This is a genomic window from Vibrio sp. RM-41-2B (genome assembly GCF_024744415.1).
In the GTDB taxonomy this organism is placed as follows: domain Bacteria; phylum Pseudomonadota; class Gammaproteobacteria; order Enterobacterales; family Vibrionaceae; genus Vibrio; species Vibrio diabolicus.
Genome location: NZ_JAMQWD010000051.1, coordinates 57,672 through 115,342, shown reverse-complemented (window position 1 = coordinate 115,342; position 57,671 = coordinate 57,672). Strand labels below are relative to the sequence as shown.

51 protein-coding genes, 2 tRNA genes, 2 pseudogenes and 1 riboswitch (2 of these 56 cut by a window edge) are annotated in these 57,671 nt (G+C 44.0%); of the genes and pseudogenes, 31 read left to right on the top strand and 24 right to left on the bottom strand.

Annotated elements, in window-relative coordinates:
- From NB463_RS20940 to NB463_RS20930, 3 genes are all read right to left on the bottom strand, one after another.
- Positions 1-1,641, bottom strand: the 5' portion of a protein-coding gene (locus NB463_RS20940) for a BCCT family transporter (RefSeq protein WP_005393381.1). The gene continues 21 nt to the left of window position 1, outside the view; 1,641 of the gene's 1,662 nt are visible here — the first part of the coding sequence; the start codon lies at positions 1,639-1,641; the stop codon falls past the left edge of the window.
- A gap of 191 nt (positions 1,642-1,832) precedes the next feature.
- Positions 1,833-2,579: a 3'-5' exonuclease gene (locus tag NB463_RS20935; RefSeq protein WP_109168394.1), complete on the bottom strand. Its 747-nt coding sequence runs from the start codon at positions 2,577-2,579 to the stop codon at positions 1,833-1,835.
- A complete protein-coding gene (locus NB463_RS20930; RefSeq protein WP_006741594.1) occupies positions 2,579-4,459 on the bottom strand; it encodes a DUF294 nucleotidyltransferase-like domain-containing protein in 1,881 nt (626 codons plus the stop codon). The genes NB463_RS20935 and NB463_RS20930 overlap by 1 nt, the downstream gene beginning before the upstream one ends.
- A gap of 438 nt (positions 4,460-4,897) precedes the next feature.
- Between NB463_RS20930 and proV the strand changes: the two genes are divergently transcribed.
- The 13 genes from proV to NB463_RS20865 all read left to right on the top strand — a co-directional run bounded on the left by proV (position 4,898) and on the right by NB463_RS20865 (position 17,961).
- Positions 4,898-6,085, top strand: coding sequence for a glycine betaine/L-proline ABC transporter ATP-binding protein ProV (gene proV, locus NB463_RS20925; RefSeq protein ID WP_005393388.1), 1,188 nt, complete (start codon positions 4,898-4,900; stop codon positions 6,083-6,085).
- Between the two features lie 4 nt (positions 6,086-6,089).
- On the top strand, positions 6,090-7,181 hold the full coding sequence (proW, locus tag NB463_RS20920; protein WP_134646714.1) for a glycine betaine/L-proline ABC transporter permease ProW: 1,092 nt from the start codon (positions 6,090-6,092) through the stop codon (positions 7,179-7,181).
- On the top strand, positions 7,174-8,181 hold the full coding sequence (gene proX / locus NB463_RS20915) for a glycine betaine/L-proline ABC transporter substrate-binding protein ProX (protein ID WP_005393392.1): 1,008 nt from the start codon (positions 7,174-7,176) through the stop codon (positions 8,179-8,181). Before proW ends, proX begins: the two co-directional genes overlap by 8 nt.
- A 216-nt stretch (positions 8,182-8,397) precedes the next feature.
- Positions 8,398-9,042 carry a thermostable hemolysin gene (locus NB463_RS20910; protein WP_258432574.1) on the top strand — a complete coding sequence of 215 codons (645 nt, stop codon included), beginning with the start codon at positions 8,398-8,400 and terminating at the stop codon, positions 9,040-9,042.
- Between the two features lie 7 nt (positions 9,043-9,049).
- Entirely contained in the window at positions 9,050-10,609 is a 1,560-nt protein-coding gene (locus NB463_RS20905; RefSeq protein WP_258432573.1) for an AMP-binding protein, read from the top strand.
- A 25-nt stretch (positions 10,610-10,634) separates the two neighbouring features.
- Positions 10,635-11,318 carry a TenA family transcriptional regulator gene (locus NB463_RS20900; protein ID WP_258432572.1) on the top strand — a complete coding sequence of 228 codons (684 nt, stop codon included), beginning with the start codon at positions 10,635-10,637 and terminating at the stop codon, positions 11,316-11,318.
- Between the two features lie 8 nt (positions 11,319-11,326).
- The gene (locus NB463_RS20895) at positions 11,327-12,121 is read left to right on the top strand and encodes an SDR family oxidoreductase (RefSeq protein WP_258432571.1); all 795 of its coding nucleotides are present in this window, start codon (positions 11,327-11,329) and stop codon (positions 12,119-12,121) included.
- A 14-nt stretch (positions 12,122-12,135) separates the two neighbouring features.
- A complete protein-coding gene (locus tag NB463_RS20890) occupies positions 12,136-12,771 on the top strand; it encodes a tetratricopeptide repeat protein (protein WP_065769759.1) in 636 nt (211 codons plus the stop codon).
- 3 nt (positions 12,772-12,774) lie between these two features.
- Positions 12,775-13,431 carry a response regulator gene (locus NB463_RS20885; protein WP_005393404.1) on the top strand — a complete coding sequence of 219 codons (657 nt, stop codon included), beginning with the start codon at positions 12,775-12,777 and terminating at the stop codon, positions 13,429-13,431.
- Complete coding sequence (locus NB463_RS20880) at positions 13,421-14,833, top strand: sensor histidine kinase (protein WP_257890142.1); 1,413 nt, start codon at positions 13,421-13,423, stop codon at positions 14,831-14,833. Before NB463_RS20885 ends, NB463_RS20880 begins: the two co-directional genes overlap by 11 nt.
- Positions 14,834-15,019: 186 nt before the next feature.
- Entirely contained in the window at positions 15,020-16,969 is a 1,950-nt protein-coding gene (locus tag NB463_RS20875; protein WP_258432570.1) for an LTA synthase family protein, read from the top strand.
- A gap of 142 nt (positions 16,970-17,111) precedes the next feature.
- Complete coding sequence (locus NB463_RS20870) at positions 17,112-17,477, top strand: VOC family protein (protein WP_258432569.1); 366 nt, start codon at positions 17,112-17,114, stop codon at positions 17,475-17,477.
- A gap of 100 nt (positions 17,478-17,577) precedes the next feature.
- The gene (locus NB463_RS20865; protein WP_176320661.1) at positions 17,578-17,961 is read left to right on the top strand and encodes a hypothetical protein; all 384 of its coding nucleotides are present in this window, start codon (positions 17,578-17,580) and stop codon (positions 17,959-17,961) included.
- Between the two features lie 91 nt (positions 17,962-18,052).
- On the opposite strand, the gene NB463_RS20860 is transcribed toward NB463_RS20865, so the two are convergent.
- Both NB463_RS20860 and NB463_RS20855 read right to left on the bottom strand, forming a co-directional pair.
- The gene (locus tag NB463_RS20860; RefSeq protein ID WP_046874891.1) at positions 18,053-18,787 is read right to left on the bottom strand and encodes a hypothetical protein; all 735 of its coding nucleotides are present in this window, start codon (positions 18,785-18,787) and stop codon (positions 18,053-18,055) included.
- Positions 18,788-18,818: 31 nt separating this feature from the next.
- Positions 18,819-18,977: a hypothetical protein gene (locus tag NB463_RS20855; RefSeq protein ID WP_005377784.1), complete on the bottom strand. Its 159-nt coding sequence runs from the start codon at positions 18,975-18,977 to the stop codon at positions 18,819-18,821.
- 528 nt (positions 18,978-19,505) lie between these two features.
- Positions 19,506-19,605: riboswitch (glycine riboswitch) on the top strand.
- A gap of 122 nt (positions 19,606-19,727) precedes the next feature.
- On the opposite strand from NB463_RS20855, the gene NB463_RS20850 reads away from it, so the two are divergent.
- The gene (locus NB463_RS20850) at positions 19,728-21,104 is read left to right on the top strand and encodes an alanine/glycine:cation symporter family protein (protein ID WP_006741605.1); all 1,377 of its coding nucleotides are present in this window, start codon (positions 19,728-19,730) and stop codon (positions 21,102-21,104) included.
- Positions 21,105-21,219: 115 nt separating this feature from the next.
- Here the strand turns inward: NB463_RS20850 and NB463_RS20845 are convergent, their stop codons facing one another.
- Together NB463_RS20845 and NB463_RS20840 are read right to left on the bottom strand one after the other, a co-directional pair.
- A complete protein-coding gene (locus tag NB463_RS20845; protein WP_203346396.1) occupies positions 21,220-21,786 on the bottom strand; it encodes a threonine transporter RhtB in 567 nt (188 codons plus the stop codon).
- Complete coding sequence (locus NB463_RS20840; RefSeq protein WP_258432567.1) at positions 21,786-22,421, bottom strand: LysE family translocator; 636 nt, start codon at positions 22,419-22,421, stop codon at positions 21,786-21,788. Before NB463_RS20840 ends, NB463_RS20845 begins: the two co-directional genes overlap by 1 nt.
- Before the next feature lie 222 nt (positions 22,422-22,643).
- On the opposite strand from NB463_RS20840, the pseudogene NB463_RS20835 reads away from it, so the two are divergent.
- Positions 22,644-24,136, top strand: a pseudogene (locus NB463_RS20835) (carboxypeptidase M32).
- Between the two features lie 70 nt (positions 24,137-24,206).
- On the opposite strand, the gene NB463_RS20830 reads toward NB463_RS20835, so the two are convergent.
- The gene (locus NB463_RS20830) at positions 24,207-25,157 is read right to left on the bottom strand and encodes an LpxL/LpxP family Kdo(2)-lipid IV(A) lauroyl/palmitoleoyl acyltransferase (protein WP_041853039.1); all 951 of its coding nucleotides are present in this window, start codon (positions 25,155-25,157) and stop codon (positions 24,207-24,209) included.
- Positions 25,158-25,853: 696 nt separating this feature from the next.
- On the opposite strand from NB463_RS20830, the gene NB463_RS20825 reads away from it, so the two are divergent.
- Positions 25,854-27,281, top strand: coding sequence for an APC family permease (locus NB463_RS20825; RefSeq protein ID WP_053807336.1), 1,428 nt, complete (start codon positions 25,854-25,856; stop codon positions 27,279-27,281).
- 74 nt (positions 27,282-27,355) lie between these two features.
- Here NB463_RS20825 and NB463_RS20820 read toward each other — a convergent pair whose 3' ends face one another.
- Both NB463_RS20820 and NB463_RS20815 read right to left on the bottom strand, forming a co-directional pair.
- Positions 27,356-27,691, bottom strand: coding sequence for a DMT family transporter (locus tag NB463_RS20820; RefSeq protein ID WP_074191316.1), 336 nt, complete (start codon positions 27,689-27,691; stop codon positions 27,356-27,358).
- A gap of 173 nt (positions 27,692-27,864) precedes the next feature.
- Positions 27,865-28,251 carry a DUF6559 family protein gene (locus NB463_RS20815; protein ID WP_012841885.1) on the bottom strand — a complete coding sequence of 129 codons (387 nt, stop codon included), beginning with the start codon at positions 28,249-28,251 and terminating at the stop codon, positions 27,865-27,867.
- Between the two features lie 340 nt (positions 28,252-28,591).
- Between NB463_RS20815 and metA the strand changes: the two genes are divergently transcribed.
- The 7 genes from metA (at position 28,592) to NB463_RS20780 (ending at position 38,714) form a co-directional block, all read left to right on the top strand.
- Complete coding sequence (gene metA, locus NB463_RS20810; protein ID WP_006741610.1) at positions 28,592-29,533, top strand: homoserine O-acetyltransferase MetA; 942 nt, start codon at positions 28,592-28,594, stop codon at positions 29,531-29,533.
- Positions 29,534-29,711: 178 nt separating this feature from the next.
- A complete protein-coding gene (gene pilW / locus NB463_RS20805; RefSeq protein WP_053807335.1) occupies positions 29,712-30,437 on the top strand; it encodes a type IV pilus biogenesis/stability protein PilW in 726 nt (241 codons plus the stop codon).
- 269 nt (positions 30,438-30,706) lie between these two features.
- Positions 30,707-31,636 carry a phosphate/phosphite/phosphonate ABC transporter substrate-binding protein gene (locus tag NB463_RS20800; protein ID WP_258432565.1) on the top strand — a complete coding sequence of 310 codons (930 nt, stop codon included), beginning with the start codon at positions 30,707-30,709 and terminating at the stop codon, positions 31,634-31,636.
- On the top strand, positions 31,636-33,795 hold the full coding sequence (locus NB463_RS20795; protein ID WP_258432564.1) for a GGDEF domain-containing phosphodiesterase: 2,160 nt from the start codon (positions 31,636-31,638) through the stop codon (positions 33,793-33,795). The genes NB463_RS20800 and NB463_RS20795 overlap by 1 nt, the downstream gene beginning before the upstream one ends.
- Positions 33,796-33,952: 157 nt before the next feature.
- Positions 33,953-37,120 (top strand): response regulator, encoded by a 3,168-nt coding sequence (locus NB463_RS20790; RefSeq protein WP_405054840.1) that lies wholly within the window; start codon positions 33,953-33,955, stop codon positions 37,118-37,120.
- A gap of 9 nt (positions 37,121-37,129) precedes the next feature.
- Positions 37,130-37,621: a hypothetical protein gene (locus NB463_RS20785; RefSeq protein ID WP_258432562.1), complete on the top strand. Its 492-nt coding sequence runs from the start codon at positions 37,130-37,132 to the stop codon at positions 37,619-37,621.
- Between the two features lies 1 nt (position 37,622).
- Positions 37,623-38,714 (top strand): outer membrane protein, encoded by a 1,092-nt coding sequence (locus NB463_RS20780; RefSeq protein WP_065646794.1) that lies wholly within the window; start codon positions 37,623-37,625, stop codon positions 38,712-38,714.
- Positions 38,715-38,758: 44 nt separating this feature from the next.
- On the opposite strand, the gene NB463_RS20775 is transcribed toward NB463_RS20780, so the two are convergent.
- The 5 genes from NB463_RS20775 to NB463_RS20755 form a co-directional block, all read right to left on the bottom strand.
- Positions 38,759-39,373, bottom strand: a complete 615-nt coding sequence (locus NB463_RS20775) for a sugar O-acetyltransferase (RefSeq protein ID WP_053807331.1) — start codon at positions 39,371-39,373, stop codon at positions 38,759-38,761.
- A 208-nt stretch (positions 39,374-39,581) separates the two neighbouring features.
- On the bottom strand, positions 39,582-39,893 hold the full coding sequence (locus NB463_RS20770; protein WP_046874879.1) for a hypothetical protein: 312 nt from the start codon (positions 39,891-39,893) through the stop codon (positions 39,582-39,584).
- Between the two features lie 208 nt (positions 39,894-40,101).
- Positions 40,102-40,536 (bottom strand): Mpo1 family 2-hydroxy fatty acid dioxygenase, encoded by a 435-nt coding sequence (locus tag NB463_RS20765; protein ID WP_258432561.1) that lies wholly within the window; start codon positions 40,534-40,536, stop codon positions 40,102-40,104.
- A 75-nt stretch (positions 40,537-40,611) separates the two neighbouring features.
- Positions 40,612-40,965 carry an MmcQ/YjbR family DNA-binding protein gene (locus NB463_RS20760; protein WP_005393450.1) on the bottom strand — a complete coding sequence of 118 codons (354 nt, stop codon included), beginning with the start codon at positions 40,963-40,965 and terminating at the stop codon, positions 40,612-40,614.
- Between the two features lie 24 nt (positions 40,966-40,989).
- Positions 40,990-41,472: a MarR family winged helix-turn-helix transcriptional regulator gene (locus tag NB463_RS20755; RefSeq protein WP_005393451.1), complete on the bottom strand. Its 483-nt coding sequence runs from the start codon at positions 41,470-41,472 to the stop codon at positions 40,990-40,992.
- Between the two features lie 110 nt (positions 41,473-41,582).
- Here NB463_RS20755 and NB463_RS20750 point away from each other — a divergent pair, with 110 nt between their 5' ends.
- Positions 41,583-42,470 carry a DMT family transporter gene (locus NB463_RS20750; protein WP_047008694.1) on the top strand — a complete coding sequence of 296 codons (888 nt, stop codon included), beginning with the start codon at positions 41,583-41,585 and terminating at the stop codon, positions 42,468-42,470.
- Between the two features lie 173 nt (positions 42,471-42,643).
- Here NB463_RS20750 and NB463_RS20745 read toward each other — a convergent pair whose 3' ends face one another.
- Complete coding sequence (locus tag NB463_RS20745; RefSeq protein ID WP_258432560.1) at positions 42,644-44,140, bottom strand: EAL domain-containing protein; 1,497 nt, start codon at positions 44,138-44,140, stop codon at positions 42,644-42,646.
- 388 nt (positions 44,141-44,528) lie between these two features.
- Between NB463_RS20745 and NB463_RS20740 the strand changes: the two genes are divergently transcribed.
- Together NB463_RS20740 and NB463_RS20735 are read left to right on the top strand one after the other, a co-directional pair.
- Complete coding sequence (locus NB463_RS20740) at positions 44,529-44,975, top strand: DUF3291 domain-containing protein (protein ID WP_005393454.1); 447 nt, start codon at positions 44,529-44,531, stop codon at positions 44,973-44,975.
- 223 nt (positions 44,976-45,198) lie between these two features.
- On the top strand, positions 45,199-45,495 hold the full coding sequence (locus tag NB463_RS20735) for a YkgJ family cysteine cluster protein (protein ID WP_074191235.1): 297 nt from the start codon (positions 45,199-45,201) through the stop codon (positions 45,493-45,495).
- A 138-nt stretch (positions 45,496-45,633) separates the two neighbouring features.
- On the opposite strand, the gene NB463_RS20730 is transcribed toward NB463_RS20735, so the two are convergent.
- The 8 genes from NB463_RS20730 to hppD form a co-directional block, all read right to left on the bottom strand.
- Positions 45,634-45,710 (bottom strand) — tRNA-Val (locus NB463_RS20730).
- Between the two features lie 32 nt (positions 45,711-45,742).
- Positions 45,743-45,819, bottom strand: a tRNA-Val gene (locus tag NB463_RS20725).
- A 179-nt stretch (positions 45,820-45,998) separates the two neighbouring features.
- A complete protein-coding gene (locus tag NB463_RS20720; protein WP_046874875.1) occupies positions 45,999-46,337 on the bottom strand; it encodes a hypothetical protein in 339 nt (112 codons plus the stop codon).
- A 119-nt stretch (positions 46,338-46,456) separates the two neighbouring features.
- Positions 46,457-47,116, bottom strand: coding sequence for a DUF2726 domain-containing protein (locus NB463_RS20715; RefSeq protein WP_047008692.1), 660 nt, complete (start codon positions 47,114-47,116; stop codon positions 46,457-46,459).
- A 194-nt stretch (positions 47,117-47,310) separates the two neighbouring features.
- The gene (gene maiA / locus NB463_RS20710; protein WP_258432559.1) at positions 47,311-47,979 is read right to left on the bottom strand and encodes a maleylacetoacetate isomerase; all 669 of its coding nucleotides are present in this window, start codon (positions 47,977-47,979) and stop codon (positions 47,311-47,313) included.
- Positions 47,980-48,000: 21 nt separating this feature from the next.
- The gene (locus NB463_RS20705) at positions 48,001-49,038 is read right to left on the bottom strand and encodes a fumarylacetoacetate hydrolase family protein (protein ID WP_025766743.1); all 1,038 of its coding nucleotides are present in this window, start codon (positions 49,036-49,038) and stop codon (positions 48,001-48,003) included.
- 9 nt (positions 49,039-49,047) lie between these two features.
- Positions 49,048-50,178, bottom strand: a complete 1,131-nt coding sequence (locus tag NB463_RS20700; RefSeq protein WP_031780345.1) for a homogentisate 1,2-dioxygenase — start codon at positions 50,176-50,178, stop codon at positions 49,048-49,050.
- The gene (gene hppD / locus NB463_RS20695) at positions 50,171-51,244 is read right to left on the bottom strand and encodes a 4-hydroxyphenylpyruvate dioxygenase (RefSeq protein ID WP_005377835.1); all 1,074 of its coding nucleotides are present in this window, start codon (positions 51,242-51,244) and stop codon (positions 50,171-50,173) included. The genes NB463_RS20700 and hppD overlap by 8 nt, the downstream gene beginning before the upstream one ends.
- Before the next feature lie 539 nt (positions 51,245-51,783).
- Between hppD and NB463_RS20690 the strand changes: the two genes are divergently transcribed.
- The 5 genes and pseudogenes from NB463_RS20690 to NB463_RS20670 all read left to right on the top strand — a co-directional run.
- Positions 51,784-52,890: a M20/M25/M40 family metallo-hydrolase gene (locus NB463_RS20690; RefSeq protein WP_258432558.1), complete on the top strand. Its 1,107-nt coding sequence runs from the start codon at positions 51,784-51,786 to the stop codon at positions 52,888-52,890.
- Positions 52,891-53,151: 261 nt separating this feature from the next.
- Positions 53,152-54,762 (top strand): peptide ABC transporter substrate-binding protein, encoded by a 1,611-nt coding sequence (locus tag NB463_RS20685; RefSeq protein WP_258432557.1) that lies wholly within the window; start codon positions 53,152-53,154, stop codon positions 54,760-54,762.
- Between the two features lie 144 nt (positions 54,763-54,906).
- Positions 54,907-55,826: pseudogene (gene oppB / locus NB463_RS20680) on the top strand (oligopeptide ABC transporter permease OppB).
- A 9-nt stretch (positions 55,827-55,835) separates the two neighbouring features.
- Positions 55,836-56,768, top strand: a complete 933-nt coding sequence (locus NB463_RS20675) for an ABC transporter permease subunit (protein ID WP_258432556.1) — start codon at positions 55,836-55,838, stop codon at positions 56,766-56,768.
- Positions 56,769-56,778: 10 nt separating this feature from the next.
- Positions 56,779-57,671, top strand: partial view of an ABC transporter ATP-binding protein gene (locus tag NB463_RS20670; RefSeq protein WP_258432555.1) — the 5' portion only. The gene runs 91 nt beyond the window's last position; 893 of the gene's 984 nt are visible here — the first part of the coding sequence; it begins with the start codon at positions 56,779-56,781; its stop codon lies beyond the right edge, outside the window.

Below are 57,671 nucleotides of genomic sequence, written 5' to 3'. Positions count from 1 at the left end.
AACCGCTTTTGGACGAGGTTCATCCATCAGGCCTTTTACTAGGGAAACCGTTGCAACAAGCAGAACAATCGTAAATGGTAGGCCTGTGGTCACGGCCATTGCTTGAGCTGCCGCTAGGCCACCACCAAGCATCAATGCAATCGCAACTAAGCCTTCAAACGTACACCAGAACACGCGTTGAGGCGTTGGCGCATCGACCTTACCGCCCGCAGCAATAGTATCAATAACCAGTGAACCAGAGTCTGAAGAGGTAATGAAGAATACCACCACCAAAATAATACCGACGAAAGATGTAATTTCAGCTAGAGGCATCACATCTAACATGGCAAATAGTTTTAACGGTAATTCCGCGTTGAACACGGCTTCATAACCATCGCTCACGTATTGGCTTATAGCGTTACCACCAAAAGCGGTCATCCATAACACACAAACAGAAGAAGGGATAAGGATAACGCAAATAATGAACTCACGAACTGAACGACCACGAGATACACGCGCAATGAACATACCTACAAATGGTGACCAAGAAATCCACCAAGCCCAGTAGAATGCTGTCCAACCTTGAGAATAGTTTACGTCTTCTCGTCCAAATGGCATTGATAGGGCAGGAATATTAGCCACATATGACACTATATTTTCGAAGAAGCCCGTTAAAATCGCGATCGTCGGGCCGACAACAATAACAAAAAGCAGTAAAAGCGCAGCGAGACCCATGTTGATCTCAGATAAGATTTTCACGCCTTTGTCTAGTCCCGCAACAACTGAGATTAAAGCGAGTGCGGTGATGCCAATAATCAATAGTACCTGCGTAGTATTCGTCATTGGAACATCAAACAGGAAGTTCAAACCCGTTGCGGCTTGAGACGCACCGTAACCTAGAGACGTTGCCAGACCAAAAACTGTCGCGACAACGGCAAGAATGTCGATAATGTGACCAGTCCAACCCCATACACGCTCACCAAACAGTGGGTAAAAAATGGATCGCATGGTAAGTGGTAAGCCTTTGTTAAACGAGAAAATCGCCAAACCAAGAGCCAATAGCGCATAGATTGACCACGGATGAAGCGCCCAGTGGTAAATCGTCGCCGCCATGCCTAGTGCAGATGCAGCACTTGCATCGCCTTCTGCACCACCTAGAGGGGCCCAGTCAGTACGAACACCGTTCTCAACGTTCACGCCACCAATAGCAGAACTAAAATGAGACATAGGTTCTGATACACCAAAGAACACCAGACCGATACCCATACCTGCTGCAAAGAGCATTGCCAGCCAACCCGCATAGGAATAATCTGGCGTCGCTTCTGTACCGCCGATTCGTACCCGACCTAGCGGTGTAAAAATCAACCCAACACAGACAATGACAAAAATATTACCAGATGCGAGAAAGAACCAATCCAAATGGTGTAACAAACCCGCTCTTAGATCTGCGAAAAACGGCTCTACCTGTTCTCGAAATAATAGTGTTACTACAACAAATAGGATGATTGCTAAACCAGAAATTGCAAAAACACGGTTATGAATATCAAGGCCAAACGGGCCTACTTTTAACGCGACGTTATCCTGACCAATTTGATAGTCAGTGTCTATCGCGTTTACCTTTCCATCGGGGCGTTGAATGCCACCGTTATTATCGGTGCTCACGGATAATCTCCTTAAAAATACGTGACCAAATTTAAATTACTTTCGTCGGAGTTTGAGTGATGAAACCTCCCATCACTACCAAGCACATGTTCAAAAAACATAGTTCTTATAAGCGGTTACTCAGTCCGCCATCATAATCGCAAAGCCCCCTACCTTTCATTGCATTTTATTGTCTTCATCATAAACAACGCTTATTGCCAAATCGAAGAGATTGGCATGCTTCGATTAAAATGATATTGCAACTGTGCTTGAAACAGTTCAGCAGTTGCCAGCGCATCGGTCAAAGCATGATGAGGTTGATAAGCAGGAAGGCGATACCTTTCACGAGCATGCCCCAGCCTGACAGAGCCTGGCTTCTTACCTTTTAACTTATTGAATAGGCCACTGCATTCACGGCGCTGTATCGCGTGTTCAATGTCTAGCGTATCGACAACGGGAAACTGTATCCCCTCCCCAATGCTATTTAGCAACGCGTTATTAAAAAACTGCCTTTCGATATTTTTATAATGAACAAGCACAACTTTGCCTGACAGCGCATCCAATATTTCCCCTAAAATGTGGGTTAGTTGGGGCGCGTTTTTGACTTCAGAATCAGTGATGCCATGAATCACAACTGACTCTTCGTTTAACTCACGATTAGGGTTAACAACCCAATGCGCAGAGCCACTACATTGAACACGATCAATGGTAAACGGCACAAGTCCAATCGTGAGAATTGCATCCTCTTCCGCATTCAAACCTGTCGTTTCAAAATCTACCGAGACAAATGGCACTTCCTCAACTGGGGTTTCCCCATTAACCATCGGTGTCGAGTAATAACGTTTGAGTCTCTCGTCTCTTGCTTCTTTCGCGAGCTGTTTGAATAACGTTGACCACTCTGGCGTCCGAGACGTATCCAACAACGGCTGATCTTTTGCTGCCTTTTTTGAGAACCACATTATTTGCTACTTCTCTGGTATCGGAACTTGATGAAGTTCTGTGCATTACTAAGGATTTGGAAAGCAGCTTTTAAGTTTCGGCGCTCAAACTCTGACATGTTCTCTGGCTCAATGTTGTTATCTGGTTCATCTCCATTTTCGATATCGAGTGCTTGATGACGAATTCGAACCATGTAGATCAATTCCATTGCATCCCTCAAGTCCATTCCTCGACCTTTAGGTAAAATGCCCGCATCATTGATATCGTCTAATCGGTCAAACGAGTTTTGCGAACGGGAACCAATTGCCAATGAATGTACTCGAATCAAATCTGCCAATGGCGCAGTACCTCTTCTTTTCAAGTTAATAGAATTGCGATGACGACCATCTTTCTCCATAACAAAATCTTTGAAGAAGCCCAATGGCGGTGTACGACGTATCGCGTTGTAAGCCATACATGCAAGGAAGCGGTTGTTTCTTTTCGCGCGCCTAACAATAAAGCTGCTTAATTGTTCCGCCCACTTCACTCGCCCATGAACACCTAATAAATCAAAAAAGATATTACTGTTTAACAACCTTTCAGGAGTTGGGTTATCTATCCAGTTGCCAAAGCACTCCTCCCACTCCGCTCGGGTTTTTCGCCACTCTGGATTGGTTGCCATAATGTCGCCAGTACAGTAAGCATAGCCGCATGCTGCTAAACCATCACAAACAAATTTGGCAAACTTTTCAAAGTACTCCCCGTGCATCTCAACATCATAACTGTTGTCGAGAATAAGGGCGTTGTCTTGGTCCGTTACAATTAACTGCTCATCCCTGGCCATCGATCCCATAGCGACCAAACAATACGGAATTGGCGCAGGGCCAAGCTCTTGCTCTGCTAATTCAGCCAAACGCTGTTTAAAGCTACTACCAATGACCGACATGGCTCGACCAATCATATGAGCGTTGGCATCTTCATTCACCATTCGTACAAAGCAGTCTTTCACTTGTTCAGAAACTTGCTTGAGATCTTCAACGCTGGTTTGTTGGAAGATAGAGCTAACGAGCAGCAAGCTGTTTTGAGATTCATAACGGACAATATCCGTCATGCCAATAATTCCTATCGGCTTTTTATCTTTTAAAATTGGGAGATGGTGCACGTTGTAGCGTAACATGGTTAACATGGCTTCAAAGACATAAGCGTTGTAATCCAGAGACACCACGTCATAACTCATGACCTCACTCACTGGGATATTGGTATCAATGCCCTGAGCTAATACGCGAATACATAGATCGCGATCAGTCAATATTCCAAGTAGTTGTTCATCATCTTCTTCTGTGAGTTCTTCTGCTGGGCGAACAATAAGCAAAGAGGTGACATTTTCCTCCGCCATCAGTATCGCGGCTTCTTGAATCGATGCCGTCGCCTCCAATGTTACCGGATCTCTCGCTAAGATTTTACGTGCCTTGGCAGTGGTAAAGTCATTGCTTTCTGAGCGGCTGGATATTGCGCTTCGCAAACGCGCGCTGTCTTCCAGTTCCATGTAGTCAGCAAAGTTTTCAAACTCATCACAAAGCTCGTTGAAAATATCCTCCGGAATACAGTAAACCAAGGTGTCTTCTATCGCTTTGGCAGGCATACGCACACGGTTGTTCATTAACAACCCCATCTGTCCAAACAGTCCACCAGCGTCAATCCTGTTATAGAGTTCGCCTTTACGTCGGTAGATCTCCACAGCGCCGCTTCTCACCATATATAAGTCGCGGATCGTGTCTCCAAAATTGAGTATCTCTGTGCCTTGCCGAAAGTATGCAACCTCGGCATTTAGAGCGATCTTTTTTAACTGCTCTTCGGGTAGATCATCGAAAGGTGGGTACTGGCTAATGAAGTTGAGCACTTCTAACTGTTCGGCTTCCATCTTTTATTCCATACGTTGCCTAAACTACAGCGATAAATATCACCAAGATTGAAATCAATCAATGAATAAATCTAAGAATAACAACACCTAACCTAGTTCGCAGAATAAAACTCCAACCAAAAATTAGAGCTCTAATGTTTTTAAATATAGACCTCTAATCTATTTCTCCTTATAGCTATGCAGATGGGCTGAGTTGAAATGTACTAAAAACTTCAAAATAAATTCAAACCAATGTCATGGAAAAGTTAAGCGAAGACAAAACCAACCGTAAATATCTATTTTTGTTAATAAAAACACTATTTAACCACACCACCTTCATTGTTTATTGTATGCACATAAAATCCTGTTAACCGAACTCCATTCGTTGAAAGTTGAACTAAAATTAATTAGAGTACAAATCGTTAAACAGTTATAAACACACAAAAAAGGACAGATAACATGGATCCCATACTGGAAGTTAAGGGACTGTATAAAGTGTTTGGAGAAGACCCAGAAAGAGCCTTCTCGCTTATCGAAAAAGGTATCGATAAGGACGGTATTTTTGAACAGACAGGTTTAACAGTCGGCGTAAACGATGTATCTCTCACCATTAACGAAGGTGAAATTTTCGTAATCATGGGGCTTTCTGGTTCGGGAAAATCTACTCTCGTTCGACTCCTAAACCGACTCATTGAGCCAACGAAAGGCAGTGTTTATCTCAAAGGGAAAGATATTGCCCATATCTCTGAAGACGAACTTCGAGAAGTTCGTCGCAACAATATCTCAATGGTGTTTCAAAGTTTCGCACTTATGCCTCACATGACGGTGATCGAAAACGCTGCATTCGGTTTAGAACTTGCTGGCATTGATGTTAATGAACGTCAGAAAAGTGCCCTTTCCGCCTTGGAAAGAGTTGGCTTAGACCCTTATGCAGAATCTTTCCCTGACGAGTTATCCGGTGGTATGAAACAGCGCGTGGGTTTAGCAAGGGCATTGGCTTGTGACCCAGACATTCTATTAATGGACGAGGCGTTTTCCGCTTTAGACCCATTAATCCGTTCTGAGATGCAGGATGAGCTTATTCGTCTACAAAACGATGACAAACGCACAATTGTCTTCATCTCTCATGATTTGGATGAAGCAATGCGTATTGGTGATCGTATCGCCATCATGCAAAACGGTGAGGTTGTTCAGGTTGGCACACCTGATGAAATATTGCACAGTCCAGCAAATGATTATGTCGAAGCGTTTTTCCGCGGCGTAAACATCGCAAGTGTCTTGACAGCAAAAGATATCGCTCGCAAGAAGCCAGCCGCCGTCTTTAAGAAATCGGAAAATGATGGCCCAGGCTCCGCGATGCAGATTCTGATGGATCATGACCGTGATTACGGCATTGTCGTCGATAAATCTAGCCGATATTCCGGCATCGTGTCTCTTGACTCACTACGTTTGGCTCACAAAGAAAACCGCTCTCTAGCCAGTGCTCAATTGACGGATGAAGTCACTCTTCAGCCAGAGCAGTCAATCAATGACATTTTGGGGCTAGTAGCAGGCGTTCCTTATGCCGTACCTGTCGTTGATGAGCAAGGTACTTACTTTGGTGTCGTGACTAAATCACGTCTTCTACAAACACTAGATAAGGATTAACACGATGTCTTCAGAGCAAACTAACAATGATCCCTGGTCGAATACCGCTCCTGCACAAGATGATCCTTGGTCACAAGGTGCAGGTGCTGACGCTGCCCCAAGTAATGACTGGTTAAGCTCAGAAACTGTAGAGCAAGCGCCATTCGACATTATGAACCCATTCCAAGATGCGGTTCTACCACTTGATAGCTGGGTAGAATCGGGATTGAACTGGTTGGTGGAACATGGTCGCCCAGTTTTCCAAGCAATTCGAGTTCCAATCGACTTTATTCTTACCTCGTTTGAAACTGCTTTGGTGTCCACACCTGCGCCCATCATGGTGCTCATTTTATTTTTGCTGGCGTGGCAGTTTTCCAATGTAAAACTCGGTTTTTCAACACTTGTATCCCTTGTTTTCATCGGCCTAATTGGTGCGTGGTCACAAGCGATGACAACGCTAGCACTGGTGTTAACCGCCGTTTTCTTCTGTTTGCTTATAGGGCTACCAATGGGGATATGGTTGGCAAGGAGCCAAACCGCTGCCAAATTTGTTAGGCCAATATTAGATGCAATGCAAACGACTCCCGCGTTCGTTTACCTTGTGCCAATCGTTATGCTATTCGGTATTGGTAACGTTCCTGGCGTTGTAGTAACCATCATTTTCGCACTGCCTCCCGTTGTGCGCCTGACTATTTTAGGGATTCAGCAAGTACCTGAAGAGCTGATCGAAGCGGGCCACTCTTTCGGGGCAAACAAAAAACAGATGCTTTACCGCATCCAATTGCCATTGGCGTTACCAACGATTATGGCAGGGGTAAACCAAACCTTGATGCTTTCACTTTCTATGGTCGTGATCGCTTCAATGATTGCGGTTGGCGGCTTGGGCCAAATGGTACTTCGTGGTATCGGCCGACTTGATATGGGTCTTGCTGCCGTCGGTGGCTTAGGCATCGTAATTCTTGCCATTTTATTAGACCGTATTACCCAAGTATTAGGGATTAATGCGGGTAACACCAAGCTTCGCTGGTATCACACAGGTCCTGTTTCATACCTATTAAAACTGAAAACAAAGACGAACCAAGACGATCTAAAACTTAGGAGAAACATCAATGAATAATTCATGGAAGAAAGCGCTCTCTGTTGGAGCTCTAAGTACTATCGCATTTTCAACTTATGGTGTGGCAAGCGAACTACCGGGTGAAGGTGTGACTGTTCAGCCAGTTCAATCAACCGTTGCAGAGGAAACGTTTCAAACATTGATCGTAAACCGTGCACTTGAAGAGCTTGGTTACGATGTAAAACCAACTAAAGAAGTGGATTACAACGTAGGCTATACCTCTATTGCTAAAGGCGACGCCACTTTCTTAGCAGTAGGTTGGTTCCCTCTTCACGCCGATAAGTACACGATGTCTGGCGGTGATGATAAGTTTTTCCGCAAAGGTCAATATGTAAGTGGTGCTGCGCAAGGTTACTTGATCGATAAAAAAACCGCTGAAAAATATGGCATCACAAATATTGGTCAATTAAAAGATCCAAAACTGGCGAAGCTTTTCGATGCCAACGGTGACGGTAAAGCGGACTTAACAGGTTGTAACCCAGGTTGGGGTTGTGAAATGGTCGTTGAGCATCAGTTGGATGCGTTCAAGCTTCGTGACACAGTAACGCACAACCAAGGTAACTACGCTGCGATTATCGCTGACACGATTTCTCGTTACAAAAAAGGCGATCCGATTCTTTACTACACTTGGACACCTTACTGGGTAAGTGGCGTCTTAGTTCCGGGTAAAGATGTTGTTTGGTTAGAAGTGCCATTCTCTTCACTTCCTGGTGAGCGTAAGGACATCGACACAACACTAGAGAACGGTAAGAACTACGGCTTTGAGATGAACTCTATGCGCATCGTTGCGAACAAAGAGTTTACTGAAAAGAACCCAGCAGCAGCGAAGCTGTTTGAAATCATCAAGCTAAACATCAATGATGTTAGTGCGCAGAATATGATGATGAGCCAAGGTAAGAACAGCTCAGCAGACATCGAGTCTCATGTAAATGGCTGGATCAAAGCGAACCAGAAAAAGTTCGACGCATGGGTAGACGAAGCTAAAAAAGCAGCCATGTAATCGGCACAACCATTAAAATACGTGACACCTAACTTTAGAGCCAACCGATCACATCGGTTGGCTCTAATTTTATTCACCGTAGTAAAAAGGGTTACAACAATATTGAGCCCTGCTCCTAAGTATTTTCTTAAAGTTTCTACTTAATTTCATTCCTTAAGAGTTTCTTAAGTTTCGCGTTTTATTTTGTTGATAACCAATCAAACAAAGGAAGCGCTCATGAAACACCATGCACAAATTTCTGCAGATGGCTTTACTTTAGACATCGTCTATCCAATGCATCCGCTTTGGAGCCAAGTTATCGAGCATGTTTCTCAGCGTTATCAAGAAGCATTCTTTGCCGAGCTCAAACAGTTTATGCCGGCGTATTTAACCCTCATTGACGGCGGTCAAATTATTTCCGTATGTGGCTTTCGCATCGCCGAAGATGAACCTTTGTTCCTTGAACAGTATTTAGAAGACGACGCCCAAAAGCTGGTTTCTAACGTATTTAACTGCGACGTAAAACGTTCGAACTTAGTGGAGTTTGGTCACTTGGCATCTTTCGCTAAGGGCATGTCATCTCTGCACTTCTACCTGATCGCAGAAATGCTGGTCAATCTCGGTTTTGAATGGTGCATCTTCACCGCGACAGACCCACTTCACGCAATGATGGCGCGTCTAGGATTGGAGCCTCATATCATCGCGCAGGCCGATCAAAATAAAGTCCCCTACGCCAAGTCCACTTGGGGTTCGTACTACGAACATCAACCGCGTGTGTTAGCAGGCAATTTGCAAAAAGGACTAGAGCGTCTTCGATTAGTCCAAGAAAGAAACCGCAAACACAACCAGAACAACTTGGTTAAACACCACGCCAGAATATAGGTGACGTATGAATATTCTCCTCGATGCCATTACAAAATGGGCAAAAACGACACCAGACCGAGTAGCACTTGTCGGCTACGAAGCGAATCAAACCGTTGAACTGACTTACTCTGAATTGTTAAACAAGATCGAACTCGTTGCCGCCGAGCTTATTGCACAGAACATCAAAGCACTCGCGCTACGCGCAGAAAACAGCATCGATTGGGCCATTGTTGATTTGGCGGCGATGGCGGCAGACATAGTCGTCGTACCTATTCCGACTTTTTTCTCTGATGCACAAGTTGAACATACGTTAGAGCAATCAGGCGTAGATGCTTTAGTTGGCGATTGGCAAGCATGGTTGGCTTCTCATCCTAAGCAAAGCTTTAACCAGCAAGACCATCCGTTTTCCATTACCAATTTGCCTTTGCTGCGTCGTAACCAGTTGGGAGATGAAGGTACACAGGTAGCTTATCTACCAGAAACCGGAAAAATCACCTTTACCTCTGGCTCGACTGGTCAGCCTAAAGGCGTGTGTTTAAGCAATGATCATTTGTGTTTGGTGGCGAAATCGCTCGCCGACGCAGTAAACAGCGCGGCGCACTCGCACTTAGTGCTGCTTCCGTTATCGACGCTTCTCGAGAACATAACCGGCGTTTATGTTCCACTCATGTTGGGCGTGACGTCATATATTTTACCCGGAGAGCAAACCGGCTTACTCGGTTCAAGCCAATTCGAACCGGGTTTGTTTGCGCAAGCATTAGCGACCATCAAACCAGAAAGCTTAGTGCTAACACCAGCATTATTGCTTGCGCTCATTCACATCGCGAAACAGCAGCCCTCTCTTGTGGATTCTCTAAAATTTGTCGCCGTTGGCGGCGCAAGAGTGTCGTCGCAACTGATTAACACCGCGCATGCGCTGAACATCCCTGCGTTTGAAGGTTATGGCTTGTCTGAATGTGGCTCCGTCGTTTGTTTGAATACACCAGCTACATTTAAAGCAGGAACGTGTGGCAAACCACTTCCGCACACTCAGATTCGTATCGCGGAAGATGGTGAACTGCTCGTCAAAGGCAACGTTGCTCTTGGTTATTTGAATGAGCCGTTTACTCAAGAATGGTTGGCAACTGGCGACTTAGCCCAAATTGACGCGCAAGGTTTTGTCACTCTCTCAGGACGCAAGAAGAACCTTATCGTCACCGCATATGGCAGAAATGTCTCACCGGAATGGATTGAATCAGAAGCGTTGGCGTTTTTGCCGATGACGCCACTGATCGTTACAGGCGATAGCCAACAAACATTATGTGCTGTCATTGCCAATAGCGAAGACGTCGAAGCAAAGGTTCATGTATTAAACCGAACCCTACCCGATTACGCTCAAATCCGAACCTTATTGCTGCTGGACAACCCACGAGCCATCTCTGGTTGGTACACGGATAACGGCAAGCTCAAACGAAATCAAATCGAACATGATGTGGCTCAGTTATTAGCGAGCACAACGCCTGAATTAACGCTGCAAGCGCAAAAGATCCAACGCATCGATTTGCCCTTCCAGCAACACATTACGTCTTTCCAAACTGCATCTTAGTTAACGGCTTCTTAAGGAGAAGGTTATGACTTTATTTTTCGAACAACTCAAACAAAGCACTACCGCTGCTCAACAAGCAATGTTAACTGCGCCAGTCATCGCAGACGTTCAACAAGGCAACATTTCCAAAGATATGTATATCGCCTTTCTAACCCAAGCTTACCATCACGTTAAGCACACTGTTCCCTTGCTGATGGCGTGTGGAGGTCGACTATCTGGCGAATACGAATGGGTACGAGATGCCATTGCCGAGTACATCGAGGAAGAGAAAGGCCATCAAGAATGGATTTTAAATGACATCAAAGCGTGCGGCGGCGATGCCGAAGCAGTGCGCAATAACAGAGATGTAGGTCAAGTAGGTGCACCGATTGAACTGATGGTTTCCTACCTTTACCACAACATTGACCGCCACAACCCACTCGCGCTGTTTGGCATGGTGTGGGTATTAGAAGGCACCAGCGTCGGCATTGGTGGCCAAATGGCTGAAAAAATTCAGTCAACCCTCAACCTACCCTCTTCAGCAATGACTTACCTAGTTTCACATAGCGTGTTAGACCAAGATCATCTGCAATTTTTTGAATCATTGATGAACAAGATCACCAAAGCGGCAGATCAACAAATCATCATCGACTCAGCAAACATGGTGTTTGATCTTTACGGACAAATGCTGCGCTCTTTGCCTTCTTTCTCAACCCAACAAGCGGCGTGAGGTGAAGCATGATCATTAACAACAGCACCATTCTCCTGACAGGCGCAACGGGCGGAATTGGGCAAGCCATCGCGCAAGAGTTAGCCAAACGCGGTGCCAGCCTCATTCTTGTTGGGCGAAACGAAGAGAGCTTGCAAACACTACAGCGTGAACTGTCGAATCCAGAACGTCATGACGTAGTCGTTGCAGACATCGCCTCATCAGAAGGATTAACTGCGATAAAAGATCGAGCGCGTCAACATCAAAAAGTGGACGCACTGATTAACAATGCGGGCAGCAACGATTTCTCGTTGTTAAGTCACAAACGACCAACGCAGATTGCAGACGAAATCCAACTCAATCTCGTTGCGCCGATGCTGCTGTGCCAATCGGCGTTGACGTGGTTAAAGCAGCCTGGAGTGATTCTCAATATTGGTTCCACATTCGGCTCAATTGGCTACCCTGGCTATACCTCCTATTGCGCGGCAAAAGCGGGTTTGCACCGTTTTACCGAATCGCTCGACAGAGAGCTGTTCGCAACCGGAATTCGTGCGCTGTATTTGGCACCAAGAGCGACAGAAACCTCACTCAATAGCGATGCCGTCAATGAAATGAATCGACAACTGGGTAACAAAACGGACTCGCCGCAAGTTGTTGCCAATCACGTTGTCACCATGTTGGAAAAAGAAATTTCCGCGAAATGGATTGGTTGGCCAGAAAAGCTTTTTGCACGCATCAATCAACTGCTTCCAAGCGTGGTTTCTTCTGCGATTCGTAAGCAACAAGAAACCATTCACCAATACGTAAACCGAGTCAGTCACTGAAGAGGACATAGACGATGAAGACCAAACAACTACTTTGCGCTTTGACGGTTTGTTCAACGTTAGCTTCGACCGCTGCGTTGGCAGGCAATGCTCCGCTGCAACAGGTTCAAAAGAAATGGGCGGAATGTCAGTACGGCACGCCCGATGGTGACGAAAAGGAACAATGCTTCCATCGCGCAATTGCCAAAACCAGTATTTATCTCGACAGAGAACCGGGCAATCCCGAACTCACTGTTTGGCTGGCAATCAATAAAGCATCGCTGGCTGGTGCTCAAGGTGGCTTGGGTGCACTATCACTCGCCAAAGAAGCCAAATCTTTACTTGAAGGGGTAATCGCAACGTCACCGCAAGCGCTTGATGGATCTGCATACACCAGTTTAGGTTCTCTGTATTACAAAGTTCCGGGCTGGCCAATTGGCTTTGGTGATGACGATAAAGCCGAAGAAATGTTGAAAAAAGCGTTAGAGATCAATCCAAAAGGCATCGATCCGAACTATTTTTATGGAGACTTCCTTGCAGAAGAAGGTCGAGACAAGGAAGCGAAAGTGTATTTGACTCGCGCAATGCAGGCGTCACCTCGCCCTGACCGACCTTTGGCTGATAAAGGTCGAAAACTGGAAATTGAAGCGACTCTTGGGAGTTTGAAATAATCCATGCGCTTATTACTCGTAGAAGATGACAAACTACTCGGTCAATCCATGGTGACTTCATTAAGTCGCCATGGGTACACCGTGGATTGGGTGGAAAAAGGCTCTGGCGTGACTAGCGCACTCAAAACAGAAGCGTTCACCGCCGTAATATTGGATCTCACTCTCCCCGATATCGATGGATTGGAAGTTCTGCGTAATATTCGCAAAGGCGGATTTAAGCTCCCAGTGATGATACTTACCGCACGAGACGACATTCGCGATCGCGTTCAAGGCCTTGATGGCGGCGCAGATGATTACCTCGGAAAACCGTTTGCACTCGAAGAGTTGCTCGCTCGCTTGCGTGTGTTGATTCGCCGTCAATCCGGTAGTGCAGAAGAAATCATTCAAGTTGGGCAGTTATCTTTATCCTTATCGGAACAAAGCATTCGCTACGATGACGCGCCGCTTAAACTCACACGCAATGAATTTAAAATCCTCACCAGCTTGATGACGAACGCCGGACGCGTGCAAAGTAAGGAGCAATTGCAACAATCACTACACGGCTGGGATGAAGGTTCAAGCGACAACGCTATCGAAGTTCATATTCACAATTTGCGTAAAAAAGCGCCCAAAGTGGTCATTAAAAATATTCGCGGTGTGGGGTACATTCTTGAAAGATAAGAAGTCGTACTCGATCAAACGTCAGTTAACTCTATCAGTAGGCGTGTTGGTAAGTGTTCTCTTACTCATCTCACTTTATTTCAGTTTCCAATCTGCGAAGCACGAGGTCGAAGAAGTTTATGACGCTAGGCTTGGACAATCCGCAAAATTAATGTTGCTGACGCTCTCAATTTCAACGGAAGAGAGGACTCTCGCTAACCATCGAGAATTATTTAATGAGTGGATGGAAAACATTGAGTCAATGTCAAAGTCTGACGACGACAATGTCACAAAGTTCGGCCACCCTTATGAACAAAACTTGGTTTTTCAATTCTATCGAGACAACACACTAATCTGGAGCTCTGATCAAAGCTTGCACGCACTCTCTACGTCCTTTGATAATAACGGCTACGCTGATATCGTAAAAGACGCTACACAATGGCGTACATTTCAGATTTCACTACCACAAACAAAACATGATAATGAATACGTCGTGGTTGCAGAAAAATACAAGATACGTAAAGAGATCATCCACGAAATTGCCCTATCCACATCAATAGAACAATTGCTGATACTACCAACTTTGTTGCTTTTGCTGTTTTGGTTGATCGATAAACATTTCCGACCGATTAACGACCTGCGCACCGCCATCACACAAAGAAACGTACACCGATTAGATCGCATTCATGTAAAAGACAACACCGTTGAACTCGCACCACTTGTCGATTCGCTCAACTCTCTCCTCTCGGAACTAGAGTTAGCCTGGCAAAGAGAGAAACGCTTTACACGTGCTGCAGCGCATGAACTAAAAACCCCACTAACAATCCTTCGTCTTAACGTAGAAAATGCACTTGAAAGTAATGATCCGGAGCAACTGAGAGGAGATTTACACAACATTCTGCAAGGCATTAAACGCACTGACCGCCTTATCCATCAGCTACTGACTTTAGCTAAAGTAGATAGCTTATCAGAACGTGTATTCGACACCGTTGAGCTAACCCCTTTGTTGCAAACCGTTGTTGCTGATTTGGCACCGTTAGCATTGAAGCATAAGCAAGACATCAGTTTATCATCTTCCAACATCGCTATATCCGGTGATCAAATGTTGTTAGAGGTGTTATTTCGTAACCTCGTCGATAATGCGATTCGTTACTCCGGCGAGCACAGTGACATACAAGTCAGCGTCACTGAGAACAATAATACAATCAAAGTCTTAATTTCCGATACTGGTCCAGAAATCCCGAAAGAAACTCGTGAAAGAATCTTCGAACAGTTTTATCGGGGTCATTCCGAACATGGCGACGGTGCGGGTTTAGGGATGTCAATTTGCAAAGACATTACAGCACTACACCGTGCAACACTGGAGCTCATTCCCAGAGAAAATAGTAGGAATACGTTTGTCGTCACTTTCCCAAAGTGCTAACAAAAGCGATACAGGCCATAACCTGTTTAATTTATGTTCCAGCCGAACATGAGCTTCATTCCACACTTACATAGACATACCAACACTTACACTACTCGACCATAAACCCACATTATAATTCACGTTTATTTCACGCTTGCTTTGTTAAAAACAACACAACATAACAATTAAACTATTCGAATAAATATGAAAAACTTATCTAAGGGCTCTGTGTGGGGGCCTTTGCAGCCAATTGCTGCTTTTTCTTTGTTTTCACTTACATTTTTGTCCATATCACGCATTTTACTCGCCTTTTGGCAGTTTGATCGTATTGAATCCTTCAACGACTTCCTTTACATCCTAGGCCAAGGCGTGCGTGTTGATATCGCAACGTTATGCTGGTTGTTCATCCTCCCTGCTCTACTTTCTTCTTTCATGCCACTAAAAGGCAAGGTCGGAGAATGCTGGAAATGGGTATTGCGCCTGTGGATGGTCGCAGGGCTATGGATTCTTGTGTACATGGAGCTGGCAACGGCGCCCTTCATTCAAGAATATGACCTGCGTCCGAACCGCCTGTTTGTTGAATACCTCATCTACCCGAAAGAAGTGATGAGCATGCTTTGGACTGGCTACAAACTAGAACTGTTTATTGGTGCAATCGGCACCGCTTTGACGCTAGTTTTAGGCTGGAAATGGAGCAAAAAACTGACCGATAGCGCGCAACAAATCAATTGGAAATGGCGCCCTCTTTTGGCGGTTTTCGTTGTGCTTCTTTGTGTTGCAGGCGCTCGTTCGTCTTTGGGACACCGCCCGCTCAACCCTGCTATGGTGGCGTTTTCGAACGATCCACTGCTTAACGACTTAGCATTAAACTCGTCTTACTCATTGCTATTTGCTGTCAACAATATGAAGTCAGAAAAGAGCGCTGAGCAGTTCTACGGCAAGATGGACAATCAAAAAATGCTGGAGCTAGTTCGCGCTTCGTCAAAAAAGTCCGACTTTGATCCAACATTGCTTCCAACCATGAACAGTAACCCTGCGACTTACCATGGTAAACGTAAGAACTTAGTGATCTTGCTACAAGAGAGCTTAGGAGCGCAATTTGTGGGTTCTTTGGGTGGTCTGCCTCTTACGCCAAACCTGGATGAACTCATGGCTGAAGGTTGGCAGTTCACGCAAATGTACGCAACGGGTACTCGTTCTGTTCGTGGTATCGAAGCCGTAACCACGGGTTTTCCACCATCCCCTTCTCGCGCAGTGGTGAAACTAAGCAAAAGCCAAACAGGCTTCTTTACCATCGCAGACTTACTAAAAGCACAAGGCTATCACACGCAATTTATTTATGGCGGTGAAGCAAACTTCGATAATATGAAAACCTTCTTCTTCGGTAATGGTTTTGATCAAATCGTCGAAGAAGATGATTACAATAACCCAAGCTTTGTTGGCTCTTGGGGGGTCAGTGATGAAGACTTATACAACAAAGCAGACGAAGAGTTTGAACGCCTTTCAAAAAGCGACAAACCTTTTTTCAGCTTAGTTTTTACGTCAAGCAATCACAGTCCTTATGAGTATCCGAAAGGTAAAATTGAGCCATACGATTCTGAACACATGACGCGTAACAACGCGGTGAAATATTCAGATTACGCTTTGGGTACGTTCTTTGAAAAGGCGAAAAACTCATCCTACTGGGATGATACTATTTTCATTGTCATTGCAGACCACGATGCCCGCGTGTCTGGCGCTAACTTGGTTCCAGTTAAGCACTTCCACATTCCTGCATTGATCATTGGTAAAGACATTCAACCACGTAAAGATGACCGTATCGCAAACAACATAGATATGCCGCCTACGCTGTTGTCTCTTATTGGCGTAGACGCCAAAACGCCGATGATTGGTCGTGACTTAACGAAACCACTGGCTCGCGAAGATGAACGCGCAATGATGCAATACGACAAAAACTTTGGTTATTTAACGCGTGACAACCTAGTTGTGCTTTCTCCTGGTGAAAAAGTGTCGACCATGGAATACGACTTTGAAAGCCAAACCATGAAACCGCTAGAAGTCGATGAATCCGTTATTGAACGCGCAAAAGCAAACGCATTGTTTGCATCTAAGGCGTATCAAAACAACTGGTACGCTTCGAAACGTACCAACTAATATCTGCTGATTCAGTTAAAAAGGAGCCAAATGGCTCCTTTTCTTTATTCTTACACTCTCCTTCGAACCTTCTACTGACAAAACCTGTCTTACCCTTCCGTTAGATTCAACCTCATACTTCTAGTAAATTGAGAAACAGACCATGCTAACTATCAATTCATTCGTCCTCTATGTTGAGGACATCCACGTAAGCCAAGCTTTTTACTCGAAACTGTTTGATTGTGAGGTCACGTTTTTGTCTCCAACATTTGCTTCTATGCCACTCGAAAATGGCTTAAAACTGACACTCAAGCAAAGTGATGTTCTTTCCCCTTCCAGCGACATCAAAGGTGGTGGCACCGAGTTATCATTTGCAGTGCGCAACCGCCATACGTTAGAGCACGTTTACAACAGTTGGAAAAACATGGGCGTTGAGTTTGCTCAACCACCAATGACTTCGGTGTATGGCTTAAATTTTGTGGCTACCGATCCGGATAAACATCGCATTCGCGTTTTCATTAGTGAATAAAAATGCGTTAAAAATGCTTTTTACCCATTCCCAATGTGACTTCAATAAATTAGACTCAAGGAAACATCAAAAGCTGCGTAGTATATAAGAAGGAATGCCCATGAGCTCAAGTATGATCCTTAGCGAATCTCTAATCGAGAGTGGAAGAGATATCCCCCTCAAAGAACTGCTTTATGCAAAGCGCGTGCTGGATAACTACATGGCGGTAGCAAAAGAGAGCAGCCCACTTGAGCTGTTGGCAGAGATGAAATCGGCAGCAAAGCAAGTGGAATACTTTACCACTACGAGTAACCCGTGTGAGGCTCGTAATGTCATCAGTCAGATGATTGATAAAATCGACACCGCGGAATCTTTTGAGTCGTTCAAGGCTTTAGCAGGCAAGCCCTCACTAGCTCTCAATGAACTGATTGAAGATCGCGCCCAACTGATTAAACATGAGCGAGAATTGCTGCTTGCTTCAGGCTATGACGCCTCGCGTATCTAAGAATAAACGCTAGCTCCCGAGTTTAAAGCTAGCAACGAAAAAGGAGCTCTTAAAGAGCTCCTTTTACTTTCCAAAATCAGGTATAAAAGATCTAGAGGCCGATATCTTCAGTTATTGCTTTGATTTGCTTGAGATCCATTTTATAAACTTCAATCATTTGATCGACCTGACTTAGTCGTGAATTGGCTTCATCGTGTTTATCACACGCGTCCGATTTCACGTCCCAAGATTTACCTTCCAAAAATACATCACACTCTTTTTTGAGTTTCTCGATCTTAGGCAATAATTTCGCCCTTTCTTTCTCTAGAGACTCCAATTCTTGCGAAATTTTCAGCTCTTTTTGAAACACCTCGCGCGATCGTTCAAAGATAGTCGCTTGCATATCCGCTTGACGACTCAGCTTCTCATTTTCCGACTTCGTCGTGTTGATCTTATCTGCCTGTTGTTTCAATTGAGACTCTAGCGACAGGTTAACTTTCTCGACCTCAGTCAATTGCTTTTGTAACTTCTTAAGCGCTTTCTCGTGCGCTTCATCTTTCGCAGCGAGCAGTTCAGTGACTTTATCTTGTATTTCTTGGTCGAGCGCTTCTTCGCGCACTTTTACTTGAGACACCAACTGCGTTTTATCTTGCGTCAACGCTTGGTATTTTTCTTCTAGCACATGATAAGTCGATTCCCACTTGTTCGCAGTGACAATCGATCCAACAAGGCCACCAAATGCCAAGCCTAATACCGCAGCAATCGCGATATAGATATGAGTACGTTTGTCACGCTCTTCAATGACAACAACGTCGTCTTGTTCTTCCATCTTGTTCTGAGAACTCACCGTATACTACTCCAAGGACTCTTTTACTTTGCTAGCGGATCAATTCCGCAAACATAATTGATGCTGTATAAATCAGAAAGGCGCCAATTAATGTTATAACGGTCGCTTTTTGGACTTTTTCATTGGTTCGATAACGAAACAGCACAAATGCTACTGCAATCAACACCGCAATGGCTAATAATCTGGTCATACCGCCTCCTTGTCCACTCATGAAAAACTGCCTAGGTCCATAGACGGTTTCACAAAGATTTATTGTAACTCATTTATACGCCCCATAAGGTCAACTTAACGTAGATTTTAAAATAAGTGCTTCGATTTTAATCAAATTTGTGTTCTCAATTGAATAACTTATGCCGTAATAATCGAAACACATTTATCGTTCTGAAGTGTGTTCTTGGTTCTATTTCCTAGCCCAATGAGTTTTGTTTATGCAGTTGCTCACACAAAAAACTTGGTAAATGTAGCTTCGTGAAAATAAGTAGGGTTATTTCGTTGAAAATAAATTGATATAGGGTGTTGAAATGGACCAAAAACATGATAGAGTTCACACGTTAATGATGACCAGCATCATTAACTAACCTTTACTCATTTAATTGAGTAATTGTTCCGATGAAGACTGCAGGAGAGTGGTTATTAATCAAATTTTAACATTTGATTAGCATAACTCGCCGAAGAATTAACTATTTCAGGTGCTACCTAGGTAGCGGGGACTGTAGTTGGAGGAACCTCTGGAGAGAACCGTTAAATCGGTCGCCGAAGGAGCAAGTCTTGCACTCACGCAAGGTGAAACTCTCAGGCAAAAGGACAGAGGAGTGGAAAGTTACAACCTAACTATTTTGCTTGGCCTTCCCGCCTACAACCAATAGCTTAGTTCTTTTAGAGATCGTTGATCTCGTCCTTTCCCTCTTCTCCTTATTAGTTGTTTTATTAAGGGGAAATCATGAACGACCTACAATCTTTACTACAAACCATCGATAATTTTGTCTGGGGTCCACCACTGCTTATTTTGCTAGTGGGTACCGGTGTTTACTTCACTTTTAGCCTCGGCTTGATCCAGTTTAAACATCTCCCAACAGCGCTAGCGATGGTATTCAGTAAAGATAAGTCATCTGATAAACAAGGTGACGTTTCTAGCTTTGCAGCACTTTGTACTGCGCTCTCAGCAACGATTGGTACTGGTAACATTGTTGGTGTTGCCACCGCGATCAAACTTGGTGGACCAGGTGCCCTATTCTGGATGTGGCTCGCCGCCCTTTTCGGAATGGCGACTAAATACGCCGAATGTTTGTTAGCGGTTAAATACCGAAGAGTCGATGATAAAGGCCAAATGATTGGTGGCCCGATGTACTACCTGCAATACGGTGTTGGCTCAAAAGCCCTCGCGATCATGTTTGCAGTGTTTGCTTTGGGTGTTGCTTGTTTTGGTATCGGTACGTTTCCACAAGTAAACGCGATTCTGGATGCAAGTGAGATATCTCTCGGTGTTGACCGTGAGCTCTCTGCCTTTGTACTGACTCTTTTGGTTGCTTTCGTGACTTTGGGTGGTATCAAATCCATTGCTAACGTTGCAGGAAAAGTGGTTCCTACTATGGCTGTATTTTATGTGTTGGCGTGTTTAAGCGTGATCATCATGAATGCAGACCAATTGTTCAATGCCGTTGAATTAGTGCTGGTTTCAGCATTTACATCAACAGCAGCGACCGGCGGTTTCTTAGGTGCAAGTATCATGTTGGCGATCCAATCAGGTATCGCTCGTGGCGTATTCTCAAACGAATCTGGTTTGGGTAGCGCGCCTATGGCAGCAGCGGCAGCGAAAACAGACTCTTGTGTGAAACAAGGCCTGATTTCAATGACAGGTACCTTCTTTGATACCATCATTATTTGTACCATGACGGGCCTAGCGTTGATCCTTACTGGCGCATGGCAAAGCGACTTTTCTGGTGCAGCAATGACGACTCATGCCTTTGCGGTAGGTTTGAATGCGGATACATTTGGCCCAATGCTGGTGTCAATTGGTTTGATGTTTTTTGCATTCACAACCATTCTTGGATGGAACTACTATGGTGAGCGTTGCGTTGTGTTCCTCTTTGGTACAAAAGCGGTGCTTCCTTATAAGCTGATTTTCGTTGGTTTGGTGGCATCAGGCGCGTTCCTCCATCTAGACATGATTTGGCTACTCGCCGATATCGTAAATGGTCTGATGGCGATTCCTAACCTAATCGGTTTGATCGCACTGCGTCACGTCGTACTGGCAGAAACCAAGCTGTTCTTTAGCTCAGCATCGCAATCTGATGAAATTGAAGCAGTAAAAGCTTAGTGACATGACAAGTGTTCAGTAATGAACCGTCAATCGCTGAAAGTAAATTGGAAATGGTAAAAAACATAAAGCCCGCTGGTATTCAGCGGGCTTTATTTTATCTTAAGCTAAGCGGTTAATCTCGCAACCATTGATGCTCAACCTTTTCTCCACGTTCTTGAAAAAACTTCGCATTTTTTTGCTTGAATTGATCCGACTTCAGCTCTGATAGAGGCCAGTCTGAAAACGCCTCTGTTACGAACGAATCTCCAACCCCAACTTCAATCGATTCAAGATGCTTCCCGATGTAGCGATAGAAGTAGCTCTGCCCCAGTGCATCACAAACCATCGGCACATGTCTCATGCGTTGATGGTTAACGGATACTGAAGCCCAAGTTGTCGTTTTAGGTTCGCAGCTTTGCTCTTTTACAACATCAACTTCAAAGTTATTGTCCATTGTTGTCGAGACAAAAACGACAATACCGTCATTCATATACACACGTCGAAGTAATAGCTGTTTCGTATCTTGAGTTCGCGTCTGTTGTATTCCATTGGAAAATGGCTCGAAATAGCCCCAGTGCCAAGACCAGGTCATGCCACGTTGCGCAAACTGTACCTGTGGCCATGTCTGCCAAACAATGGCACCAACCACGCCAGTAATAAACACAACGAGCAATATCAAAAGGTGGTAAATATTGCGCATTACACGGGCTTTTCAATCAATAACTTTACGCCAAGTGCGACTAAGACAGCGCCCGTCGCCCCTTCCATCCACTTCATAAAGCTTGCATTCTTTAACAGGCTCTTAGCTGAGTTAAGTGCGCCAGCCAAACCACACTGCCAAACCATCGCAATAATAAAGTGCACGGATGCCATCATCATTGATTGAAGCAAAGGAGAACCTTCTGGATTCACAAACTGTGGCAAGAACGCCAAGTAGAAAACTGCCGTTTTTGGGTTCAAGACGTTAGAAAGAAAGCCCTCTCTAAAAGAGCGTTTGCCATTAAACACTTCATGAACCTGCTCAGTCACTGACAAACCATTCTTCGACGACATCAGGGCTTTTAAACTGCTCAGACCAAGCCAAATAAGATAAGCTGCACCAATCATTTTTACGATTTGGAACAACTCTGCAGATTGCGCCAGAATGGCCGAAATACCAACCGCTGAAAAGAAAGCATGCACAAATAAGCCAAAGCAAATCCCTAAACTGGTTGTAGATCCGTCTTTTAAACCCGCGCGACTGGTATTACGGATAACAAGGGCCGTATCTAAACCCGGCGTTAGCGTTAAAATAGTGATGGCAATAATAAATGCCTCAAAATTCAAGATATCCATATTATCGTGATAATTAATTGTTAATCCGTCATCAATACCGTCAATCCACGAGATTCGCAAGCTTCTTTTTTAAGAGAGCTATACAACTGAGTGAATTTATGGACAATGAGTGACGATTAATTGTTAATTATTAGTAAATTAACGCAGGTTGTTTCGTGCAACTCGACGTAAAGGACCCGTTATCGGGTGTTTAGGGAAAGAACAAAGAATAAGAGTAGTCACATGAAAGCATTTACAAAACTCATTGAACATTCCAAAAAAGTGGCAAACTTTGAGCACCTCTCTGCCATCATAGGTTGGGACCAAGCAGCGGTCATGCCATCTGGTGGCGCTGAAGCACGCTCCAATGCTATGGCAGAGCTTGATGTACACATCCACTCATTGATGTACACATCCACTCATTGATGACTCAGCCACACTTGGGCGAGCTTTTCGCTCAGGCAGAAGAAGAGACGCTATCTGCGAGTGAAAAGTCCATCCTACGAGAAATGAAACGTGAATGGCAACAAGCTAACTTGCTACCAGAATCATTAGTTCAAGCTCAATCTCTTGCTGGCTCCAAATGTGAACATGCATGGCGTACGCAACGAGGAGAAAATGACTGGTCTGGCTTTGAAAAGAACTGGGCAGAAGTCGTCAAGCTATCGCAAGAAGAAGCGCAAATTAGAGCCGAAGCAAACGGCACAACGCCTTACGATGCCATGCTTGATATTTATGAACCAGGCACAACGTCTGCATCGTTAGACGCGCTTTTTGCTGACGTAAAAACGTGGCTACCTTCCTTGATAGACGAAGCGCTTGAAAAACAGCAATCAGACAACATCTTATTGCCAACTGCGCACTACCCTGCGGAAAAACAAAAAGCACTAGGGCTGGAAGTCATGAAGCTACTTCAATTCGATTTTGAACACGGTCGGCTTGATGAAAGTGTCCATCCATTTTGTGGCGGTGTGCCAACAGATGTGCGTATTACAACACGTTATGATGAAAGCGAGTTTGTCCAATCATTGATGGGGATCGTCCACGAAACTGGCCATGCCAGATACGAGCAAGGACTACCAAAAAATTTAGCAGGAACGCCAGCTGGTCAAGCCCGCTCTATGGGAATTCATGAGTCACAATCGCTCTTCTTTGAAATGCAAATAGGACGAAACAACGCATTTATCGACCACCTTGCTCACATGGCTTCCAAGCATTTTTCTGGGGATGAATTTGAAAAAGACAATCTAGCCAAAATCTACACTCGCGTAGAGAAAGGCTTTATTCGCGTAGATGCGGACGAATTAACATACCCTGCCCACGTTATTCTTCGATATGAGATTGAACGTGATCTTATGAACGGTGCCATCAAGCATACAGACGTACCAGAGCTCTGGAACGAAAAAATGAAAGCGTATTTGGGGCTCTCAACGGAAGGGAATTTCAAAAACGGTTGTATGCAGGACATTCACTGGACGGATGGAAGTTTTGGATATTTCCCATCCTACACTCTCGGTGCGATGTACGCAGCCCAATTCATGGCCGCAATGAAGCAAACGGTAGATGTGGACGCGGTTATTCGCTCTGGCGATCTGACGCCGATATTCGATTGGCTGTCGAAGAACATCTGGAGTAAAGGTAGCTTATTAACAACAGATGACCTCGTAAGAGAAGCAACGGGTGAAACACTAAATGCTAAGCACTTCCAAGCGCACCTAAAAGGCCGCTACTTGTAAATAGAAAAAGAATAGAACGTAAAAGCCCAAGGTTTGTATGTTCCTTGGGCTTTTTTAAGCTCTTTCTATGCTATGCCAAGCTAGGGATAAGTCTGGGCTTGTACAAACAATCCTCGCCTTCAGGTCTGGTTTTAAACCGACGGTGAAGCCACATATATTGGCTCGGACTTGCCATGATTGACGTTTCAACTATCTTATTCACGAAAACTGCCGCACCTTGAGGATCTTCTTTCGGGAAACCGTCGACTGGCGCACTAATCGTCAAGGTATAGTGTCCGTCTTTTCCTCTTACCATCGTAAAAGGCACGATGGCACAATCTGTCGAATCAACCAGCAGACTTGTACCTGTCGTCGTGCAAGCATTTTTAACGGCAAATAATGGCGCAAACGTTGAGCGTCGGTTTCCATAATCATGATCCGGTGCATACCAGACCCGCTCACCCGTTCTAAGCGCTTCAAGCATGGCTTTAACGTTCTTGCGGTCAATAAGCGTACGATTAGAGCGAGAACGCCCCTTGTATTGAAAGTAATCAAAACAAGGATTGTTGTTTGGACGATAAACACCAGTTCCAGACTTTTTAATGCCAAAAGCACGAGCACCTAACTCTAAGTTCATCGAGTGTACGGCCAACATTAATGCCCCCTTGCCTGATTTTTCTAAAGCCTCGAGGTGCTCCATTCCTTTTATCGTAACGTGTTTGTTTACCCGTTTATCAGACCAAAACCATGCCATCGCGGTCTCAAATAGCGCAATACCTGTATTGTCGATATTGTCTTTTAAAATTGCTTCGCGTTGGCATTCTTCCATCTGAGGAAAGCAAAGTTCAAGATTGCGCCTAATCGTAACTTGACGTTTTTTCATGATTCGCATAGCTAAACGGCCAATGCCACGTCCTAATGCTAACTGAACTTTGAAAGGAAGGAGACTGAGTAAGTACATCACGCTGATGATAATTAAGGTTCCCCAGTAACGAGGCAAAAGAAATTCAGCCTTGAATTCAGGCTTTTGGTATTTATTCATGTGAGTATTGTCAGATGTGCCCATCTATAAGTGATAAAAACAATGATAATGGACTGCACTTTTATCATTGATAGCGCTAATAACATAAATTAAAGCGCGCGGATTCTATGGTTCTTCGACACACTACACAATAAGAACTTTGCAGAAATATGTAGGGGGATGAAAAAGCAGCAAAGATGAATCACCACGTTAACATCGATTGGAGTGATTAATCTACCGCACTTTCATAAAGTTTGGACAAACATAACTTTGTGCTTTCAATGCGCTAGATAATGGTGTTTTTTTAACCCCATAATGCAGCTATCATGAAAATAACAATAAACATGATAATCATTACCCTGAACAAGTAAGACAACTTTCCGGTGCCACCTTTTGGCGCTTGGTTACAGCATCCCATTGTGTTTCTCCATCGTTTCATTTCGATATGGCATTAATGTACTCCTTGACCTTAGGGGAAAGTCAAACCTTTACCCAAAGGTTCTAATTCACCGCTATAAGTGTTTATTTATCCGACATATCACTCGTTTATACCCCAAAGAAATAAAGCGCGTTGTTTTCAGCTCATTTTCGGATAAATACATACCGTTTTTCGCTATATACCCACTATTTATGAGGAATCTACAATACGCGAGTCTTACTTGTAGCACGCTACTTTTATAGCCTAGAAGTTGTGCGCTCATCCATTAAAGGTATCGAATGAGCAATATCGTTAAATCCGCCGTTAAATTGAGTGTTTTCTCTATCATCATGATCACCGTAACTTCGGTCGACAGCATAAGGAACATTCCTGGGGCGGCTTTGTTTGGTAGCCATGCCATTTCTTTCTTCTTACTTGCTGGACTCTGTTTTTTTGTCCCTACAGCGCTAGTGTGTGCTGAGCTAAGTACCACTTATCCAAAGCAAGGTGGTGTATATCTTTGGGGCAAAGAAACACTAGGGCCAAACTTTGGCTTTGCCACCGTGTGGTATCAATACGCTGAAAATATTGTTTACTATCCACCGTTAATTTCATTCATTGTTGCAACGGGGGCCTACCCTTTTTTCCCAGACCTGGCGCAAAACAACATGTTTATGTTGGTGATGATTAATGTGATTTTTTGGGCGTTAACTTTAGTTAATATCTTTGGCTTGCGCCTCTCTTCCCTGATTACAAATGTATTCGGCACCCTAGGTTTGATATTTCCGATTCTATTGATTATCGGATTAGGCGGGTACTGGGCGTATACCCATCCTGGTGAGTCTCATATCTCGCTTCGCCACATATCTGACTGGTTGCCGGACCTTTCTCAAGATGGGATCGGAGCTGGTTTTACTGCGGTAGTTCTGTCACTTACAGGCCTTGAAATCACGACCTCTTATGCAAGCGAAGTAGAAAATCCGCAAAAAGCCTATCCCAAAGCTCTGCTGATCTCCACAACCTTAATCTTGGTTTCTCTGACGGCGTGCTCACTGTCTATTTCTTCGGTCGTCTCAAGTGACCATTCTAGTTTGAGTGAAGGAGTGATACTTGCCTTCAAAACTTTTTTTGATGATCTGCACCTCTCATTCCTGCTGCCTGTCATTGCCCTTGCTATTGTTTTTGGCACGCTTGCAAGCCTGAATAACTGGATAATCGCCCCAACTAAAAGTCTGCATGTTGCCGCAAAAGATAGTTTCATGCCGATGTCGCTCGCCAAAGAAAACCGCAACCAAGCCCCCGTCTCATTGTTGCTCTTGCAAGGCGCGATTGTTAGCGTGCTCTCTTTGGTTTTCATTTTTGTTCCAAACGTCAATCAAGGCATGTGGCTATTGAATATCCTGATGACTCAGCTCTATATGGTGATGTACATCTGTATTTTTGTTAGCTTTTTGGTCTCACGCTACAAACACGCAGATATTGAGCGCCCATTTCGAATTGCGGGCGGAAAAATAGGAATGTGTTTAGTGGCAGGATTAGGCTTGATGAGTTGCTTGGTGACGATTGTTGTATCTTTTGACGTACCAGCAGGAATTAGCGCAAAAGCTGGTGCATATGCACTGATATTAGGATTTATCACATTTAGCCTCCCAGCGTTCGCCGCCGTGATGTATCGCAATCGAAAACATCGTCAACAAAGCAAAATGCTTGAGGTACTAGTAAGTTAACTATTGGATTGACATTAAAAAGCCGCAGCAATTTCTCGCTACGGCTTTTTATTTGGCATCACAAGTAGTGTTGGTTATCCGTGTCCTACAGTCTTGGATAACAGATTCACGATCATCACACCAGTGAGGATAAACCCAATACCAACAATCGCAGGCAAATCTAGCCGCTGTCCATAAACAAAGTAGCCAACCGTAGCAACTAAAACAATACCCGCTCCACTCCATATGGCGTAAACAACCCCAACAGGCATCGTTTTTACCGTGACGGAAAGCAAGAAGAAAGCAATGCCGTAACCAATCAGAACGACTGTGCTAGGCATCATTTTCGTAAATTGCTCTGTTTTGGGAATATAGGAAGTGGCAATCACTTCACATACAATCGCGATCGACAGCGCCAACATTGGCGGCATAGAGACAAGCATTTTGAACATAAGGCATTAACGCTCAACAGAAATGTAACCGACAACACGTCCGGATAATTAGGTCGCGCATTATACCCAACTCATCTCTCGATGGAATACCTCTTACTCAAGCGGCTTCAAAATGCAGGATTCACAGCGTGATCACTTGAATATAGAGACATTCACACGCCATCGCTTTCACTCACTTCTTGATGAGTAAGCGACAGGCCTGCTTTTTGGTGCTGCCGAGCAATTTCAAAGTAGATGTGCATATCAATTGGCTCTGGTGTATTGAGCAGCATCTTGCCCACTTCTCGTTGAAAGTGACCATAATTACCTAACTCATCCGTCAGCCCTAGCTGCTCGTAAGAAGCTTCATTGGCAAACATTCCATAGGCATACTGATAATGACTTAGATCCTTGCTCTTATCATGACCAAGCTCTTGAAGGGCTTGATCAATTTCTTTCGGCGTATAAGTATCTTTATCGCCAAACAAGCGCAATAGTACGCTAGGAACCTCTTGAGCGATGCTCTGAATTTTTGTCTTTCTTTTAAAAATACCGAACATAATGTCCTCCACTGACGATGTTTCCAAATACACACTTTAATGCATATTGGTGAGCTGATTGTTTTTAGTATGGCTCATTAATCTGAGACTTCCTTACAACGAAGTCACTTTCGCATATTAACGTGATCACATAATTACCAGCAAATAGTACGAACAGCGTTTCAAACATATCTCATCAGAAACTCCGCTCTAGTCACAATTGTGTGACAGCTTCGAGCTCGGTTTACCATAATGTAAAGAGTAGATTGAAAAGTCATATTTCGTATCGACATCTAAACTTAATTAAGTTAGCTTTAGAAGTATAGACGTCTAGATTGACTATACTTAGGGAGAGAAAGTCGTGCCAATTAGAATTCCAGATCAATTACCAGCCACCGATGTGCTAAGGACAGAGAACATCTTCGTAATGAGTGAAACGCGTGCTGCGAGTCAGGAAATACGTCCTTTACGAGTGCTGATCCTGAATCTGATGCCCAAAAAAATAGAAACTGAAACTCAGTTTTTGCGTCTACTCTCAAACAGCCCATTACAAGTCAATGTCGAGTTATTGCGCATTGATAACCGCCCAAGCAAAAATACGCCAACCGAACATTTGGATACTTTTTATCGTCAATTTGAAATGGTGAGAGATAAAAATTTCGATGGCATGATCATTACTGGTGCCCCACTAGGTTTGGTTCAATTTGAAGATGTCATTTATTGGGACCACCTAAAAACCATCATGGAATGGGCAAAAGATCATGTGACATCGACTCTTTATGTATGCTGGGCAGCACAAGCAGGGCTGAAGTTGCTCTACGATCTACCTAAAAAAACGCGTAAAGAAAAACTTTCAGGCGTGTACCATCACCAGATTCATCATCAATTCCATCCTATGTTACGTGGGTTTGATGACACATTTTTAGCGCCTCATTCACGCTATGCTGACTTTTCACCTCACTTTTTAGAAGAACATACCGACTTAGACATCCTAGCCACATCGGATGTTGCAGGTGTTTACTTAGCTACAACAAAAGACAAGAGAAATGTGTTTGTTACTGGGCATCCTGAATACGATTCGCATACCTTACATAACGAATATATCCGCGATTTAAGTGAAGGCATGGAACCAGCCATTCCCGTCAACTACTATCCAAACAACAATCCTGATAATCCACCAATTGCCAGTTGGAGAAGTCATGGACATCTCCTCTTTTTAAACTGGCTGAACTACTGCGTTTACCAGCAAACACCTTATGATCTTGATCACTTCAGTGAAGACGCTTTTACTAAAGACGATTAACCTCAAAGCACGCAAACAAAGCGCTTATGATGCCTAAATGTAATATGTGAACCAAGCCGCCATATGGCGGCTTTTTCATACCAGTTTGCAAACCTGATCGCATAGTGTTTTTTCCTCCATAGGCTTTTGCTACGTAATTCATATCATGCTGGGAGATTCAGGGATGTAGGGACAAAGAATGAAAACAACAAAGCTCGGTGCACTACTATTAATCTCTCAGTTTGCACTTGTGGGCTGCGTGACGGTGAAAGAAGATGGTAGTCCTGTCGTTAAAGCCGATCCTGTAGCAATGGCAGAATCACGTATCGCACTTGGCCTAGGTTATTTAGAAGGCGGCAATATGATTCGCGCGCATGATAACTTGCAACAAGCCTTAACCCACGCACCTCAATACTATCGTGCTCAGTTATCGATGGCTCACTACTATGAAACGGTTGGTGAAGATGCTAAAGCCGAGCAAATGTATAAACGCTCTCTACGCCAACACACCAAAAACGGTAACGTGCTCAATAACTACGGCACCTTTCTTTGCAAGCGGGGTGACTTCGAGAAAGCCGATCAAATGTTTAATCGAGCCATTGAGCAACCTTATTACTATCTCATTCCGGCCAGTTATGAAAACGCCGCATTTTGCGCGTTGAAGTCACAAGATAAAGACAAAGCGAAATACTACTTCGCCCGAGCTATTGATCATGACCCTCATAGGCCAAAATCTATTTTGCAGCTAGCCAAGCTAGAAATTGATAGCGGCAATTACACTGAAGCCAGAATTCGATTAATGAGATTTAATCAAATGTATGGCGTTAAGAAACCCTCTTTACAGCTCATGATTCAACTTGAACGTGCAGCAGGTAATGAAGCACTCGAGAAAAAATATCAAAAGCAATTGGAGAGATTTTCTTAACACGACATCATGATAAAGAAGGTGTACTCGCTCACAGACACTACTGAACTTGACTAAGAATCCAGTGAATTCAAACCCACGGTGAAACATTCATCCTGTACATAAACTTCAAATTCGGTACTATTTGAACGGAATAAGTGACCAAGTCACGTTATAAAAGTGCGCTAGTAAAACGAAATTTGTACATCATACTGTTTTTACTATTGATTTGGGGCGCATTGATAAATGCTAAATATTACTGACATGCACCAGAAGGAAGTTGAAGCCGGATGAAACCTGCCTGCACTCTGTTATCACTCACTTTGCTGAGTTCGCCTTTTGTCGTCAGTGCACAAGAAAATATAGAAAAAACATTCACGTTTGGCATTGTTTCCAATAAAGCTCAAAGCAAAATCAAAAAGTCGACGCCTTTTACGCAGTACGTGACCAATGGTTTGGCTGAATACGGATACACCAAGGGTGCTGTAAAAGTATTTAAAAATTATCGCCAGCTCGCGGTGGCACTAAAAAATGGCACCGTTCAAATTGCAACAGCTACCCCCTTCAATGCAATGACCCTCGAGGCAGAGTCTGGCAGCCAAGCCATTGCCATACGCTGGAAAAAAGGTTTACAAAAATATCATACGGTATTCTTTACCCACAAAGAGAGTGGTATCGAGTCGATTTCTGACCTGCGCGGAAAAACACTTGTTTTTGAAAAACGTACATCCACCAGCAGCTATTACTTACCCGCTATTACACTGCTTAATCAAGGGGAAAAATTAGAATACCTCCCCTCCTCCGATGACAAACCAGCCAAAGATAGTATTGGATATTTATTCCTTGACGAGCACTTGGCTCAATCGAATGAAATCAACCTTTCAGTATGGGTGTATAAGCAGAGAGTCGTAGCAGGAGCGTTCAGCAATTTCAATTGGAGCAACCCTAAAGATCTTCCAGAAAGCATGAAAGACAAACTAACGATTTTCGCTCGCTCGGTAGAAATACCTAGAGACTTAATTCTCGTCTCTCCGACCTTAAGCCAAGATCAGCAACATAAAATCACGTCAATATTGCTCGGTATGGAGGCATCTCAGCAAGGTGCTTTAGCACTTAAACAGTTCCAAAACACGAAAAAGATCACCGCTCTAACGCCAGAAATGTCCGCGTCCTTAAATACCGTTCGAACATCTATTCACTTGTTACCGAAGGTGGATTGATGTTCCACAAACTCTCACTCGAAACTAAATACATTTGCTCGACCATTTTTGTTGTCCTGTTTGTCGTAGTGATAAACCTCGCACTATATATGCATGGTTACGATACGTACTCAAATAACTTAACCCGCCAAATCACCGAGAACTCACAAGAAAAAACAGAGTCTTACGTCAAGCAAAAAGGATTGGTTTACGCAGACTTATTATCAAAGCAACTTTTTGACCCACTCTATACGGATAATATCAGCCAAGCATACGAGCAGATTAAAGCAACATTAAGCCAACCAGATGTCTCGAAGATACACGTTGTTGATAATGAAGGGCTAATCTTTCACGACGGTACGACTCAGCTGAGTATGTTTGCCCAGCCTCATTACCGTTCTCGCTTTATTTTGAAAGCAATAGAAGAGTCTAGAATTCTCATTTCTTTTTCTAAACATCAATTAGAAATTGCGGCACCGATTCAGCAATCGAATATCACACTGGGCGCTGTGTATCTTGAACTGAACCTAGCACATCTATTAGAAGAGAAAGAACAAAACATTGCGCAAGTACAAGCGCTTACCTCAAACGATAAGCAAAAGATGTTTAACTTGCTGCTCACGATCAGTGCGATATCCGTTCTGCTCGGAAGTGCCATCGCGTATGCTTTGGGTCGCTCATTAATAAAACCACTCAAACAACTTAAAGAACAATTTACAGAGTCAAATACTCAAGCACTACCAATCACTGATATAAAAAGTAAAGATGAAGTGGGTGATCTTATTTCGGCGTATAACAAAATGTCGAACAAAGTGAACAGATACACAAGCCGGGTGGAGTTCATGGCGTATCACGACATTCTTACCTCCCTGCCTAACCGAGAAAAGTTGCTCATTGATATCCAAAAGCAAATAACGAACCGCAGATCTCCCTCACTCGCGGTTGTTTTTATTGATCTGGATGACTTTAAACATATTAACGATAACTACGGGCATAGCATCGGAGATAAATTGCTAGGTCATCTCGCCTCAGAACTTCAAGGTCGTTTGCCGAGTTACTTCCAGCCTCTTTACCGTCTTTCAACCATCGTAAGCCGAGTCGGCGCTGACGAATTTGTGCTGGTCTTTCCATGCAAAGACAGCCTCCACGCTAGAGAAAAAGCGGACGATATTCATCGCCAATTGCTTTCTCCTTTTAACTTGGAAGAGAACGATATTCAAATTACGGCAAGCCTTGGAGTCGCGGTGTATCCGGAATTTGGCTCAAACGCAGAGTCTCTTTTACAACTCTCCTCACTGGCGGCGCAAGAATCTAAACGACGCGGCAAAGATATCATGACGATATACGATTCCGCGTTTGATGAGACCGTGAAGCAGCACTTATACATAGAAAAGGAACTGCGCCGCTCAATACGTGATTTATCTCAGTTCGAGCTTTGGTATCAACCCCAGTTCGACCTCAACACCTACCAGTTGATTGGTGTCGAAGCATTGGTTAGGTGGAATCACCCAGAGAAGGGTTATATCAGCCCAGAATTATTTATCCCGATTGCAGAACAAAGTGACTTAATTTTAGAGCTTGGTGAATACCTCATCGAGACAGCAATTAGCCAGCGAGCACAATGGGCGGGTCATTTCACTGCTGATTTTCATATCGCATTAAATTTGTCTCCTAGGCAGATCTACCGCCAAGATTTAAGTCAGCTCTTTTCGAAATATTTACAACAATATCAAGTCCCCCCTCAAACCATTCATGTTGAAGTGACAGAGTCTCTGTTTATTGATGATATTGAGAAAGCGCAGTACGTGCTCAGAAAATTACAAGCTAACGGCGTAGAAGTGTGGCTAGATGATTTTGGAACTGGGTACTCAGCCCTCGCCTACCTACAACAAATGTCGTTTGATGGGCTTAAAATTGACCGTTCATTTATCGCTCAAATCCAAAACAATGAACAAGATGATTCATTAGTCCGTGCGATTATATCCATGGCTCATAACCTAAGAATGAGAGTGGTAGCTGAAGGCATAGAAACCCAGACCCAACTAACAAGGATGGAATCGCTTCACTGCGACGTTGTTCAAGGCTTTTTCTTGGGTAGACCGGTGCCGGCAGAAGAAATCATAGAGTTTGAGCAACAACGCCAAGCAATAGATGACTCAACCGCCAGCAACTATGCTTAACTGAATAATTTATCGCGTTCATTTAATTAAAGGGGATTCGTTCTGCAATATTGGTCACACTTCGCCATCTCGCAAGTATGAATTTCCTCTTAAAATCTAACATTTGAGATAGGTAAACTACACTTTTCATATCAACTCTTTGGATATGGAAACGCGTGTGGTCGGGATATTTGCTTGGAACAACCTGTCTGTAAAGCAGAAACTTTTTGGATTGGTCCTACTACCAATCTTATTGTTATTGCTTCTGGCGGGCAAACATGTACAAAACCTCTCTATCCAAGCTCAAGAACTTCAAAAAGCACAACTCTTCTCCCAATATATAGATCGTGTTTCCTCACTGTATTATTTGATGAGCGATCCAAAGGTCGTGAATAACGCTCAAGAAACCCGCCAACTCGTTCAAACTTTACAAGATACAGCTTCACCTGTTTTTGGTGACAATGCCGATATATTAAATCAGCTCACGAATTTCGAAGAAGCAACACTGTCAATGCTCTCGTCCAATAATGCAGAAGATAAGTTAGATGCTGCTGAGTGGCGTGCCGACACATTCAAAGAGATTCTTTTGAGTTTGGATAGAGTCTATTTCAGCCATGTAAGTTATGAAACCAACACTCACCTCTCCTCATTGATGCAGCTTGAGTGGTTAATGTTTTGGTCAACAGAAGAGCATAGACTCAGCAAATACTTAGTGGAATCCACAGAACAGGGGCAGATTTACGATCCAGCTATCCAAGCCAGTATTCAATCATTAATCCAGAACCAACAACTGCTGTTCGAACGTTTTGTCACACTTAATGCGAATAAGCAGCAAGTCCATCTTCTCATCGAAACCTTTACCGATAATGTGTTTGTTAAAAGCCAAGCATTTCGAGCCAATTTGTTGCAGCCATCAAACCTTAGCGTGTTGACCCCCGCTCAAATAGATGACGGGTTGTCTGCGCTTTATAAACGCTTAAGTTTATTACGCAACGTTGATGACCAGATGGAACGACAACTTATTGAGGATATAACCAAGACGATCAGTGAAACAACACAGCACCGCATTGGCTTCATTGCGCTAATGAGCCTCGTGACATTGCTGGTTGTGAGTTTGACACTGAGGTTAGTGCGTAAGGTCACTGGCAACTTGAATTTAGTCCTCGAATTCCTAAGTCGAGACACTTACGAAGAGGACAACAATGAAAACTCACCACTGACAGAGTTGACCAAAGGGAAAGATGAGCTCAGTAAGTTTGCTAAAGAGGTAAAAAAACTGAGTTACGAACGTGAGCAGTCAAGACAAAAGTTAACTCAAGCCAAAGAAGATGCTGAAAAGGCGAAAGATGATGCCATCGAGGCAAGCAAAGCCAAAAGTAGCTTTCTGGCGAATATGTCTCATGAGATTCGAACCCCGTTAAACGGCGTTATTGGCATTTCAGAAGTTTTGTCAGACACGCCGCTAACGGCGACACAGCGTGATTATGTCGACACGATAGAAACCTCCTCGCAATTACTGTTGAGCCTAATAAATGACGTTCTGGACTTCTCTAAAATTGAATCTGGTATGTTGCTTATCAGCCCTCATTCAACCTGTGTTCGTGAATCCATCTACGATATTGCTTCTATTATTTCCCCGAAAGCGAAAGAAAAAGGCATCGACGTTCAAGTCAGCATCAGCCGCAATACGCCCTATCACGTTATGTTGGATGATCACCGTATACGCCAAATTATCATGAACTTCATGTCCAATGCCGTAAAGTTCACCGAACAAGGCTGCGTTGAACTCTCTGTCATCACTAGAGAAATCAAAAATGGTGAAGCGAGCATCGAGTTTTCAGTCAAAGACTCAGGGATCGGTATTGATGAGCAGCAACAAAAAAAGATATTTGCTCCTTTCGCCCAAGAAGATAACTCCACCACCCGACAGTTTGGAGGGACAGGGCTTGGGCTTGCAATTAGCACGCAGCTGGTAGAATTGATGGGCGGTGGGATTCAGCTTGAATCCGAGAAAGGCAAAGGTAGCCGATTTTTCTTCGAACTTACGGCTCCAATTGTGACTCAAGAGTTCAATGGCTATCACTCCCTTAATCACAACGATATATGGATAGTTTGCAACAACCCTACTTTGGAGCAAAAGCTGCGTGACGAGTTGAGCTTTTTCCACATCAATGTTCAGCAATCAGTAAATACACTGGATGCTCTGCCAACGTGGATTGATAACGAGCGCATCATTGTTATCAACGTAGAAACTTCTCCAAATACCGCAGCCAAACATCTAGGTGAAATGAAAAGACTTTGCATGCAAAATGTTCGAGTTTGTCTTATTAAACACCTTCATAGTGCCCAACGTGATTTTGGTAACAGCATTAGTGCATTGGTAACTCAACCCCTCTTAGGACAGCGCTTAGTAAAAGCACTTGAAACTTGTGCTGCAAACTTCCCTCAAGCAAACCAGGAGAACACGACAACACCCAATGCTAAGACTCTCCCAAAAATCTTGGTGGTCGACGACAACACCGTTAATCAAAAAATCGCTGGATTACACGTCACAAAAGCGGGCTTCGACTTTGATATCGCCGTAAACGGAGAAGAAGCCGTAGATATGTTTCAACAGAATCAATACAGCTTAATCTTAATGGATTGCATGATGCCTGTGATGGATGGGTTTGAAGCAACCAAAATGATCCGTCAAATTGAAGCAAAAGAAAAACGGACGATCAGAATCCCAATTATCGCGCTAACAGCAAGTGTAGTCGATGATGACATTCAAAAGTGTTTTGATGTTGGAATGGATGATTATGTGCCCAAACCTTTTAAAGCGGGTTTGTTGAAAGAGAAATTAGATAAAGCCATTGGACTACGCATTTCCAATATTGTTTCTGATGAAAAGCGACTGGCAACAAACACCACTCACACTCCTGAAAAAACCTCGCATGCTGAACAATCAGAAGCGACCGTGACGCCTATTCGCTCAGAACGGATTTTGCTCGTCGAAGATAACAGAGTAAATCAAAAAGTCGCTTCGCTGCTTTTATCCAAAGCTGGTTATCAATTTGAAGTGGCCGAAAACGGACAGGTTGCGGTCGAAATGTTCCAAAAAGATGGCGGGTTCGACATCATTTTGATGGACTGCATGATGCCGATCATGGATGGGTTCGAAGCCTCGCGACAAATACGCGCCTACGAAGCAAGTAAGGGGCTTCCGAAGACTCCCATTATCGCGCTAACGGCAAGTGTTGTGGATGATGACATTCAACGCTGCTTCGATTCAGGCATGGACGCTTATGTACCCAAGCCTGTTCGTAGAGAAAAGCTGTTGTACCAGATTGAAAATGCGATATAGGTAGCGATGATGAGCGGCGACATTTCTCTCCTCTGTTTTCTTTTGCGCTGCATAAAACGCTACCTATTCATTGTTGTTTTCCTTCTACCCATAGATAGTCAAGTACTTGCTGCAGAGAGCTACGCCGTTTTCTCGTTTAATAGTGAGTTCTCGCCCCTAACCATCAATAAAGCGCGAAAGTTGTACAGAGGAAAAACGCAACTCTTACAAGGGCAGAGAATTGAGCTATCTGGAATTGAGCTATCTGACTGGCCAGCGACATCAGCGGAGAGAGCGGAGTTCTATCGCTACCTTCTCAATAAAAACTTGGCGCAAATGAACGCGCACTGGGCGAGCTTGTCTTTTTCAGGCAAAGCGAGACCACCCAAAGTGATTGCAAACTCTAGCATTGATGCGCTGATCACTTGGATGCAAGAAAAGCCCAATCGGATTGGTTATGCCCCTTCTTCGAGCGTGCCTGGAAATGCTCGTATTTTGTGTGTGGTGAGCTCGGAGGATTAATATGAAAAAATATTTGACCATGTTATCACTGAGTGTTGTCGCCTTTCCGAGCTTAGCCACCATTGAGTTATCAGATCACCTGTCTTTGAGTGGTTTTGGTTCGACATCTTGGTCTAAGTCGGATAACTCCACAACGGTTCTCGTCAACCGCTTTATTCATGATGAAGCCTGCTACGATTGTGACACAACCTTCGGCCTGCAACTTGATTACTTTTACAAGGCATTTCGAGCATCCGCACAGATAGTCAAGCGTCCGCAAGATCATTGGAGCTCGCCCCAATTAGAGTGGGCATATTTAGCTTATACCTATAAAAATGTAGAGATACGTGGGGGACGATTGAGGCTGCCGCTGTTTTTGATGTCTGAGTATAATTATGTCGGTCACGCTTTTACCCAAGCTCGACCACCAAATGAAGTGTATGACAGCATATTAGGCATCACCGCTTACAATGGTTTATCCATTCGCTGGAATCACGACCTCAATGAGCAAATCATGCTTACTGCAATGCCGTTTATAGGGTTTAAAGACAGCAGTGATGTCACCCTCAACGAAGATACTGAACTGAAGATCGAATCAGACAACACAGCCGGAATAAACTTAACACTCAGCGGAAATGCCTACCGTTTGAACTTCTCTTATCTACATGGCGATTATGACCAAACTACGGTTCTCTCCAATACCAAGCAATCCACACCTGAAGGAGGAGCCATGTTAATTGACCGTTTGGTTCTAAAAGAAAAAGGCAATACGATTGACCAGTTTTCTCTAGGCGTAAGGTATGAGCTTGATAACGTTGTGATAATGGCTGAAGGACAAACCAGCAACATTTCCTCCTCTTGGTACGCAACAACGAGTTACAACGTGAATAAATTGACCCCCTACATAGTTTACGGCCAACAGTTTAATAGCAGTGATACAAAGAATGGGGACAGCTATCTGTTTGGGGTGAGATACGACCTAGATTATAACGTGTCACTGAATGCTGAATGGCAAAAGTTTAACGCCCACAATAACGATACTGGCGCGTTTTCATCAATACCAGAAGATAACAGCGCCAATCTTTACACCCTGATGTTAAATTTCGTTTTTTAACTTTTCTATACTGACATCGTATAAACCATGGGCATTTACCTTTGTTATCGTTGATACATGTTGTGCGTGATTTGACGCTCTTTGTAATAGAATTCTTTGTCATGTTCGCCTATCTCTCGCAATACACGACACGGGTTCCCTACCGCAACAACATTACTTGGTATATCTTTCGTTACCACGCTACCAGCACCAATTACGCTGTTTTCTCCAATCTTGACGCCAGGCAATACCACTGAGTTAGCGCCGATCCATACATTATCACCAATATGAATAGGGATATTAAATTGCGCAACTTCTCTTCTGAGCTCCGGTTCAACCGGATGGCCTGCCGTTGCTAGTGTCACATTGGGACCAATCATGACACTATTGCCAATGTAGATATACGTATCATCGACTAGGGTTAAGTTAAAGTTTGCATACACGTTATCACCAACGTATGTATGCCTCCCCCAATTCGCCCGAAGCGGCGGCTCAAAATAGCAGTTGTCACCAACAGCGCCGAGCAAACGTCGTAATATTTCTGTACGCTTTTCAGATTCAGAAGGCCGAGTTTGGTTGTAATCGTAAAGAACTTCTAAACACTGTGTTTGCTGCTCGACTAACGCTTCATCATTACAAAAATATATTTGCTGACTATGAAGCATTGATTCACTATCCATAATATCCTCCGTTCTATCTGCCCAGTAGCTTCAGGCTGCTGGAACACCTCGCAATACGAGTTCCTGTCAAGATTGGCTAACAGAATGCATGATGTCGTTTTTTGCAATAAGTTTAATGACATGCTTGCGAGGCCTAACGCAAAATACCGAATAACTTGAAAGAAATATGTGAATCAGACGAGTAAATAACACAAAGCTCGATGCAGAGTTAGCTTTGTTTATCTCGTTTCATTTTCAAGCGCTTTTCTTTACGTCGTAACGCTCGGAAAAACTTCGACTCCTCGTGATACCAGCCGATAACACTAACCGGGAAGCCCACTAGCATCATGATAAAAAGATCCGCGGGCAGTTGCTCCAAAATATCACTCAGGGAGTGCAGCTCACCAAAAATGAATAAACCAATGACTTTACCAAGCAATAGTGCGCAACAAATCATAAAAAAAGACTTCATGATGTAATGCCATTTGCCTTTTTTACGCTCTTCTCGCCAATAGGCATATTTATGTTGTCGGTCGTACATTCATCCCCCCAAGTGACAATGTCACTAGCCACAAACATTCAGGCAAAGTAACGGCTTTAGCTGCACTCTAATGATAGTGTGAATCAGAAGCGAATGCTTGTCATGGCAATGAGAAAGCGGCACATCATGCTGCGCATTTTACGACTTTATGGACGCTAGCATGATCGCGCAATACAGGGAGATATCAGCTTGTTAATTACGGAGTGAGTTAATGTTTTCGGAACACCCAAATTGGACCAATAAGAAGAAACTGCAAATCTTCGAAAAAAGACGGTTTCTTCCCTTCTATTTTGTGACCAATGAACTGCAAGATCCACAGTACACCGAATAGGAGCATCGAAATATGCATTACGGGCAGCGCCAATACCTCCAAAGACCATATCAGGCCGATGCACGCTAATGTATACCCTAACATCATCATAAAGACGCTGAGAGACAAACGAAAATAGAAAACCCATACGGGTATGACAGCAATCCAGACCCAGTTAAACTCGAAACCCAAGATGGAGATTTGAGGAATTGACCAAATTAGACCGACCACAGATAGGTAAATACCCGGAACTGCGATTGTGTGAATCTTTTGGTTGATGGGATTTTGATGGCTCTCCCCATATTCTTTTAGCCATTCAGATAATGCTCGCATATCATTCCTACTTTTCCGCCTACTTACTTATATAGCTTGAGGATGGAAAAGGTGCGAATTTTTCTGTAATAACTATTACTGACCAAGCAATGCTCGTTGCACTTTTGGTAGTTTGGCAACGACGAGAGTATAAGAGCGTTCACATAAATCCTGAATCAATCCATCTTCCACATCACCATTAAAATAAACCGTTATCCAGTGACGCTTATTTAAGTGATAACCAGGAGTGATGTCCGTAAACTGCGATGTTAAGACTTCTCCATCTTCTGGTTTTACTTTTACGCTGACATACTCCCGACCGTTTCTCTCTGCAATAATCGCAAACATTTTACCTTTGATTTTGTATACAAGCGCTTCTGGCCCAAATGGAAAATCACTCTCTGCACACATAAAGGTACTTAAATAACCTTCTAACTCTTTGCTTCTCATTCCGTCCCACCCTTCCTGTATCTTTTACTCAAACAAAGGCAATAGTAGTCTTAACGCCTGGTTAACCTGCGCTTTCTCATTACCTTCTAAACCATGTAGCAGCGATTGCTGAACGTCCACATGCTCTAAGATCAACTTGTCAATTAAGGTTAAGCCCTTTTCAGTTAACTCAACGGTGACACTGCGTCTATCTTCTTTACTGTGTGTTCTGGTAATAAAGCCTTTCTTCTCGAGTTTATCTAATCGGTTCGTCATCGCGCCCGAAGTGAGCATCATCGAATCAATTAGCGCCGAGGGAGTAAGGCAATATGGTGAACCTGCTCGGCGAAGTGTCGCCAACACATCAAATTCACCCATCTTAAGATCGTACTTCTTATGTAGGTCAGCGACCCGACACTCCATGTGCTTAGCAATTCGCATTAGCCGACCCATAATTGCCATCGGTTCAGTGTCGAGCTCTGGCTTCTCCTTAGCCCACTGCTCTACCACTCTATCAATTGCGTCCATGGTTTCTCTCCAAACGTCATTTAATTTTTATTTTAACATAAAGATACTTTACAAAAAGTAACCTTACCGATATCTTTACAATTAATTATCTCAACGCAAAGATATTTAACATGAACATTTTGCTTGCAATGATCCCGGCTTTTTTTTGGGGGACAACTTATGCTGTTACTCAGTTTACGCTTCCGGACTGGCCTCCCGTTTTACTTGGTGCGCTAAGAGCATTGCCTGCGGGTCTTTTGCTCCTCGCAATAAAGCCATCTTTCCCGAAAAAGAGTGAATGGAAAGTGCTGCTTGTTTTAGGAACTATCAACATCGCTTGCTTCTTTGGTCTCATTTTTGTCATGGCGTTGACGCTTCCTTCTGCGATCTCAGGTGTCGGTATGGTATCAGTGCCCGTTTTTGCGATGCTGTTTGGCTGGGCAGTCTATAAGCGTCAGCCAAGCGCAATACAGGCAATAAGCGGAGCGACTTTGATTGCGTTGGCTTGGTTCTTATTTGATCCTAGCTCTATTTCGCTCAACCCTATGGGTTTGCTGGCGATGATCTCCGCCATCATGTGTATTGTGGTAGGCAGTAGCGTAACGAAGTCACTAGGAACGAAAATGCATTGGTGGACAGTATTAACATGGCAGCTCATTTTGGGTGGTGTGATTATGTCTGTCGCAACAAGCGTGCTGGCAATAAACAATCCAGAGCCATACGTTACGGCCGTTCAAAACTTATCAATGACGAATGCCCTTGGGCTGCTGTGGGTGATCATTCTGAACACTGCATTAGGCTACGGCATGTATGTTTGGCTATTGCAGCGTATGTCGGTCGTTGACTTTACTTTTGGTGGCATTGCCAACCCTGTCGCGGGCATTGTGTCAGGTTTGCTGCTATTGGGTGAGACTTTCACCCCTCTCCAATACAGCTTGATGCTAGGGATGATTGTTATGTCATTGCTCCCTCAATTGATCGCTTCATTAAAAACCAAAAAAGCCGCCCTTTCTTCCTAAGTAAAATCCTAACGCCCGATGCTAGAATCGGGCGTTCATATTCTCTGTAAACTCCGTTTGAATTCTAAGACCTCAACAGGTGTTCTATCGAGCAGTGAACCCAAAAAGGTTCAGTAATAAAAAAGGTGCCGAAAGACACCTTTAATAATGAATACGCCCCATTATGCCTTGCTTTAAGTCATCGCAAGGTTGTTAATAGGCTCTGGTTTAGCGTAGACATACCCTTGAATAAGGTAAATAGAATGCTGAGCCAAATACGCGACTTGAGCCTCGCTCTCTACACCTTCTGCAATCATCTCACATTCCGCTTTCTTTGCTGCCGAGACAATAGAATCTAACACTTTCAATTTTTGGTCATCAGAGCCTATTGGGTCGATGAACATCTTATCCACTTTTAAGCATCGGATACCCAGCTCTTGCAAATAAGAAAAGCCGCCATACCCAGTCCCAAAATCGTCAATTTTGAACTTGTAGCCTTTATTCGCCAGATACAAAATCTCTTTTTTCGCTGCCTCTGTATCTTTTACAGGAATTCGCTCGGTCAACTCAAAATGCACTCTCTTCGGACATGGCCAATTCAGTTCTGACAGTAACTTAGTGAGTTCACCTGACTCTAAATGGGAAGAAACAATATTGATGCTGACCCACACATGCTCAGGTAACACACTAAGATCTTGTATGATTTTACGAATAAGCTGATTCGTCATTGGGACAATCAGACCACTTTCTTCTGCAGCGCCAATGAACATGTTTGGCGACACCATACCCTCACGACGAGACCACCGAATCAGTGCTTCATACCCCACTGTCGCACCATCACGGCTATCGACAATCGCTTGGTAATAAGGGACAAATTCCGCATTATTAATCCCATTCTGGATCAAGCCTTTGATAGACTTTCTCAAGCTCTTACTGGACACATATACAAACGCAAAAGCCAGCCCCATAAGCACACTGACTAGGCCTCCCCATAGAAAGACTCTTTCCTGAGCATAGCTCTTCAGTTTCTCGCCACTGTGTATTTTGATGAGCATATTGGCTTGAGAATCAGCCGAGAAGAATAACTCCTTTGAAACTGCCGCTTCTTCTGCTGCAATGGCTGGTTTTCCTCGACTTATTGTTAAATCTCCAAATACAGGCTCATCATATATAAACTCGACGAACAAACAGTCTTCACAAGGCGTTTTGATCACTTCTTTAACCCAACTATTATCGAGAACCCAGATAACTTCGACATGTTCATTTTCATAAATGACCATCCACTCAACTTGATCTTGGTGTTCCGGTAAAATAAGTGATACAAAAAAGTTTTCGCCAAGCTGAAATCGTTGCGCATTGGATAAATGAGATACTTCGCGACCAATCGTGGAGCATGTTTTACCGTCATTCGTTTCCATCGCAATAAAACGGATGTAACGGTTATAAAAACGTGGGTCGCGTAATGTTCTAACATCACTATTACTGCACGTGAAATCTAACTGCGAAACCTGCTTTACAATCGCCTCATCCAAATACATGGATCGTTGGTGTAAATAATCGACATAGGTGTCTATTTTAGTCTCTTTGATATAGCTGATGTAAAAATTGGCTATTGAATTAAAAGCCACAACAAAAACTGCAATGGGAACTAGGCCAAGCAAAATGGCATTTCTTGTTATCTTTGTAATCAAAGTTCCTCCTAACGTTCAGCCAAACAACTTAAATTAAAGAGTGACATGAACACTATCTCACGTTCACACACCAAAAAGTGAGGATCGAATCTCAATAAGAAGTATAGAAGCGCAAGGCTTGCCACAGAAAATGAGAGTACTGCTGCATATCCAAGATAGCAACTCTCTTGAGTGAGACTTACCGACGATAATCGCGAGAAAAGAGGGGCTTATGCTCAACATAACCAATGTATAAAACGACTTTTTTGCCATCCAATGACTCGCCACAGTCACTAACTTTCCAATTGACCTTTGAAGGCACTAGCAACACACTGCATGATAAAATAGGAAAAGCTACTTAGAGCTTTTTACCAGCATTACAGGCTTATCGACCAGGGAGGGTCATGAAATGAAATTAGCTCAATTAAATATTGCGCTTGCTAAATATCCTTTGGATGCACCAGAAATTAAAGATTTCGTAGACAATTTGGACTTAATTAATGGTATAGCTGAAGAAAGTGAAGGCTTTATCTGGCGTCTAAAAGACGACTCCGGTGATGCAACAAGCATTAAATTATTTGATGACCCGAACATGATTGTAAACATGTCTATTTGGGAAAGTACTGACTCACTTAAAAACTTTATGTTTCGTACCGGTCATAGAGATTTTATGCGCCGAAAAAGCGAATGGTTTCATCGTCTAGCGGAGGATAGCTATGTTCTGTGGTGGGTAGAAGACGGTTATATACCAACACCACAAGAAGCCTTGTTACGCCTTCAGCATTTGCGCGAAAACGGAGATACGCCATTTGCTTTCACATTTAAAACAAACTTTACAGAAGCAGATCTTGTGTAAAGTACACGTATGCCAAAGAATCGGCGTTCAAATTTACACTGACTATAAGGTTAATTGGTGTGAATCACTGTCAGTTCTACCGACTTACTCGGAAAGGCGGGCAAGTGAACGCATAAAATGCGTTCACTTGGTTTATCGTTCATAGGGTGTTCTATTTCAGAAATAAAGTTCATTCGTGCTAAATTTACGGTACCATGCACAATTGACCAAATTGTAGTTATTCATGATTATACCAACTAAAACTCCCTCTCCCCTGCCCTCTGATGTATCTTGCTCTAACTGTAAGGCTTGTTGTTGCCGTCTCGAGGTTATGATTATTTCAGATACTGGCGTACCTGAAGAGTTTATTGCACGTGACCAGTATGGAGGCGAAACCATGATGCGGCTAAATGATGGTTGGTGTGCAGCTTTAGACAGAGACACATTAATGTGTACGATTTATGAAAATAGGCCTTGGATTTGCCGCGAATTCGAAATGGGCTCCAATGAATGTTTAGATGAACGAGTTAAATTCTTGTAAAACCACTCAAATTTACACTGATGGCAATGCGGAGTATTTGTAGAAAGTGTGCAAAGGAAAAGTAAGGTGTTTAAATCTGAGTATCAACAAATTATGGATACAAAAAAGCCCACCGTTTGGTGGGCTTTTTCTAAAATTTGGTGGGTCCGGGCGAACTCGAATCGCCGACCCCTACCATGTCAAGGTAGTACTCTAACCAACTGAGCTACGGACCCAAATTTTGTGTTCCTAACCATTCAATTCAGAATGGTGCGTCCGAGTGGACTCGAACCACCGACCCCCGCCATGTCAAGGCGATACTCTAACCAGCTGAGCTACGGACGCATTTCTCTGGAACGACGAGGATATTAGCTATAAGCGAACGACGGTGCAAGCACAAATTTGCCAACTTTGAACCGTTTGGCGAAAATGTAAACTCAACACGCGTTTTCAGATGATTTTATCGACAAGGACTGGGCCTGTGGGGTTTAAAAGTGTGATCTATATAACTTTTATTATCTCACTTAATTGTCGTAAGGCACTTCACTGAGCATCCAAATCTGTAAGGTTTGCGATACATTGGGGCAAGTACCAAACAAAATCTGATATTTAGGTTTAAATGGTTCGCCGATATAGGTTGTACGGATCAACTCTCCTGTTTTAACATCCACTTGAGTGCTCACCCTGCCTTTGAAGTTTTGAAATATGACAAACTGCTCACTGTGGTAAACCATTTGCTCTCGGTAAAACAAGAAATGATCTTGGGGTGTCTCCGTTAACTCACACTCCAGTGGTTTCAAATTAGGTATCGCACTAACATTAGATGCGATGAACAATGCTGACAAAATCCATCCGTATCGCATATGGCTGCCCTATTCTGCACTCTTTTTCAAAGTATAGGTCTTGCCTTGAGGACAGATACAAAAAAGGCTTTGATCATCTCTAATCAAAGCCCCTTATTTCTGCAGGTTAATTGTCGTGTTTAGTCGTCCGCCTCAAACACAACGTTATAATTTTCGGTGTATGTACAATTCGGCTGACGGCTACAAGTAAAGAAACGTCTCCCTTTGAACTCACCTTGGCTTGCGGTTTTAATGATCATCGGACTGCCGCATTTTTTGCAAAAGCGCACTTCTTTATCAGGCTCAATCAAATCTATATGTGCCGCAAGCAAACGACGTAATCGCCCAACTTGATAACTGTGCTTTACAGAAGCGCCGATTAAAGGCAGGTTGGCCGTCTTACAAACATGAATCAGTAACTTTTGTCTTTCTACCTTGCCCTTGCTTAACTCTTGCCCGTTATCCAATTCAACGATCACACGCGGCTCTAGCGTCCTAGGATCACAAATAACGTAATCAAAATAACTTCGAGATATGCGATTGTTCGCGACAAAAAACTGCTTCTTATTTTTGATTTCTTTTGGCGTAACCAAACTGGACATGTTTACTTTCGCGAATACCACCGCATGTTCACCTACCGCTGCCCTCAACGCATTATAGAATGCGCTCTCTTGCCCCCTGAGTAACGGTCCTTTCGAGCGATAAGGATAATCACGCGTGTCGTCGTGCTTAATCACGTACTTTTGAATAACAAAGAAGAATAAAACCAGAAGAACAACAATGATAAAAATGTTGGTCATAAATAAAGTGCATCCAAAACAACTCGTTGCTCAAAGCGTAAATGGAAATGCTATGCAGAGCAACAAAACCTCGCAATTTTGAGGAGCCACGACGATAGCGAGAAACAGAAAATTTTGCTCCCCAATAAAAAAGAGCCAATCACACACTCTGATTGGCTCGTTTAAATTTTGTTAGTACATTATGATGCTAAGAATCAACTATTAGCGTCTGGCTGGTTCTCTGGCATCGCATCAATAAAAGCAGGCAATTGATTGCATGACTGCACAACAGCGTTAATGGTTGGGTAAAGAGAAGTATCTACACCAAAGCGTTGTGCGTTATAAAATTGTGGTACCAGACAAATATCGACAATAGATGGCGAGCTTGTCAGGCTAAACTTACAATCACCATTTAGTTTACGATGCTTCTGAAGTTTCTCTTCTAATGCCGTAAAACCTTTGTGGATCCAGTGATGAATCCAAGCGACTTTGCGCTCTGGCTCGCAAGCTAACTCCCCCTCTAAATACTGTAGAACTCTTAAGTTATTCAGGGGATGAATCTCCATTGCAATATCCTGAGCCAAAGCTAGCGCTTGGTATCGAAGCGGCGTTTGCTCGGGGATCACAGTGACATCCGGATAGTGTTCTTCTAAGTATTGAATGATGGTCAGTGACTGGGTTAACTGAACCTCCCCATCCACCAGCACAGGAACCAGTTCAGAAGCGTTTAACTCATGGTACTCGTCACTGTGTTGTTCGCCACCATTGCGCACCAAGTGTACCGATTTTGAATCATACGATAACTCTTTAAGATTCAAACAAATACGCACACGATACGCCGCCGATGATCGCCAGTATCCGTATAAAATCATGCCATCGCTCATATCATCTCCCAACTGGCGCTCTTAATGCTTGAGATATTGGCTAACTTGTTGGTCAATCGAACCGAATATGTTGTTGCCATCCGCATCGAACATTTCCAATCTGATTGAATCTCCAAACGACATGAAGTTAGTCGACGGTTTACCATCACGAATGGTTTCAATCATGCGAACTTCCGCGATACATGAATAACCAACACCACCCTCCTCAATCGAAGTGCCATGTTCGGTGCCTTGCTTATTAGATACCGTACCTGAGCCAATAATCGCCCCAGCGGATAGCGGGCGCGTTTTAGTCGCATGAACAATTAAGTCTGCAAAATCAAACGTCATATCGATACCTGCATTCGGGCGACCAAACGGCTTGTGGTTGTAGGTCGAGACCAATGGTAAATGCACTTTGTTTTCGTACCACGCATCGCCTAGTTCGTCAGGTGTTACTGCCACAGGAGAAAACGCAGAAGAAGGTTTAGATTGGAAAAAACCAAACCCTTTAGCTAATTCTGCGGGAATTAGGCCACGCAGTGAGACATCATTCACCAGCATGATCAAACGAATAGACTCCTGAGCCTCTGCAACACTCGCGCCCATTGGTACGTCACCAGTTACCACAGCAACTTCGCCTTCGAAATCAATACCCCATTCATCGCTGGCAAACTCGATGTTGTCACAAGGACCAATAAAGGCATCAGAGCCTCCTTGGTACATCAACGGATCCGTCCAAAAACTTTCAGGCATTTCAGCGCCGCGAGCTTTTCGAACCAACTCAACGTGGTTTACGTAAGCACTGCCATCAGCCCACTGATAAGCGCGAGGAAGCGGCGACTCACAGTAGTGCGCTTCAAACTCTTCATACCCTGCAACCGTGCCATTGTTCAGTGCAACGTATAGCTCTTCCAGTTGCGGTGCTAGCGTATCCCAGTTATCAAGTGCCACCTGCATCGTCGGTGCTAAGTTCATGGGGTGGAAAATTTCTGTCGCAGGTACGCAGCGCGTTAAGTCTTTGCTCACGACCATCAACAAACCGTCACGAGTGCCATTTTTCTTGGTTGCTAATTTCATCCTTGCCTCTTACTTCTCTTGCCAGCTATAGACGTATTCTTTGTTTTCTACTTTTTCCAGCTCATCCGAAAACTGAAGTGCGTGACGCGTATCGATCATGACCGCTACTTCGTCGGTAAAAGTCTTCTTGTGCTCTCGCCCTGCTTTGAATGCTTTCGGATGAGGGCCATGTGTAAACCCTGCTGGATGGAATGTCACCATACCCGCTTCAATGTTGTCACGACTAAAGAAGTCACCTGCATGGTAGAACAAGACTTCGTCATAATCGTCATTGTTGTGATAGAACGGTACTTTGAGCGCTCCGGGATCACTTTCAATCGGACGAGGAACAAAGGTGCACACCACAAATCCTGCTCCTACAAATGTAGTATGTGCAGAAGGCGGTAAGTGGTAACGATGTGACATAAGTGGACGAATATCACGCCAGTTCACTTTTACTACCGCCAAATCACCATGCCAGCCAATCGCATCCAACGGGTTGAATGGGTAAGTGATAACACTGACTTTATCGTGGCGTTTCACCTGAACCTGTGTTTGATTCTCAGAATATTGATCACGGAACTGATCGTTGATCGACGGCGTTTCCAAAACCGCCGGATCAAACACCGCGTGGTTTCCAACCATGCCTTTTTCGGGCAATGTATAAGCCGCATCGGTGTTTTCGATCATCAGAATGAACATCGGCTCGCTTGGCTCTAAACGCCAGCTCGTTGAGCGCGGGATCATGACATAATCCCCTTCGCTCACTTTCAAATGACCATAATCACAATATAGATCTGCCGTACCTTGGTGGATGAACAGCAGTTCGTCGCCATCAGCGTTTCTCACCAAGAAGTCCATTTTTTCATCCATACGCCAAACACGAACTTTACAATTCGCGTTGTGTAATAGATGCGGGACTGCCCAAGGGGTAATATGGCTGGCTTTCTCGACTAGATTAAAATCGAACGCTCTTGGACGTAGCTCGCCCTCCCACTCAGACCACCCCGTTGGGGCATGTTGATGATGAAAATGTGTTGCGGGGCCGAAGAAGCCACTTCGACCTGCCTCACGTTCATAAATTGCCTCTTCCGGGAAGTCAGCATGCGCTTGTTTAGAGCACACTCCCTCCCGGTGAGGGAATGTGATCCATTTATGCATCGCTCAATACTCCTCGGCGAATTTGGTCTTCTTCTATCGATTCAAACAACGCTTTGAAGTTACCCTCGCCAAAGCCTTCATTGCCTTTACGTTGGATGATTTCGAAGAACACAGGGCCGATAACGGTTTGAGTAAAGATTTGTAGCAAGATGCCATCTTTCGTTGGCGCACCATCAATAAGAATCTGCAAATCACGAAGCTTACTTACATCTTCACCATGACCTTCAACACGCTGATCGACTTTCTCGTAGTAAGTATCTGGCGTTGGCATAAAGTCCATGCCTCGCTCACGCAATGTTTTGACCGTTTCGTAGATGTCGTCTGTGGTCAATGCGATGTGTTGAATGCCTTCGCCATTGTATTCACGGATAAACTCTTCAATCTGTGATTTATCATCTGACGACTCATTGATAGGAATTCGGATTTTGCCGCAAGGTGCGGTCATCGCGCGGCTTACAAGACCAGTCAGCTTACCTTCGATATCGAAATAACGAATTTCGCGGAAGTTACCAATGCGCTCATAGAAACCAGACCAGACATCCATGTTGCCTTGCTTAACGTTGTGCGTTAAGTGATCGATTTCGTAAAGACCAACATTCGCTTTTGATAAACGCTCATCAGCATCATCATAAAAACGAAAATCGACATCATAAATGCTCTGCTTTCCATAACGGTCGACAAAATAAAGCAAGCTTTCACCAATGCCATAAATAGCAGGAATGCTTAGCTCCATCGGCCCAATTTCCGTTTTATATTCTTTACCGCCATTCTCTAACGCATGCGCCAGAGCAACGGTCGCGTCTTTCACACGAAATGCCATGCCACAAACCGACGGACCGTGAACTTTGGCAAATCCCTCAGCTTGGCTATGCGGCTGCGCATTCACAATAAAGCTAATGTCACCTTGTCGATATAACCACGCTTCTTTTGAGCGATGCTTTGCAATTTCCGCAAAACCTAACGATATAAACAGATCTTTAAGCTGTTGAATGCCTTTGTTGTCAGCAGCGGTATATTCAACAAACTCAAATCCGTCTGTTCCTAGTGGGTTATATGCATCAACCATGACTTTCTCCTTGTCTCAGTAGCTTTTGTTTGGACTTATTTTTCTAACTTGGCGCAGGTCTTGAGAAATTGGAATACGTGGGGAGAAATCTTTACCTTGGCGATTTTTACGCATAATTGTAAAATATATGTTACACACAGAAAACCCATCGAACCCACTTTCGTAAACATCAAATAAACTGCTTATTTTCAATACATTAGATTGATATTTTCGGCTTTACGCCAAGATATAAAATGTAAATAAGTTGTTACTTTGGCATTTTATCTTGGCAACGTAACTCAAAAAGTAAAAGGGGATGGAAAATCTATTGCACCCTATCTCTATCCGATTTATTCATTTGCTCCTGCAAAACATCAAAAGTAATGTTTCGTGACGCTTCATACAGTTCGAAAGGCTCATCGGTCAGAATCGTGTCATGGATACCCCTTTATTGATTCACCTCAGTTTTATTCAAAAGTAACTGTGCCATAAGTGGTGCTCTGTTCCCTATCGAGCCCTAGCCACAGTGCTTCACGCTCGATCAGAAAAAGAGACATCTAATGACACACATCAATCAAGAACGCCTAGTTGAACACTTTTGCCAACTAGTACGTATCGACAGCGAATCAAAAAACGAAAAACAAATTACAGAAACACTGGCAGAACAGCTAGGCGAGCTAGGCTTTACCGTGCACAAGCTTCCAGTGCCTGAGCACATTTCTAACGGTTTTAACTTGTACGCCCGTTTAGACGGCAAAAAAGACGGCTCTATCCTAATGAGCTGTCATATGGATACGGTCACTCCAGGTATTGGCATTGAGCCAATCATCGAAGACGGCATTATCCGTTCAAAAGGCAATACGATTCTTGGTGGCGATGATAAATCTGGTATTGCTGCCATCATGGAAGCCGTTCGTTGTATTCAAGCGGAAAACCGTGAGCACAAAACGTTAGAACTTGCTTTCACCGTGTATGAAGAAGGCGGTTTATTCGGTTCACAATACTTCGATATGTCACACGTCACTTCAACGGAAGCAATCGTGTTAGATACGGGTGGTCCTATTGGCACTATTGTGACCGCAGCCCCAGGCCAGCAAAAAATCGTGGCAACAATCAAAGGTCGACCAGCACATGCAGGGCTTGCGCCAGAAGAAGGCATCAGTGCGATCATGGTGGCGGCAGATGCCATCAACCAAATGAAGCTGCTTCGCATCGACGAAGAAACGACAGCCAACATCGGTGTAGTGAATGGCGGTCAGGCCACAAACATTGTCATGCCTGAATTAAAAATCGTGGCAGAAGCACGCTCCCTGAATGGTGATAAACTAGATGCTCAGGTCAATCATATGATCTCAACATTAGAGTCTGTCTGTGAAAAACACGGTGCAGAAGTCGAAATTGAATCTAGCCGAGCCTACGACGCTTTTGTTATTGAAGAAAACCACCCACACGTAAACGCTATACAAGCAGCGTTTGCAGAGTTGGGAATTGAGGCTTTCACAAAAGGCACTGGCGGCGGTAGCGATGCTAACAATTTTAACAAGAAAGGTCTCACAACGGTCAATCTTTCAACTGGCATGGCAAAAGTACACACGACAGAAGAGTTTATCGCGGTAAGTGATATGGTCAAAATCACTGAGTTCGTAAAACATTTCCTAGTCAGTTAACGTCGTACCTTTTGAAGAGCAGACGAACTACCCTCCCCCTTTAGCGCGCGCTTGAAGGGGATTTTTTATTTGCGCGAAACAAAGCCTACCCCGTAATGCAGACTTAGCACCAGCTCCATATCAATCCCCCCAGCTCACTTTTTGAGACCAAATAGCCCAACATTTGGCACCCTGTTACAACATTGTTAAAACTCGATTGTGTAGACAATTTATACAATATACATTTCTAGCATCTTTCAGGATGAAAAGAGTGAGACAAGGATGAAATTACCTAAGTTGCTTTTATTAGCGTCGATGATGAGTCCAATACTGGCAACATCAAGCTATGCCGCGCCGTATCCCGCAGGTGTGACCCTCGATGAGACACAAGAAATTACGCTAAACAATGGGGCTGAAGTTACTTCTATTGACCCAGCCAAGCAAGCCGCAGAGCCCGCTTTTAATCTCGGTCGAGACCTATTTGAAGGTCTGGTCATTCAAGATAAGCAAGGTAAAACCATTCCTGGTGTTGCTGAGTCTTGGTCAGTCAATGACAACAATACGGTTTATACCTTCCACTTACGTGATGCAAAATGGTCAAATGGCGAAACGGTCACTGCACAAGATTTTGTCTACAGCTGGCAACGCTTACTGAATCCAAGCACTGCTTCGCCGTACGCTTGGTTTGCGGCCATTCCAAATATCGAAAACTCACAAGCCATTATGAAGGGCGAAGCCGAACCCGAGTCTTTGGGCGTGAAGGCGCTGGATGAAAAAACATTCCAGGTAACACTCGAAGAGCCGATTCCCTTCTTTACGAAACTATTAAGTCATCCAGTGCTTGCCCCCGTTCACAAAGAGACCGTTGAAAAACATGGCAACCGTTGGACCCAGCCAGAACATATCGTTACAAATGGTGCGTTTACTGTCTCTGAATGGAAAGTTAACGAAAAAATGGTGATGGCTAAAAACCCACATTACTGGGACGCAAGCAATGTAGTGCTTGAAAAAGTCACCTGGCTACCGATTGGTGATGCGAATGTAGTGCTAAACCGCTACCTAGCTGGTGAGATAGACCAAGCGGTTTCCATTCCTGCCGCTCAGAAGAAAAAGTTAATTCAACAACGCCCGCAAGAAGTGGCAAGCACCAGTGCGTCTCTTGGCTCCACATTCTATTACCTCAACACTCAACAAGGACCAACAAAAGACGTGCGGGTCCGTAAAGCCCTCTCATATGCCATTGACCGTCAACTGTTAACGAGTGCTATCTTGAGAAACGGTGGGGTTCCAATGTATACCCTTGTGCCACCTCAAACAGATGGTTTTCAATCTCACACTCCTGAGTTCGCAACTTGGAACCGCCATAAACGTATCGAAAAAGCGCAGCAATTACTGTCAGAAGCTGGATACGATAAAAGCAATCCGCTTAAGTTAACGTTTACCGTACCAACTTTCTCGATGGACGTAAAAATGGCAACAACCATTGCAGGCATGTGGAAAAGCCGTTTGGGTGCGCAAGTCACAATAAAACAGCTAGAACCGAAAGTGTTCTACGCACTTAAAGAGCCGACCGACATTACTCGCGGCGGCTGGACGGCCGACTACAATGAAGCCTCTACGTGGTTAGATATCTTTGTTTCTAATGGCGAGTACAACGATTCTCGTTATACCAACCCGCAATACGACGAGTTAATGGCTCGCTCAAAGACCATGAGCAATCCATCAGAACTGTATCTGCAAGCAGAAAGCATGCTGATTGAAGACATGGCCATTATTCCTATTTATCGTCCGGGTAACGATCAATACCTCATCAAGCCTTATGTGGGCTGCTACGAACTGACAAACCCTGAGTCGTCGTACTACCGCAAGAATGTCTATGTGAAAGCCCACTAAAAGCATGTTTTCGGTCTGAGTCGGCAAGTTCAATATTTACTTGTCGTTCCTCATATCTCTCGGTGGAGAAGACAACCTGAGCTCAGACCATTTTTTATTCATAACCGTTCGAAGTGATTTCGGATGACCAAAGGATGATGGATCATGATTTGGTACATTGTTAAGCGATTAGCTATCGCTATCCCCACGCTTCTATTCATCGCACTCGTATCATTTTGGCTGATGCACATTGCACCAGGGGGACCATTTGATATGGAACGGCCTATGCCAGAAGTGGTACGTGCGAATATCGAAGCAAAATTCCATTTGGACCAGCCCTTCCTTACTCAGTTTTTGATTTACATTGGTAATTTCATACAAGGAGATCTCGGTCCGAGCTTCGTTTATCAAGACTTCAGTGTTACACAGCTCGTCGCACAATAATGTCAGTTTCAGCAGTATTAGGCGTACTCTCTTTTTGTATCTCCGTTCCACTTGGCATGTTACTTGGCACCATTGCGGCATTGAACCGAAATAGCCGCCTAGATTACGGCCTGATGACACTTTCGATGACTGGAGTTGTGGTTCCAGCGTTCGTGCTTGCTCCGGTTTTAGTCATGATTTTCGCTATTCAGCTTGGCTGGTTCCCTGCTGGTGGTTGGGAAGGAGGAAAACTGGCTTTTCTTGTTCTTCCCGTGCTCAGCCTGGCGATTGGCTCCATTGCGAGTATTGCGCGCGTCATGCGTGGCGCAATGATTGAAACGCTCAACCAACCATACATTCGAACGGCAAAAGCCAAAGGTTTGTCCACAACCTACATTTTATTCCATCACGCTTTGCGACCATCCTTGATTCCCGTCGTTGCGATGCTCGGCCCTGCGTTTGTGTCTGTCGTGACAGGCTCGGTGATTATCGACATTTTCTTTGGTACAGGTGGCATGGGACAACACTTTGTGTCTGGGGCTCTCAACCGCGACTACGGCCTAGTAATGGGCATTACTCTGATTGTCGCTTCACTCACTATCTTCTTTAACCTTGTGGTCGACTTGCTATATACGATTATCGACCCTCGTATACGCGTTTAGGAGTCCGGCATGTTAACGATAAAAAAACTGGATACACAAGCTCTTCAAGATCAAGTCGTCGACAATATTGAAGCCGTCGAAGGTCGCAGTCTTTGGCAAGAAGCATGGACTCGATTTCGTAAAAACAGAGCCGCGATGACATCAGTGTATGTTTTGGCGTTCATTACCTTATGCATCACTTTCGGCCCCTCTCTTGCCGCTTTTGGCCATGATGAAATTGACTGGGAAGTGCTCATCGAACCATACGAGTTAGGGAAACCTTCACTGAACAGTGGCCATTACTTTGGTACTGATGACCTCGGGCAAGATGTCTTTGCTCGCACGATGCAAGGCGGCAGGCTCTCTATTTTGGTGGGTTTTGTTGGAGCCTTAGTCGCCGTTGTTATTGGTACGATTTGGGGAAGTATTTCCGGCTATCTTGGCGGCGTTGTCGATAGCGTAATGATGCGCATTATTGAGGTGCTCGATTCGGTGCCATTTATGTTTATGGTTATCCTGTTTGTTACCTTTTTTGGCAACAACATCTACCTGATTTTTATCGTGATCGGAATGGTATCTTGGCTGGGCATTGCCCGTGTTGTACGTGGTGTCACCTTCGGTCTCAAAAAGCGAGAATTCATCGAAGCCGCACACTCTATTGGGGTTTCTAAATTGACAATTGTCCGACGCCATGTTCTGCCTAATGTGCTTGGTATCGTGATGGTTTATTCCTCCTTAATGGTACCAGGATTCATTATGTTCGAATCGTTTTTAAGCTTCTTAGGGCTTGGTGTTCAACCACCAGACACGAGCTGGGGAATCCTAATCTCCGAAGGCGCAAAAACGATTGACGTTGCATTGTGGATGCTGCTTTTTCCCTCTCTGTTTTTAGTTGCCACCCTCTTTTGTTTTAACTTCATCGGCGATGGCTTGCGTGATGCTCTTGACCCGAAAGACCGATAAGGACAAACCCATGCTATCTATTGAAAACATGAACGTGCGCTTCGATACGCCAGATGGGCAAGTGCAAGCGGTCAGTAATCTCTCCTACTCGATTAAAGCAGGCGAAACTCTTGGGATTGTTGGAGAGTCAGGTTCGGGAAAAAGCCAGTCTGTCTTCGCGTTAATGGGGTTAACCGCGGATAACGGCGCTGTGTCTGGCAGCGCGATGTTCCACGATGATGATTTACTCGCGATGTCGAAAAAGCAGCTCAACCGCATCCGTGCAGAGAAAATCGGAATGATTTTTCAAGATCCGATGACGTCACTCAACCCATTTATGAAAATTGGCAAACAGCTTTGTGAAGTTCTCATGATTCATAAAGGAATGACCCGAAAACAAGCAAAAATTGAATCGATTCACATGTTAGATGCGGTGCGTATTCCCTCTCCCGAAACTCGGATGAACCAATACCCTCACGAGCTATCTGGCGGAATGCGTCAGCGAATCATGATAGCGATGGCGTTGTTGTGTAAGCCCGAGCTGTTAATTGCAGACGAACCAACCACCGCGTTAGATGTAACCGTTCAGGCTCAAATTTTGACGCTATTACGAGACTTACAACAAGAGTTCAATACGGCTATTTTACTGATCACTCACGATATGGGCGTCGTCGCCGAGATGTGTGATCGCGTATTGGTCATGTATGGTGGTCAAAAAATGGAGCAATCAGATACCGAGACATTGTTCACTCAACCTGCGCACCCCTACACTCAAGGCTTGCTAAAGGCGATTCCTTCCATCACTGAAGATATGCCGCGTTTACCAACCATCCCAGGTAACCCACCAAGTGCGTTGATTAACCATCAAGGGTGTCCGTTTAGAGAGCGGTGCGAGCATCGAGAGACGCGTTGCCAATACGAAAC

Coding starts and splice junctions, on each gene's coding strand:
- NB463_RS20760 (WP_005393450.1), bottom strand. CDS start 40,965: ATGAGAAGCAAAGAGTTAGAAGGTTATTTAAGTACCTTTATGTGTGCA.
- NB463_RS20690 (WP_258432558.1), top strand. CDS start 51,784: ATGACACACATCAATCAAGAACGCCTAGTTGAACACTTTTGCCAACTA.
- NB463_RS20900 (WP_258432572.1), top strand. CDS start 10,635: ATGACTTTATTTTTCGAACAACTCAAACAAAGCACTACCGCTGCTCAA.
- maiA (WP_258432559.1), bottom strand. CDS start 47,979: ATGAGCGATGGCATGATTTTATACGGATACTGGCGATCATCGGCGGCG.
- NB463_RS20935 (WP_109168394.1), bottom strand. CDS start 2,579: ATGTGGTTCTCAAAAAAGGCAGCAAAAGATCAGCCGTTGTTGGATACG.
- NB463_RS20910 (WP_258432574.1), top strand. CDS start 8,398: ATGAAACACCATGCACAAATTTCTGCAGATGGCTTTACTTTAGACATC.
- NB463_RS20820 (WP_074191316.1), bottom strand. CDS start 27,691: ATGCCGCCAATGTTGGCGCTGTCGATCGCGATTGTATGTGAAGTGATT.
- NB463_RS20870 (WP_258432569.1), top strand. CDS start 17,112: ATGCTAACTATCAATTCATTCGTCCTCTATGTTGAGGACATCCACGTA.
- NB463_RS20715 (WP_047008692.1), bottom strand. CDS start 47,116: ATGACCAACATTTTTATCATTGTTGTTCTTCTGGTTTTATTCTTCTTT.
- NB463_RS20890 (WP_065769759.1), top strand. CDS start 12,136: ATGAAGACCAAACAACTACTTTGCGCTTTGACGGTTTGTTCAACGTTA.
- NB463_RS20735 (WP_074191235.1), top strand. CDS start 45,199: ATGATTATACCAACTAAAACTCCCTCTCCCCTGCCCTCTGATGTATCT.
- NB463_RS20755 (WP_005393451.1), bottom strand. CDS start 41,472: ATGGACGCAATTGATAGAGTGGTAGAGCAGTGGGCTAAGGAGAAGCCA.
- proV (WP_005393388.1), top strand. CDS start 4,898: ATGGATCCCATACTGGAAGTTAAGGGACTGTATAAAGTGTTTGGAGAA.
- NB463_RS20765 (WP_258432561.1), bottom strand. CDS start 40,536: ATGCGAGCATTATCTGAATGGCTAAAAGAATATGGGGAGAGCCATCAA.
- NB463_RS20800 (WP_258432565.1), top strand. CDS start 30,707: ATGAAACCTGCCTGCACTCTGTTATCACTCACTTTGCTGAGTTCGCCT.
- NB463_RS20775 (WP_053807331.1), bottom strand. CDS start 39,373: ATGGATAGTGAATCAATGCTTCATAGTCAGCAAATATATTTTTGTAAT.
- NB463_RS20830 (WP_041853039.1), bottom strand. CDS start 25,157: ATGAATAAATACCAAAAGCCTGAATTCAAGGCTGAATTTCTTTTGCCT.
- NB463_RS20895 (WP_258432571.1), top strand. CDS start 11,327: ATGATCATTAACAACAGCACCATTCTCCTGACAGGCGCAACGGGCGGA.
- NB463_RS20700 (WP_031780345.1), bottom strand. CDS start 50,178: ATGCATAAATGGATCACATTCCCTCACCGGGAGGGAGTGTGCTCTAAA.
- NB463_RS20780 (WP_065646794.1), top strand. CDS start 37,623: ATGAAAAAATATTTGACCATGTTATCACTGAGTGTTGTCGCCTTTCCG.
- NB463_RS20795 (WP_258432564.1), top strand. CDS start 31,636: ATGTTCCACAAACTCTCACTCGAAACTAAATACATTTGCTCGACCATT.
- pilW (WP_053807335.1), top strand. CDS start 29,712: ATGAAAACAACAAAGCTCGGTGCACTACTATTAATCTCTCAGTTTGCA.
- proX (WP_005393392.1), top strand. CDS start 7,174: ATGAATAATTCATGGAAGAAAGCGCTCTCTGTTGGAGCTCTAAGTACT.
- hppD (WP_005377835.1), bottom strand. CDS start 51,244: ATGGTTGATGCATATAACCCACTAGGAACAGACGGATTTGAGTTTGTT.
- NB463_RS20685 (WP_258432557.1), top strand. CDS start 53,152: ATGAAATTACCTAAGTTGCTTTTATTAGCGTCGATGATGAGTCCAATA.
- NB463_RS20770 (WP_046874879.1), bottom strand. CDS start 39,893: ATGTACGACCGACAACATAAATATGCCTATTGGCGAGAAGAGCGTAAA.
- NB463_RS20720 (WP_046874875.1), bottom strand. CDS start 46,337: ATGCGATACGGATGGATTTTGTCAGCATTGTTCATCGCATCTAATGTT.
- proW (WP_134646714.1), top strand. CDS start 6,090: ATGTCTTCAGAGCAAACTAACAATGATCCCTGGTCGAATACCGCTCCT.
- NB463_RS20865 (WP_176320661.1), top strand. CDS start 17,578: ATGAGCTCAAGTATGATCCTTAGCGAATCTCTAATCGAGAGTGGAAGA.
- NB463_RS20750 (WP_047008694.1), top strand. CDS start 41,583: ATGAACATTTTGCTTGCAATGATCCCGGCTTTTTTTTGGGGGACAACT.
- NB463_RS20885 (WP_005393404.1), top strand. CDS start 12,775: ATGCGCTTATTACTCGTAGAAGATGACAAACTACTCGGTCAATCCATG.
- NB463_RS20825 (WP_053807336.1), top strand. CDS start 25,854: ATGAGCAATATCGTTAAATCCGCCGTTAAATTGAGTGTTTTCTCTATC.
- NB463_RS20850 (WP_006741605.1), top strand. CDS start 19,728: ATGAACGACCTACAATCTTTACTACAAACCATCGATAATTTTGTCTGG.
- NB463_RS20905 (WP_258432573.1), top strand. CDS start 9,050: ATGAATATTCTCCTCGATGCCATTACAAAATGGGCAAAAACGACACCA.
- NB463_RS20815 (WP_012841885.1), bottom strand. CDS start 28,251: ATGTTCGGTATTTTTAAAAGAAAGACAAAAATTCAGAGCATCGCTCAA.
- NB463_RS20875 (WP_258432570.1), top strand. CDS start 15,020: ATGAAAAACTTATCTAAGGGCTCTGTGTGGGGGCCTTTGCAGCCAATT.
- NB463_RS20930 (WP_006741594.1), bottom strand. CDS start 4,459: ATGGAAGCCGAACAGTTAGAAGTGCTCAACTTCATTAGCCAGTACCCA.
- NB463_RS20675 (WP_258432556.1), top strand. CDS start 55,836: ATGTTAACGATAAAAAAACTGGATACACAAGCTCTTCAAGATCAAGTC.
- NB463_RS20785 (WP_258432562.1), top strand. CDS start 37,130: ATGAGCGGCGACATTTCTCTCCTCTGTTTTCTTTTGCGCTGCATAAAA.
- NB463_RS20855 (WP_005377784.1), bottom strand. CDS start 18,977: ATGACCAGATTATTAGCCATTGCGGTGTTGATTGCAGTAGCATTTGTG.
- NB463_RS20740 (WP_005393454.1), top strand. CDS start 44,529: ATGAAATTAGCTCAATTAAATATTGCGCTTGCTAAATATCCTTTGGAT.
- NB463_RS20845 (WP_203346396.1), bottom strand. CDS start 21,786: ATGCGCAATATTTACCACCTTTTGATATTGCTCGTTGTGTTTATTACT.
- NB463_RS20705 (WP_025766743.1), bottom strand. CDS start 49,038: ATGAAATTAGCAACCAAGAAAAATGGCACTCGTGACGGTTTGTTGATG.
- NB463_RS20840 (WP_258432567.1), bottom strand. CDS start 22,421: ATGGATATCTTGAATTTTGAGGCATTTATTATTGCCATCACTATTTTA.